Source organism: Paenibacillus odorifer (genome assembly GCF_000758725.1).
Classification (GTDB): domain Bacteria; phylum Bacillota; class Bacilli; order Paenibacillales; family Paenibacillaceae; genus Paenibacillus_AQ; species Paenibacillus_AQ odorifer.
In genome coordinates, this window is the sequence record NZ_CP009428.1 from 3,690,982 (window position 1) to 3,748,652 (window position 57,671).

Below are 57,671 nucleotides of genomic sequence, written 5' to 3' on the forward strand. Positions count from 1 at the left end.
CCCCCACCCGAAGCCCCATATAGGACATCAACAAAAAAACTGCTAAATTACGCTTTTTGTATTTACCATCTATAGAAGATAAAAACCGCCCCAGATCACTTTCATCTAAGTAAACCGGCTCACGATTGATCTCAGTTTTGGATTTCTTAATTCCGGCTGCCGGGTTGTTCTGTAGTAGTTCCAGCTCGATCAATGACTTGAAAAAACAGTTAATCGCAGCATGCTTCCGGTTACGGGTGGCATCACTCACTCCACGTTCGCGGACAGAGGTCAAAAAGGAAATGACATGCAGCTTCTTCACTGTCTCAAGCTTTTTACCATTCAGACTGTCTAAAAACTGTTTCACATCTACTAAATAGGATTTTTGCGTATAGGGAGTGTACCCGGCATCCTTCATCCAGATGAGAAAGGCCTCCAGCCCTTCTTCGTAGTCTTCACACCACTCATTCATGCCTTAGAGCCTCCTTGTTAATGTTGATCTATATTAGACTTCTCCATTGCTCAGCATGTTTTTTTATTGCAAGTAAGAACTCCGTAAGCACGGGCGATTTCCATTTTTTATGATGATAGGCGATCTGCGTCGCCACACGCTGTGATTCATCATTCCAATTTAATCTGGCAAGTTTGCCTTCAGCCAGTTCATTTTTTACAGTAATTAATGGAAGAAAGGCAATGCCAAGATCAGCCATTACACATTGCTTTATCGCCTCGATACTCCAAAACTCTAACGTGGGGTCAGGAAATACACCGTAACTGTTCAAATGCCGTTCAAATAAAGTCCGGTAGGAACAGCCAGTTTCGGTATGAAGTATGGTCACTCCTTTTAAATGAAGGGGTTCTACCTCAGCAACGTTTAATAAGGGATGATCTGGCGCTGCGATCAGCGTCATCGGCTCATGTACTAATGTTTCTATATTTAAATCTTTATCTTCCGTCTCAGGTTGCAATAAGAACGCTAAATCCAGTTCACCCGAACGGACAAAATCTGATAGTTCCCAGCAAGCTCCAGGCTTCAGAATAATTTGCACCTGCGGATATTTAGCACGAAACTCCTTAATAATGCCTGGTAAGCGAAAAGCAGCCAGAGATTCAGGAGCCCCAATCCGCAAAGAACCCGTTAGTTCACTATCCGAGCGTAACGCGTCCTGTGCTAAATTGTGCATTCTGGATATTTCCTGTGCGAACGGAAGCAAACGACGGCCTGCGTCGGTTAGAATAATCTTTTTACTGATCCGATCAAATAATGGCTGGCCAATTTCAGACTCTAGTGCTTGGATTTGTGCAGTAATACTGGACTGTGCATAATCAAGCTTCTGTGCTGCTCTAGTAAAACTGCCCGTCTCCACTACCACTAAAAAGGTAAAAAGATGACGTGACTCCATGAATTTCCCCCTAAATGAAAATGAACCATCGGAATATCGAATGGATACTATTCAAAAATTCTGTTTTTCCAATGGATCTATTATCTGCTACTCTAGAAAAAAAGACAAGGAAAGCAGGATAAAAAAACATGAAGGAATCCGCTTCAAACACTTTACAAAAAAACATTGGCATGCCTCAGGCTATTGCCCTTTACATCGGGGCTGTGTTGGGTTCTGGGGTCTTAATTGTTCCTGGTTTGGCTGCAGAAATGGCGGGTCCCGCTTCATTACTGGCGTGGGGATTTATGTCGTTGCTGATTTTGCCGATGGCCTTATCAATGGGTCTGCTCTCTGCTAAATTCCCTAACGCTGGAGGCGTGTCCCATTTTGTAACGCTTGCTTTTGGTCCAAAAGCTGGCTCACTGGTGGGATGGTTTTTTCTGATGTCCGTTCCGATAGGTGCACCTGTTGCTGCACTGACTGGAGCGGGTTATATGACAGCCGCTATGGGCTGGGACGAATCTGCGAGAATTACTATCGCCGCTATTATGCTGGTCATTGGTCTGATTACGAACTGGATTGGCATGCAGGTCGCTGGAAAGGTACAGATAGCGGTAGTAATAGCGATTGTTGCTGTGCTGGTCTTCTCCTTTGCTACTGCACTGCCCCGCATGGAAGTCGAACACTTCACTCCCTTTGTCCCACATGGATGGATGAGCATTGGCCAGGCTGCAGCAATCTTATTCTGGTGTTTTATTGGCTGGGAAGCTGTCTCACACCTATCTGAGGAGTTCAAGGACCCACAGCGTGCCGCCGTTAAAGGGGTCACCATCGCCGCTATTATAGTAGGGATTCTATATTTTCTCTCCGCACTAGCAACTGTTGGTACACAAAGCTACCTCAAAGGTGGAGCAAGCACATCACTCGTCTGGATTATTAGTCAGCCTCTTGGGCGCTGGGGAGGATTTATCGCCGGACTTACCGGTCTGTTCATCTGTACAGCCACAATTATTGCCTATGCAGGAGCTGCCTCACGTGTGGCTTATGCTTTATCGCGCCAAGGCTCCGCACCGAAATGGATGGGTAAAATATCCAAACTATACCATACCCCTATCGGTGGCATAGCTTTTCTTCTGCTCTGTTTTGTATCGGTGATGACACTGTATGGCAGCGGATCCATCTCCATCACCACTCTGATTCAGTTTCCGAATGCTACTTTTATCCTGACTTATATCGGAGGGTGTGCCGCAGGGATACGCCTGCTCAAAGGAAGTCGCTTAGGTGTGACGATAAGCTGGATTTCTTTTTTAGCAACAGCTGCTGTGTTTCCTTTTACGGGTTGGGCGATAGGCTATCCGCTGCTCATCACTTTGGTGTTCGTTTGGATTATCCGTAATAAAAGTAAACAGAGGATAAGTGTCACTGAGGAAATTAGTCGTGGAATGCATGAGAAACAACAAAAGGTGTTGTAAGGCTCTAACTGCGTTTGAACCTCTCCCAAAGGAATAGTTACACTGGTGTCCGAAACCGTGCTCAATAGGCGATAAATGTGCAAATAGTGTCAAATCTCTAACTAGTCGTAAACTGGCATTCGTTTCAGCAGCTGCTTAGATGGTTATGGAATGAAGAGGGTATACTAGACTATGACCAGTCAAAGGAGACGATAAATCATGCCAAACAAAACTAAGATCATTCTTGAGCCAGCAGCTCAAAAATTTGCCGATGATAATGCGAAACCTCCCTTTCTACCTGACCTTGGGCCAGAAAAAGGTCGTGAAACGGTAGATAGCGTACAATCCAGTGAGATATATAAACCTGAAGTTGATATTGAAGATCTAATGGTGCCAGGTGGACCTAACGGTGATGTTTCCATAAGAATCGTTCGCCCCCCAAGCTCCTCATCAGCGTCGCTGCCTGTTATCCTGTACATTCATGGTGCAGGTTGGGTGTTTGGGAATGCTCATACCCATGATCGCCTGATTCGTGAACTAGCTGTCGGAGCGGAGGCCGCTATTGTTTTCCCAAATTATAGCCTCTCCCCAGAAGCTAAATATCCAACAGCTATTGAAGAAATCTATGCTGTACTCCAGTGGACAGCTGAAAAAGGAAGCGAGCACGGATTAGATACTAGCAAGCTTTCTATAGCCGGAGACAGCGTCGGTGGGAATATGGCAGCTGCTATTACTCTCATGGCGAAAGAACGGAGTGGACCGAAGATAGCGAAACAACTACTATTCTATCCGGTAACGGATGCCTCGTTTGATACTGAATCCTATCATGAGTTCGCCGAAGGTTATTTCTTGCAGCGGGACGGCATGAAATGGTTCTGGGATCAGTATACCACTGACCCTGAGGAACGAAATCAAATCACTGCCTCTCCTCTTCGGGCTAACCTAGAGCAGCTACGGGATTTACCAGATGCACTGGTTATTACTGGTGAAGCAGATGTGCTACGGGATGAAGGTGAAGCTTATGCCGCCAAATTGCGGGAAGCTGGCGTGAATGTTACGGCTGTCCGCTTCCAAGGCATCATTCATGATTTTGTCATGCTGAATCCTTTAGCCGAGACTCATGCTAAAAAAGGAGCTATCAAGTTAGCGACTACATGGCTTCGTGAAGGTTTCTAAACAAATCAACTGTTGACATATTCTTTTACTAGGCGAATTGGTTCTCACAAGAATTTTGTGCGAAACTGATTCGTCTTTTCTTGTTAACATAATATTTATTATGTTAACAAGTGTATTTTTACAATTGAGAAACAAATATCCATTCTCTGCGTCAATATATTATAAATGATCTATAAGGAGCTAAAATCGTGAAATATGTACCGTTTATCCTAAAGACCGTTATATCTTCCTCCTTGCTCGTATCTGGAGCTGGTGTATATTTGCCTGGTGCTCAAGCAGCAGTAACAACCCCTGCCTCCTCTTCAACAACCGTCGACTCTATCACCACAATTAAACCCTTATGGCACGACAAGGCAGATGGTCAAGGGATTTATAGCCAACAGGCCCCTACTGCAAATGGATTATTCTATTATTCATCAGGCGGGACACTAAAGGCCGCCGATCTCAGTACAGGCAAAGTTAAATGGTCCTACAAAAACGGAACAAATCCTGAGATTATAACGAATAACTCGGTTTTCTTTATCACTTATGAGGGTTATCTTGTAAAAGTTAATGCCCAAACGGGGAAATTGCTTTGGAAGGTTAAGGCTGCCAAAGATCCGATTGAAATCGGTGCTTTCGCGGAGTTAGTTAACGGAGTGTTGTACTTCCGGAACGAGCATGGTGGAATTGCAGCTTATCACCCGGTTACTGGCAAAAAAATCTGGGAGAATAAAGACATCCCTATGTATGTAGGAAGTATCGACGGCCTATATAACGGGGTATTGGTAGTATCCAGTACTGTTGATAATAGGCGTACACAGTTTTTCGGGCTCGATCCGGCTACAGGCAAGAGGTTATGGAGAATTCAGGGATTTTATAGCTTTGTTGCTTACCGGGATGGTGAATTATTACTCCGCGAACAAGCAAATGCTGCAAATAATGCCTCTAACGAGCCTCTTAAAGGCTATCAGTTGACCTTGGTACATGTTGATGTTAAAACTGGAAAAGCGAAGACCAAAAAGAACTATAAACCGCTCGAAGATGTCAGTAGACTCGGTAATTATTTCACATCACTTCAAGGCTCGTATCTATATACAGTCGATGGAGGTTTAGACCAATGGGGGGGTCATCCCCTATACCGCTTTACCTTAGGTCAAGAAACAGCGAGTGAACCCAAAAGTTATGAGGAGTACGGAAATTGGGTGGCTGGTCCAGTAAATAACATGGCTTTTTTCCAAAAGGATGCACAGATCACTGCCGTTCAAATGAACGATAATCGCATTATAAGCTTCAACGGGCCGGACAGTCCTGCGTTAAGCATTCAATCTATGGGTAAGGGGCTATACGCCGGCTATGAGAACGGATATTTCCTTATCATAAATGCAGAAACAGGAAAAGCGCTTGGCAAAGTAAAAACTGGAGCACAACAATACGGCAAACTATTCAGTGCGAATGGTATTCTCTACATCCAGACGGAGCACAATATATTCGCGATTTCTCTGCCAAAAGAATTAAAATAGTTGTTGTTACTCCTTATCTTTCGCAGCCACTTCTCGTTTAAACTCAATGGTTCGACTCTCCAGATGAACTGACCCGCTGTTTCCAATCTGGAAGGTCGTGCCAGACCCAATCGACAGAATTTTGATATATTGTATATTAATTGTTGATTCCGCGGAATCCTTTAATATCACAAATTCATCCACTTCATTCCCTTGGTTTGTCCATACAGGGATAGGAATGTCTATGAGTGTAGTATCTTTCGTGCGATTATTAATCTCCTTTATGTTAAAAAGGTAATTCTCCTTGCTTCCCAGGAATTTAGATTGAACCCGGCCTACAGATCCACATATAAATATAGAACTGTCAGACAGATTGTTGATATAGACATCTTGTATGCGTGAGGTGTGCATAGGTTAACTGCCTTTTTTGACTTGATCTGGAGCGCTCTGAGTATATTCTATTACGCTGTCAAACGCCGAGGAGCAATGAATGGATTGAGTATCCCCTACTAAAAATACTGATGAACCCGAGATCGAAACGACTTTCACTGCATTGACACTAATATCTCTATTGATCACCGTTATCTTCATTCGTCTCCCGCCTTCCGGTTATATTTATTTCCAAATGCCGCTCTACTGCCATAACGATATCTCGTTTGATTTGCTCTACAATAGAAGCGCATTCCTCATCAGTGTATCCACGCCCTTCTTCTGTGGCTGGGAGTTGGCTTACATACTCGTTAATCCGTCCATCCATCTGATTCAGCAGATCCTGAGTCACCATTTGGATATATTGCTCATCAATGCTTAAATTCTTCTCTTTTTCTAAACGTGAAAATTGCGAGGGAACCTCTTCTTGCACATACTTCAGAATCTGTGGGCGAATCTGATCCGATAAGGCAGTTGTACCTACCTCCTGCTCTCCAATAGGTTTACCGTTGATCATCGCTTCATCCAGATTGTTCCCCTCATTCGGTGTAATGCCTATATTTAAAGTGCCTTCCAGCTTTTCGATTTTTAATTGTTCAAAATGATAATTGATAGGTCCTATACTTGCAGATTTATTGTTCTTTATGCTGTCTACATCGCCTTGCAAATCTCGAAGTTGCTTCTCTAGCTGTTGAATCTTCTCCGCTTGCAATCTTAGTGTATTAAAAACCTGCTGAGCGTAATACGGATGCATACAACCCCCTCCTATGGTTTATTGTATGCGGGGACAAAGAGCCTAATTCAGTTGTGCATATAGTTCTGCCGCTGGCGGCAAGGACACAAGGGGTGAATCCATTTTTTCCGCTGGAGGTGTTGAAGGCGATGATGGTGCTCCAGAGGTCTCATAATTATGAGACAAAGAATTGATACGTCCCGATGTACCAATCTGAAGTACCGAGGAATTAGAGATAGTGCCGATTTTTAGATTATAGATCGATATGCATTGATATACCGTAATGTTCATTTAAACCCCACCCTTAAGGAGGTGATACTTGATCCACCACATCTGAATCCATCGTATTTGTACTGCTGGCCGCATTATTCGTTATATTCGTACCTATGGAGTCACCTATGGAGAAGGAGTTGGCACCGGCATAAATTTTAGAGTTGCTGCTCAGGATAACGGATGCCGTATTTCCTACTAAGACTGTGGAGCTGGGGCCTACGCTATTGATTTTAATATTGCCGATGATTGAAACCACCAAACCACTCCTCCTTTCGGAATGATAAGCTATTCTATGTAGATATTCGCCCAGATGTCACTGAATAAGTCAAACGCCCATACAATGGATAAAAACCGTAGGAGGCGCAGAGCTATGAGTCCCAATAAGACGAACCCTTTAGATTGGATGAATGAAGATCCTTTTTTTAAGAAAAAGTTATCCTTGAAAGCTCTTGAAGAGCAGTGGAAGTTGGATCCTAACCAAATTGACGGGTATGTCGAAAAAGTCATCCGAGAAGCAACTGCAGCGACCTCCTCTTCATTTATGAACGAAACCTCAAGTTTAAGCTTTGAGCATATCGACACTCATAATCATCTGATTACCAAAATTCGTATTCCGAGCGGAATCCACCCCGAAAGTATATGGGCACAAATCAATCGCACACAAATTAAATTAACAGGTTTAGGAAAAGATCATAGCGAGATTATTCAGCTGCCAGTTCCCGTCATTCCAGATCAGAGCAGAGGCACTTATAAGCAAGGTTCCCTGCAATTCAGAATGGCTAAAATGTCAGCGGGAAGATTCAAAGATATCGACATCCGTTATTTATAAAATATCCCTTTAAAATCCACCTGTTTTACTCGTCCAAGTGCCCCATTCCCCCTAAAAAAACGCCTTAAAATCAAAACAGCGTATAATTTAAGTTATACGCTGTTTTTTAAAGGTGTTTTTGGCCCTTTTTCATCCGATTTTCTATTCTTTTCGCTCTTCGAACTTTAAGTTCCTCTTGGTCATAAGATGGAGTATCCAGAGTAAAGGTGGGGTCAAATCATGTCTAAAAACAAACGCGGCAAAGCACTTTGGCGCATTCCATCCCGGGCTAGAGGAACATGTCCGATCTGTGGCAGCACACGTATTAAGCTGTTGTACTTCGGGAAAGGCATTTCAGGTGAAAAACTTAACGTATGTAAGAAATGTGATGGAAAGCAAAAGGCATGAAAGCATTTAGCAGTTGATTCACAGAGCGGATTACCAAATAAAGTGCGACCTTAACTTCGAACCTAGGCTCGACAAAAAAGCTATCGTACTTGCTTGGTAATCCTTCACTCCAATAAATTTTATAGCTCAATCCGATATCGTCTTTCCTCATTCGTTAGAATAAATCCCACTGATTCATATAGCCGTAATGCAGAATCATTTTCCGTAAGCACCATCAGGCATGCCTCTTCCAGTCCGTGGGTTCTAAAATAGTTCAATGCTTGAAAAAGCATGTACTTAGCAATTCCGGATCTTCTCCATGGTTCAAGTACAAATACATTTTCGATATAGCCGCCCTTCTCTTCCTGCCAGACCATTAAGCTACCCGCAACCTTCTCCCCTTCTCGAACAACAAGTGATGTCCAGAGCGGATTTTGTTTGAATTCAGCTAACCGTTCTTTCCCTAGCGGAGTTTCCGGCCAAATCTCAGCTTCTAATTCCAAATAATGCTCGTCTTCTTCAGGCGTCTCCATATTCCAAGTTGCAAATTCAAGTTCCTTAGCCAGAGTGGGTTCGGACAAACCATCACTTAGATTGTGTTTCATCTTAAATAAGCTATTATAATGAGAGAAGCTCTTCACTTTTTCGAAAAATTGAGTATTCAAGACCTCTGCCGAATCGTTCCCTACACATAGAGTGGCTTTATACTCCTTCGATAACGTTTCTTTTAATTCAAGTGCTCTTAATAAGAGTGACTGATACACTTTTTCTAATAAATCAAAATCACTTTCACGTTCTGGTATTGTTTTTAAGTTCAGGTAGATCGAATGTCTGCTATCCTTGGAACGGCCGGGCGGCACAATATTAATGATGCTCACTTGGCCTTTGGCCACCATTTTACCGTCCTCGAAAGCGCAATATACATTTTCCCAATTTTCCTCATTACCAACCCACCAAAAAACAACATTCCCCTTTGTAGATACCGAGTTATAAAGTTCCCCAAGTAATGGCATGTCACCTTGTTCAAAATGACGAATAGTAGTCAATGCAAAACCCCTTTTCAAATCATTAATATGGAATATATTTATAATAACATGCATGTCCACGCTACATTTGGTAATTAATTGTTATAAATAACTTCTCCTTGATGTAACATTTTTTAAGTAAACCCTGTCTTACTTATATAGGGGGACTAAAAGATGAGAAAACGATTTTTTATAGGGATTACGATATTTCTGATTGCTTGTGGAGTTGTTCTTGGCGTAGGGACGATATCAAATCTTCTGAGTCCGTTTAAAAGCTTCTCAGTCATCGTAGATAATCAATCTGATGTTGATATTAGCTCTATCGAAGTAGGATTAATTCGTGCGGATTCAAAGAAATCGTATACAAGTCCAATAAAAGCAGGACAAAAGAAAAAATTCACACCAAAATTGAGTCTAAATGGTGAAGGTGCTATATATCTTCGATACACCAACTCTAACGGACAGTCTAAAGAACAAACCGTGTGCGGTTATACCGAATATTTATCAGGTCATTCCAAAGTCACGATTACTAATGAACGCACAACCGTTATTCAGCAATGTAATTAAATCCAATCTTCCAAAAAGAGGACGTAAACCCTTTCAGGTTCACTTCCTCTTTTCAGTTATGTACTTTTAGATTCGACTCCTAACCGGAAACCCTCGAGATCATATAATAGTCGTTGAATGGCACCAGCGTATCGCCCTCAATTTTTGCATAACCACTATTTAATAGCGCTATAACTCTTTTCTCAGCGCTAGGAATCGCCTTGGTAATCATCGCATCAACCCCAAAACAATCATAGAACTCCTTCTCAATCAAAGAGAGGATCTCATTAAGGTTACCTTCATTCTCCAGCCTTGAGATCAGATCGATTCTTAGGACACCAACTACTCCTACCCCTTCAACGCCCTCATTTCTCGCAAAAAATTCAATAGTGCCAACAGCCTTACCACTATTCTTCTCTACGATACTAAAGCGAATGTAACCATGTCCTTCATATTCATCCAGCCAGAATCGAATACACCGATTCATCTCTTCTATCGTTTGAAAGTTAAAATCGTTATTACAGTTATCGCTATTGAACAACGGAATGGAATCAGCATCTGAATAGCATTCTAATAAATCAGCAGCATCTAATTCTTGAACCAGTCTATATACGAACCTTTCACTTTCAAACACTGGACATACTTGATATGGATTAAAGGACACCCTACATTCCTCCTTTACTCTAATGGGAGACAAGTATTCGAAAATAGATAACAAGCCGCCATTAAAGCGACTTGCTAATCAAATAAGATTTAGTTTTTAAGTTGCCGCAGCAGTTATATAGGGATGGTTGTCCCTCAATTGAAAGAGAAGATTATAAATGAGCTGAAGGTTCACTTATCTAACGCTTTAGGAGATCTCTACCCAGATAACGTGAAAAGCTTTTATGTACCGATCATCGCACAAATGATCCATGAGGGTGTCTATCAATGGGTAACAGGAAATAATACTATAAATCAACAAGAAGTCGCCGAGAGAATTTCATCATTAGTCATAAGCGGGCTGCAATCGTGAGTTAAAATCAGAAGAGTCTTCAGACCTTTCCGCTGCCTGACACTAAGGGGCCGAGTTCGTCATTTTATAGATGACCTCGGCCCCTTGTGATACAGCGTATTATCTGTCTGTGCAACACATCAATCGTTTACACATTCCCCAGAAGATTTAATTGCCAAGACACGCCAAATTGATCCGCCACCCAGCCAAATTTCGAACTGAATGGATATTCACCTAGTGGCATGAGCACCTGTCCACCCTGGGATAATGCTTCATAAACGCGGTCAATTTCAGCTTCACTTTCACAATTCACATATAAGGATACCGCTGGAGTAAAGGTGAATCCATGCTTCACGTAGCTATCTATACACATAAAAACTTGTCCATGTAATGAAAAAGTAGCCTGCATGACACTCCCTTCAGGGCCTGCTTCATTTGCTCCATAACGTTTAATACTGATGATTTCGGAGTGATCAAATAAAGAAGTATAGAAATTCATAGCTTCTTCAGCCTTCCCTTCGAACATTAGAAAAGTCATTATCTTTTGATTCAGTTCCTTCATAATCGTCCAGCTCCTTACAGTCATTTTATACAGATCATCTCATATCATTAACGCTTTCGTAAACTTTCAAACGGGCATATGCAGTTTCGAGAATGGGATACATAACTTGTCCAGGTACAGCCATCGCCATCGCCAAAAGTGCACCATGCAGATGCTCAGCTTCCACTGGCAGATGTTTTAGCATATCCCTATGCATAGAGGAGGTAAATTCGGGCAGGACCGAATCCATCTTTTGCATCGTTACCGACACCATATCTGGTCCAACAGGCATACCTGCACTTTGCGCTATGCTCACGATCTCATTCAGAAGCTGCTCATAAATAGCACGAGCTGTAGGTGAGGCTAAAATAGGTCCAACCGAGCTATCCATTAAAGTTGTAATCCCGCTTAAACTAGCTACGAATATATATTTCTGCCACACTTCGCGTTGAATATCAGAACTTAATATCACAGTGAATCCTGCTTTATCCAAATGGCTGAGAAGTATCTGCATCCGTTCTGACTCCCCACCCGCCCATTCACCAAACACAATACTATGGAAAGAACTACTTTGTATGATAGCTCCATTCGAATCTAACGTTGTTTCGATATAACAAAGACCACCCAATACCTTTTCTGCTCCAAAATGCTTGTGCATAATACCAAAATGATTATGACCATTGAGGAGCGGGAGAATCATTGTATGTTCACCGACGAAAGGGGTTAGATCCATCATCACCTGAGGCAAATGATAGGCCTTCACTGCAATAATAATACAGTCAAAAGGCTCTGCCTTCTCCCCGTATGTAATCGTCCGAACGGGAGTCTGAAAGTCACCATGCACACTTTTTATTGCCAGACCCTCATCTTCTAACTGCTTTTGTTTAGTAGAACGGACTAGAAAAGTTACATCTTCCCCTTTTTGAACTAGACGCCCTCCAAAATAACCACCAATAGCTCCTGCACCCACGAATAGAAAACGCATGTAAGTCTCCCCTTTTTCACCTTATTTTAAACAAATAAAAAGACCGCTTAGCTTATCCGCTAAACAGGTCCGAATGGCAAAAAAAGAGTCAAGTATCGACCGTTCTTTTGTCTCGGTCCATACGGATCTGAGCAAAATCCAACGAGTTCACCTCCATGGCTACAATTAAATTACTATTCATAAATCTGATCCAACTAGAGCACCATTCGATTCTATCGATACAGCCTCCCTGGAAAGTATAACAAAAGAAAACCTTAAAGCCTAGTTTTAATCCATAACTTGGAGATGTCCAAAAACCCGAAGGAACCGGTGTGCAGACCAAACAGGCTTTGATTTAGCTGAGCTTTTTTATTCATATGACAGCCATGCAGCACCCAATAATTGTCTCGTAAAATTCCCTCCGCTTGATTCAGCAGCTTCACCCGTTCATCCTTTGGAGATTCTGTGAAAGGACCTAACACCTTTGAAAACAATGAAATCTGGTCCTCTCTAAGCAAAGAAAATAAATAATTAGATTTATTATTAAAGTAGTTAATCATTCCCCATTGCCAATCGTCTTCTAAAACCTCTTCAGCAAGCTGGATCTCGGCTGTTGTCTGTATATGATCTGCCTTAAACTCATTGAAAAAGTATAACTCAATTTGCAAACCTACGGAGGCAGCGCGTGTTTGGAGCCATAACGCTTCTTCTCGTTCTTCTTTTTTATCCTTAGTTGCTAAAGTAATGACTTCTCCCTGATACCCATTTTCCGCTAAAAGCGCTCGGGCATGTTCCAAAGTTGGATCTAAAAGCTCTCTCTTACTGCTCTCCCATGGCAAAAAGCTATCTGCTGGAGTGATACGATTGCCACCCAACTCTTTTATTAAAGCCGTTCGACTGTAAAGGATACGGATCACTTGACGAAACCATAGCTGCTGATGAATTCCCTCTCTATGAAAATTAAACAGAATATATCTACAGCCTAAGGCCGGGTAATCTATACTGTGATTGCTGATGATATCAGGTAAAAGTTCTCCATGTTCAGGATCTGGCAGCTGGTATTGGCGTTCATTAGAAGCCTCTTTTGGCAAATACCAAATCTCAACACGATCCAGGAGCGGCCGAATTCCGAAATAAAAATCAAAAGCTGCGAGCACCAAAACATCCTCATTCAGATCCATTAAACGGTAAGGACCTGTACCGCTCACTTCACTAGTGATGTCTATATCGTATGGGAGTATGGACATGTGAATGCAACTAAACAGATGCAGAAAAAAGAGATTTGGACGAGACAGATCAAACCGGATTCGATGATCTCCTTCAACCTCTACTCGTTCGATATCCTTATAAAGGTTCACCGCAGGGCTGTTCAAGTCAATAAGCCGTTGGAGCGTCTCTTTTACATCTCTCGAGGTCATAATTCTTCCGTGATGAAAGCGTACCCCCTTGCGGAGGTAAAAAATATAACTTGTATGCTCCTCATTAGCTTCCCACATATGGGCCAAACCAGGAAGAAAGGCATCGGTCGTTGCGTCATAAGTAACTAGTGTGCTATAGATCTGACCCAGCAAATAGGATTCAAAAGCGGTGTATACATAAGCAGGGTCCAGTACTTCCTTATGCCGGTTACGGGTAATCCGCAGGACGTCCAGCCCTGAGGTTGACTCTGCTTCACTACGGAAACCCATCTGTTTATTTAACATCGTTAACAATCGTTCCTTTAAGGGTCCGGTCACCTGATCGCTGCTCATCAATTCGATAGCTTCTTTTATCTTGCCTTTACTGACTAACTCCTGAAAGCTATCCTCGAACACCTCATCAATACTTTTTAAAAAAGTAAGTTGAGAGATATGCCCCCTGCCTCTCCCCGGCTGCCATAGAATATATTCCTGCTCTTCCAGTTTCCGCAGAACGAATTTAACATTGCGTGGAGTGCAAATTAGGATCGAAGCCAATAAATCTATCGTCACAGGAACAGGTTCATTCACTTTGAACGAACTAGTAACGCTTGCTGCTAAACATAAAAAATGATTACTTATCTGGTCCAAATGGTTCACTCCTTTAAAGGTGAAACGGTCAATGTATTTCTTACACTTTTCCTTCCCCCTTTTATCATTATAATTATACATAAATCAACAATGAATATGCAGCAACAATATTAGAGCAATAAGGAGATCGTAATCATTATGAAACAGCATCTAAGGCACATTCACCCTCTAGCCTGGACAATTATCATCGGCACTATGTTCGGACGTCTGGTGACCTCGATGAGCATCCCATTCTTATCCATTTATCTGACCCAAGTTCTCGGAGCTTCCCCGACACAAACAGGGATTACGGTCGCGGTTAGCTCGCTGGCAGGCGTATTGGCTAGTTTCTATGGCGGTTATATTTCTGATATTGTTGGCCGCAAAATTGTGATGTTAATCTCGGTATTTGGCTGGGCAGCCGTCTTCTTCGGATTCTCAGTGGCTCAGCATCTATGGGTATTTTTCTTGGTAAACACCCTAAATGGCTTATGTCGATCAGTATTCGAGCCTACTTCACGGGCACTTTTGTCCGATATTACACCACCCGAGAGCAAGCTGCTTGTCTTTAATCTTAGATATGCAGCAATTAATCTTGGTGTAGTATTTGGTCCGATCATTGGGCTACAGCTCGGCTCTGCGGAATCAACTTTTCCTTTTCTAATCGCCGGAATCGTATATGTTGCATACGGAATTGTATTATTCATGCAATTTAAGGCACATCGTTCAAGCATGCCCGCCCGTACACAAGCTCAAGCACCACGTTTACTCGAAGCTTTGACAATCACAGGAAAAGACCGTGTGTTCCTGCCAGTATTGCTGGGTACAATCTTTTGTGTGTTAGGATACGGTCACTTCGGCTCAACAATGGCTCAATATTTAGCGATGAACACGCATTTCACCAATGGGGGGCAATTGTTCTCCTATATGCTTTCACTGAATGCTATAACCGTGTTAGTGGTGCAGTATCCCATTGTACGTACGGCAAGTAAATTTCCACCGATTGTCCCTTTAATACTTGGGAATATCTGCGTTGCACTTAGTCTTCTCTTAGTGGGGCTTGCTGGTGGTGTGGCTCTACTAATGATCAGTGTAGTTCTGTTCACTATAGGGGAAGTCTTACTCTTTACGATGATGGATATGTTAATCGATCGGATTGCCAAACCTGAAATGAAAGGGACGTACTTTGGTACGATTGGCTTTAATAATTTAGGGAGTGTTATGGCACCTATCTTCGGTGGGGTGTTGTTAGACCATTATGGCGCTCAGAATGGCCTTGCGATCTTTGTGCCGTTGGCTTTAACAACAGCTTTTGGTCTTCCTTTTCTTCTCGTAGCGCACAAAAGACTTGTTGCCAGAGAGAAATTAACACTTGGTATTAAAAATAGAGCAATAAAAGGATGATTTTCCAATTCAATACGTTGTTTATTGGATCATCCTTATTTCGGTTAACATAATCATTATTATGTAAACCAATTATGTGAATTAATTCTTTTAATCAGAAAAGAGGGACCGTATCTTTGCAGAATATGCAATAGCTACGGTCTCTTTTACATAGAAAAAACGGTTAATCATATATTCCCTGAAGAAAACTCAGCTGGCCTTTTACATATTGCCTTAGCTCTAAGGGCTCCATGATTTCGGAATGACCCATTATGCACCAGACATTAGCACATGCACTTTCATAACCAAACATATTCACCTTTAAAATGAATGCATCCCCTTCTTCTCTCATTTCCATGATCTCTAGCTGAGATAAAGAAGACATTGTTCTCTTATCAGCTCTGATCACAACAGGATAGACCTCTTCTTCTTTACACGCTTGCTTAAAAACCTGTCCCTGCTGCTTCCAGTGCTCTTCTAATGAAAAATCCATAGGTATAGAGTACTCTTCTTCCACAAGCTGCGTAGAGACAATTCGCTCACATTTAAACGTTCGGATTTGATTAGCTTCTTCACAGTAGGCTATAAGATACCATTCCTCTTTTTTCACCACAAGACCATAGGGCTGTAATTTCCTGCACGATACTTCTCCGTTAACCTTTTGGTACTTAACCTGTAGTTTCTGAGATCGCCAAACGGCTGTCCGGATAGATTCCAGACAGGGGATTTCTATTCGTTCTGTCCACCAAGGTGTGTCATCGAAATAAAAGCGCTTTTGCGCTTTCTGAATGTCAGGTTGATAAGATGCGGGCAATGTTTTTTCTAATTTCAACAGCGTCGTCTTCAGCTTAAGACCAGATTCAGAATGTCCTCCAGAATAGATGCCCATACCTGTTAAATATAGATTGATTACATCTTCACCATGTAACTGCTTCAGGTTAACTGTATATCCCTCCATTAAGGAGATACCACCATTCGGCCCCGACATAGACAACAAAGGAATTCCAGCTTCAGCTAGTACATCAATATCTCTATAGATTGAACGTACAGAAGTCTCCAAGGCTTGAGCTAGTTCATTGGCCTTCATTTTCCCTCTCGACTCCACTAATAATAAAATAGCAATCAAACGATGCAAGCGCATGGGAACCTCCGAGCTTTTCTTTTTTATCAAGTATACTTCAAAATTCTTGCCATGATGTTGTCAACAATAAGAGGTTATGATTAGTTCATTACATAAAGGGAGCTGAAACATATGAAAATTGCCGTTTTAGGAACAGGGTTCGGAGCTTATCATGCAGAATTATTGACGAAAAATGAGCGTGTAGACAAAGTTATTGTTTATGGTAGAAATGAAGCTAAGCTGCAAAATTTAAAACAAGCGTTAGGCGTTGAGATTACCACAAATATAGAGGATATCATGCTTGATACCACAATTGATGTGATCGATATCTGTCTGCCCGTAACTTTACATAGACAGTTTGCCGTTGAGGCGCTTAAGCATGGAAAACATGTATTCTGTGAAACTCCCGTATGCTTTACCATTGAAGATGCCCTTGCGATGAAGGAAGCAGAACAATTGTATGGCAGACGAATTCTCGTGAACCAATTTATTAAATTTGATCCTGCGTACAAATATTTATACGAAACCACTTCTAATGAGAAATATGGAAAGCTTTTAGCCTTCACCTTAAAAAGAGAAACGTCTCCTCTCTGGGGGGATCTCGGACTTCATTCTATCTCCACAAATCTGATGATTCACGAACTTGATTTTGTAACCTGGCTGCTTGGATCTTTAGAAGAATACTCTGTGTGGGGAACCGATGGTGGACGAAATGAACAAGCTTTAGTACGTACCCATTTTCAGAAAACGAATGTCTCCGCAGAGATCGTTGTATCCTCACAAATGCCAGCTGGTTATCCTTTTTCCGTAGGGTATGAAGCTTATTTTGAACAAGGAAAGCTTGTCTATCAAGAAAGTGACGACATGAACGGAAAGGTTGAAGGATCATTAATTGAATATACCTCTGCAGGTAAACAGCAACTATTGATAGAACAAGCTAATCCTTTTGAAAAGAGTATTACGCATGCTCTCCAATGCTTAGAGGATGGTACTTCATCCATAATCGAGTTAGACCATGCCCTACAAGCTATGGAACTAGCAATAAAAATAGGAAAAAAGCTTGTGTAAACATAGAGGTTGGTGTTAGGTATCCTTTTTCATGGTTTTGTTTGTGGGGGTGTAGAACTTATGGAATTAGTGGATTGTAGCTAGGGTGAGGAATAGGTTTTGATTTTTCTATTGTGAATTTTTCATATGTTGAAATTATAGAACAAAGTAGTAATTTTAGTCCTTTTTGGTAAGCTGTCCTTAGTTCTAGTTTATAAAATGCTGTTATTTCACAGCATTTTGGAGGGATTTCATCCTGGGATTAAGATAGTTCAATTAGAGGTTAAACTAGTCATACGATGGAAATTCTCAAAGATCGTGGTCCCTGCTGATATTGAGGAGGTAATGACCGAGGCAAATAGGGTTTTTAGAATGGCGCCTTATAAAACCAGCGGCAGTCTTGGACTGGAAAATAAAGTCCTATCTTTAATCCACCTCTATTACTCTTCTCATTTAAAGTACACACCTACATCACGTTATTCTGCCCGTTAGCTGAACAGGCTGCCTATGATCTCGGCAGCCTGTTGTCATTGCGCTATCGTGCCCCATTAGCGTAAATAGCGAGATTTATTAAATCTAACGATTAGTTTCAGAAAACTGAATCGATTGGATTGTATCAGTTGATGGGTCAAATTGGATTGATACAAAAACCCCAAACTCATTACCTGCTTTGCTTCTAATCCATAGTTTGAATTTCTCTTCAGACTTTTTAGGTGTTAGTTCAGTACGACCAATGTGCTTATAATCAATTATGACTGCATTGTATCGTTTTTGTGTTTCCTCTACTGCAATTTTGCCCCATTTTGCGTATTCAGGCGCAGCCTCTACTGTAACAGTGGAAAAAATAAGTATCACCAAAAATGATATCAGTATTTTTTTCATAATAACCGCCCATCTGGAGAAGTTTTCAGTAATATCTCCCACTTTATCCAAATGTATTCTTAAACAACTTAATGCCAGCGTGCAGTCTACAACTTTATTTTTTCAATTAATCAAGATCTAGATTTAGGAAAGTCAGATATAATAAAGGGTTCCACATATTATACATGACTAATATGTGGAACCCTTTATGCTTAACTATCGTACTCCATTAGGATTCCTATGGAAGGAATATTTTAAGTCGCATTGTTACTCATGTGGCATCTTGTCCATATCCATATATACAACACACTTTCACTTTTCCTTAAATGCTGATACCTTCATTGTATTGAATTCATCAACTCATAGTAATATTTAGAATCATTAGTCTTATTAAGGTTATACCAGGCGTCTAATGTTTTTGGAGAAAACACATCCAAAGCTTTCAAGATGTGTGCAGAAAATTCCAATGGAGCTATTCCAGATGCTGTGATCAGTTTTCCATCCGTTACAGCAGACTCCATTTTGTAATACTTTTCTCCTGTATAAGTGGGACAGATCATTTTAAGGTATTCCAGATCATTGCTTGTATGCCCACGTGAATTCAGCAATCCTGTCTGGGCAAGTCCCATTGTAGCACCACAAATCGCTGCAACCCATATACCTTCCCTTAAACACCTTTCAGCGATTTTCAAGAGGGGGTGGTGAATAGTTTCTGTCCATGTATTTCCACCAGGTAAAATCAATAGATCTGATCTTTCAATGCTGCACTCATCCAATTTGATGTCAGGCAGTATTTTCAATCCGCCCATTGTAGTTACTGGAGTCTTATCAATTCCCACGGTAACTATTTTTGACGGGACCAGCCCCTTTTTATAATATCTTCCCGATTTCAGTTCGGCAGTTACGTAGCCTATTTCCCAGTCTGCCATTGTGTCAAACACATAAAGATATACCGTATTATTCATTTGCAAGTTCTCCTTATTTTACAATTCATCTAGTGATACCAACCATCGGTAATCAATGATTATCGTCATTATAAAATGACTTCACTGACATCCGCTGTCAGTGAAGTTATTAAAGTTGATAATATTCCATTAACTCCGACACAACACCAACAAGTTTTTCCTTCAAACTCTGTGGTTCGATTACTTGAATGGATTTCCCGTAGGATAAGAGAAAATTAGGAACATAGGTATGAATTGATTTTTCCTCAAGTAAAAAGATTGCTTGATTTGATGTACGCTCTTTCAGATGATGCCCCAAAAACCAATGCAGGCATAAGTCATCCAACGCCTCTGATCTACCTTCGATAATTAAAGCAATCAACCCGTCCTTGCCGACTAAATCAGGTAATAGATTTCGCAAAAAAAATTCTCGAGCCAAAAAAGCTTCGGAACGTTTAAATATGTTTTGAGTACGCTTGATTTGTAAAATCCGTTCTACCCGAAAGCTGCGGATCTCATTTCTCAGATGGCAAAATGCAACAATATACCATTTATTGTTCCAGTAAACCATTCCATAGGGATCTATCACCCTAGTCTTGGGTTGATCATCACGGCGTGTGTGATAATCAATTTCTACAGAGAATTCGTTTGCTACAGCTTGCTCCAATTCCGCTAATACTGGCTGAATAGAAGGGTCTTCCCTACGGTTTATAACTTCAAATCCGGCTAAATGACGGCTGAGAACACTTTCCTGTTCCTCATTCGAATACATTTTCAATTTGGATGTCGCATTACCTAATGCCTCACTCAAAGGGTATCCGGCTTCTTTTGCAAAAACAGCAGCATGAAGAAGTGCTTTTTTTTCTTCAATATCAAATAGCAGAGGTGCTCTGATAAAATTATTCAGTAAGCTATACCCGCCATTATGACCAGTGTCGGATATTATAGGCACTCCACTGGCACTTAGCGCATCAATATACCGATAGACTGTCCTTATATTTATTTCTAACTTTTCGGATATTTGTTTTGCGGTCATTTTAACACCCGAATTCAGCATCCATAGGATTGCCAGCATATTATCGTTTTTTGGCATCACATATACCTCATCTTTTATTAGGATCGCTCAAAATTATTAGCTTTGCGAATCGCCTGCATCCCTTTATTCATCGATCTTCCAGCCTTTCAATCCTCACTTAGCAATCTATAAACAACAATCTGCAATTTTTAACATTGCTGCTCTTAGCTCAACCCAACAATCTACTTTACCACAACTTGTGATACAGTTCACCGCGCTGTTTGTAACGGTAAGTTTTTGGGTCATCCTTTGCAGGATGCTCTTTCTTTGATCCGCTAGGTTCCAATTGACCTAACCGCCGTTCAGGGGACTAAAGAATATACTCAGCATATACATCACCTGGAAGAATGGATATTTCCAGTTCAATAAACTTGAGTGATGCGTATAGACTTTACCAAGTAGACAGTTAATAACGCCTTTACATAAAAACAAACTTACCATGCGTCTGCTCATGAGCAGTAACGCACGGTAAGTTCCATCAATAATAACTCTTTATTTGGTAATATGTTGTATTTTTACGAAAATATCTTCCTTCTTCATTTATTTATGCCGTCATCAGTATTTAAGCTCAATATTCTTCCACATGGTATTCCCATCCTTGTCGAAGCCTGTCATCTCGGTAGCGCTCATCAATTCACCTGTTTTGACTTCAAAGAAAGCGCTCATTCTCAAACTGTCATTCTCACGATTAGGAGAATTCGGCGAGATACCCATAACTCTTAGCAGCAGACGTGTTTTGGAGGAGTTAGGATCAGTATTATACCCGCTGATAGTAAAATGATACCCCTTGATCCAGTCATCTGCTATAGCAGGATTTCCTGGTTTCATCCCCAGTCTCTCAACAGCTTGTTTAACTGCATCGGAAGAATCGATTTGAATATCAGATATCGCGTACTGTCCTTTTACAAGTAAATTCTTATCGTGCTTTTTCACATCAGTCTTAATGGCCATTCCATTATCGATCTTGATATAAATAAAAACATTCCCTTTCTTGCTGCCAAATTCGAGATTCCAAGCATCTCTTGTTCCATCCGAACCATCGGTTCGTTCCTGGGAAACAGAAGTGTCATCCGTGCTTGTTATGTTAATAAGTAATGGCTCTTCTTCCGTCAGCTTATTCGCCTCTGAGTACCCAAGGCGCAGTGCCTCCATCGCGGTTACACTCTTCTTTTCATTGGTTCCCTTATTCGTTATTGTGGCAGCTGGTTTCTCTGTCTCGTTAATCATCTCACTGGTTGTTGTGGCGGCCTGTTCCTCTGATTTGTTAGAAGAGCCGTCGAAAAGAACATTTTTCATACTGAAGAATAGAACGACCATAATCACAATCAATGTAATTGAGGCTATGCTAACATATTTCTTCTTACGCAAGGCTGCTTCTCCTTAGTTAATAAGTATAAGAAACTTTGGTTACGCCATAATTAACTGCTGAAGTAGTATCCGTACTGTCCACACAATGACGATTAAATTTTCCAATTTTTAACACACCAAATCATACAATAATATTTCTTCAAATGCAATTTTTGTCGCATATTTAAAAATAATGGCTATTATTCACATTAACTCGAAACGAAATTGATCCTAGCTCACTGGTTTCAAGGGTTAAACTTGCCCCTATTTATGATACAGTTCACCGAGTATGATCTTAAACTAAGCTGCCCGTAAGCTAAATATGCTAACAGTCATTCCCTCAAATCCTTTGATAGACCTCCGCATAGGAAAACTTAAGTTGTTCTCGCAACTTTTTATTTTCTTCTTCGAGTTCTTCATCTTTCGTTTTAACAACGCAATGATGGCGTCCTTGTTGTTTTCATCCATCTCCCGCTTAATTTGTTTCGGTGTCGGCACTTGAACTTGCTGCTGACGAAGCGATTCAACGCGAACACGTATCTCAGGATTGTCTACCCGGTAAGCACTTTATTATTCAGTCTAATACTTGTTTTCATCGAACGCCAACAGATAATTGCATTTCTCCCCCTCATGCGTTACACTCTTTATATTGACAAATTTGCAGGTCTATATTAAAAAAGGAGGTTAACGCGCCCATGTGCCCCCGTACCAAAGAACAAAATGAGCTCATACGCATGCAGCGCAGAGAACAGATCCTGGACTTCGCCGCGCATACCTACTTCCGTACGGGCGGAAGCTTTGATATTCGCGACGTCGCCCGCGAGGCTGGTCTCGGTTATGGCACGGTATACCATTATTACCCCAACCGGCATTTACTAATAGAAGATGTGCTGAGCAGCGGCTTCGAGCGATGTGAGCAAACCCTGACTCAATGGGCGAACATCAGCCGGGACAACCCTGACGACAGGCAGTTGTTAACGTATTGCAAGACGCTACTCCAGTTGTGGCAGTCAGATGCCCGCGCATATCTCGTCTACAAAATGGCAGCGGAACATTTTACAGGCTTGCCAGAGAAAGATCGGCACCCTGCCAAGAGACGATTCATGGAAAGGCTGTATGTTCCACTCCAATCGACTATGCAGCGTGAAGACGACAGCATCAACCTTATGCTTGCCGTGTTGGTCGGCTGCTGCGGGCTGCACTACTATGCGAGCAATTCCGAGCTGGACATCGATCGAATCGCCCAGCTCGCGATACAAGCCATTACAAAGGAGTCCTGAAACAAACATGGTCATCTTAAAAAGCAAGTATGAAATCGAAGCCATCCGCAAGGCATGCCAGGTTGTGGCCGAATGCCATCGCACAATTGCCCCGCTCATCAAACCGGGCATCACAACGAACGAGATTGAGCGCATATTCGAGGATATTATTTTGAAGCACGGCGCCAAACCATATACGAAGGGCTACAATGGTTATCAATATGCGACCTGTGCCTCCGTCAATGACGTAATTGCACATGGCTTCCCTACAAATAAGCCACTTGAGGAAGGCGATATCGTGACGATCGACACGGTAGCGGAGCTCGACGGCTGGCTCGGCGATTCAGCCTGGAGCTATGCGGTCGGGAAGATCTCACCGGCGGCTGAGAAGCTGATGCGCGTCACGAAGGAGTGCCTTGACCTCGGCATCGCGCAGGCACAGCCCGGCAATCGGCTCGGAGACGTGACGAGCGCAATCCAGCAGCATGCCGAATCGAACAACTTTGGCGTCGTGCGCGACCTTCTCGCTCATGGCATCGGTCGTGACCTGCATGAGGAGCCTACCTATATGCATGTCGGCAAGCCCGGCAAAGGCCCCCGCATCAAGGAAGGCATGGTATTCACGATCGAGCCCATGATCACTGAAGGCACCTACAACATGACAATTGATCAGGACGGCTGGACCGCCCGGACGCTGGACCGCAAACTCGCCGCCCAATACGAGCATACGATCGCCATCACCTCTGAAGGTCCACAAATCCTGACCGCGCAATAGAACAATTAGAAGCCGACCAACGAGAGGGTCGACTTCTTTTTTATTTATTGAGCAGAACTTCTTTCTTCATCCGATACATGTGTGATCTTCTCACATAGGTGGAGAAAACGAATGTCCCGCGGACCGATTGAATTCTTAATGCGAAAAGTATGCTAAACTTAGGAACAACAAAATCCCCCTCAATCTGAGGGGGAGTTCTATTGCAATGCATTACGTTTCTCCTAACATTTCCTACAAACGCTAATGATAGATGAAGATGACGGAGAAAACGGCGTTTTATTCCAGTCAGCATATAGATGTTCGACGCGAAAGCCGTGACGGGTTAATAAAGAATGCAGCGTATTCGGATCCGTGAACCGACAAGCAATTCGGGAAGTCGTTCGTTTATACCCCCAATCACGCATCGTGACCCAATGCATGATATGCTGGCCAGCATCGTAACATTGTGTGCCTGATACCTTGACGTTATTTCCATCCTTATCAATAAATGATCCCCATTCTGTCTCCTCTTGATCGGATAAATCCGTTCCCTCCGGATTACGGGTCTCAAATGCAAAGATTCCATGAGGTTGTAAATGTTTGTGAACGGTCGTGAGCAAATCGCTTTGATCTTGATCACTTAAAAATGCCTGAAATGCATTACCAGTCAAATAAATCATCGAAAATCGCTTGTCCGATTCGAAGGTACGGGCATCACCTTCCATAAAAGTAACAGTCAGCCCTTTCGCCTTCAACCGCGCATATGCAATCATTGCTGAAGAGATATCTACACCGGTCATTGTTATACCGGCTTTCGAGAGGGGGATCGTTGTTAAGCCTGTACCACAAGCAAGTTCTAACACTTCCCCAGGACTCGATCTAGCAAGCTCAAGATAGAACTGATATTTGTCCATTTCACCGTCAAATTCAAGATCGTAATTTACCGGATCTTGAAATTCTTCAAGATTGCTATGTTCAATCAACACCATTCCCCCTTTCATTCCTTGTTATAATATAATCGAAATAAATGCTCATCGACAGCCATCGCGCTTAACAGTATTATTTTACTATTTTTTTGATAACACGTTTGGTGACAAACGGATATAATCAATTTTTATCAAACCTACCACTCCTCGTTAGTTCAACCAAGAACATTCCATTTCATATTTTATAAAATATACTTTCACCATTGAGGAAGGGGCGACAATACTCAGCGCATAATTTGGGCATTCTTTCACGCATCCAGACATGAACATGTACATTCTCCATCTGGAAGACGTAATATCCAATAATAGCGACCAACATTAAACCTTCCAACTGCAGTAGATCATTCGCTGTATTTTCGCACTCTCTGTAGTAACCCTTTAGGAAAGTATCTCTTCGATCGGATGGCAGCATCATAGCTCCCATGGCTACATCAAGTAAGGCATAACCGTTACCGAAAAAGCCAAAATCGATGATGCGCACCTCACCTTCGGTTGTGATGATGATATTACCCATACACAAATCCCCATGAATAAGGTCAGGGCCAGCCTCCCCGCCACGGTCATCTAACCGGGAGTTGATCAATTGCAGCGTTTGTTCAATGACATTAGCATCAGAAGGCGTAAATAAATTCTTTTTCACACCCGAATGAATCACACGGATCATCCGTTCATTATAAGCTTTACCTTGACTCGGTCGAATCTCCATACCTGTATGTTCGTACTGCCGAAAAAAAGTATGCAGTTCTGTTATTTGCGATCCCAGTTCTTTTACCAGTTCAAGATTGTTAACATCATTCATATTCATGTCTCTTCCATCCAGCCAGGTGAGGACGGAGCAGTTTAGCAGTTCACCTTCGTATTCAATGATCGTAATAAGTTCACCCTCATTGTTTCTTACGGGAGTCTGTATTTCGTTGCTGCTCCAGCTTCCCAGCTTCTCAAGCATTTGCAATTCTCCAAGAATGCCGCCGTATGTATGTTGCAGACCTTTCATGTCATCTATAAAAGGGTCATGAATGCGGAGTAAATATGATTTCCCCGTTCTGTCATTAACACGATAGGTTCTGTTCTCGTTATGCCTTAAGAAAATAATCTCAGGCTGTTGGATATCGTACCCGCCTAGTAAGTCCAAAAGCTTCTCGTTCGTCATAAGGACTCCTTTAAAATAGAAGGATTCATTGATTCAATCTTCGTCTGAATCATAAAAATTGAAATCTACTACATTCCAAAAATCATTCAATTCACCTATTGTACTTCTACAACATTTTCGAAATACCCTGCCTATAGCTTGACGAAGCTGCTGGAATGATTTTTCGCGGCAGCTTCGTAGTGAAAGGATATTCAGCTCTCAGTCTCATTAGTCCAACCAAACTCTTTTATTTCTTACTGATAGGCACCCATATTTCGCTTTTAAAATTTGGCGATGTGATATCTTTGTGCTCATTCCAAAGAATTTCAGGCCCTTTAATTAGCTCATATCCCGATGACGGAGCCCATTCCGAATATATTCGCCCCCAGATCTCTTGTAGCGCACTAGGAAAAGAGCCGACGACTGTGAATACAGCCCACATGGAGGCCGCCACTTCCAGCTGATCCAAGCCATTCCATGCGTCTTTCGTAGTGGCAACGCCAATATAATGATCGAACTCTCCTTTTTCCTCCATACGCCCCTCAGAGAAATTTGTAGAGGCGCTTATAAACCCTGAGGGCTCAACATCGGAAAATCTCTTCATCTCATCAATCATTTCCGGCGTCAACCCTTCATACATCGACGCAATCTCCGGATTGACCCCTTGGAAAATGATTGGTACCCGTTTTTTTATGCCCACGATGTGAAAAGATTCTTTGTTTTCAATACGGTAATTCATTTCATTTCCTCCTTTGATAGTCAGCTGAAACGACATCCGAGGGAACGCCTTAAGGGATTGTCCATGGACCCGAGCTTCCGAAGGACTTACCCCATGCATGCTATGGAAAGCCCTAGAAAAGGAATCAGGCGAATTATAACCATATTTCAGAGCGGCATCGATAATTTTGATATTACTTTGTGATAGCTCGAGTGCTGCCAAGGTTAGACGTCGACGCCGGATGTATTCCGACAGAGTAATGCCTGCTAGGAATGAGAACATGCGAGTAAAATGATATTCCGAACAACAGGCTATTTTCACAACCTCCTGATAATAAATTTGATTTGTTAGGTTCTCCTCAATATAGTTTATTGCTTTGTTCAGTTGTACCAGCGTATCCATGACGTTGCCTCCCTCGTTAATTATAGGTTATCAGAGAAGGTTTTTACCTTCCCGACTTTTTCTGCACGATTCTGTAGGGTTTTCATGTTTCGATGAACAGAGACTCGATATGAGGAAGTAAAATTCTTCTCACAAGAAGGACTACTTTTTTTGAATGTCAAGGTCATAGTTAACATAATCATAATTATGTTAACTATGACCTGAAATGACCTGAAGTACGTTCAGCAGTTCGTTTGTCCACTCACTTTCACTGCCTTTTCATAGCAAGCGCAAAACGCTCTATCGTCTCTTTTGACAACCCATTTACGTTCTTATTTTTTCCTTTTACCATCCGCAATACAAACCGATCTAGCAAAGTTAGCTTCTCTTCATAGATCTCATCTCCAAAAACTTCTTTCGTCACCGATTGGTTATATAACACTTCTGGAAATGCAGATTTCAATTCTTGTGAGGCCTCCTCACCTTTTGCTCCTGCACAAATAAACAATCCTACTCGTTTTTTCCCTAGTTCATGTTGATATTTTGCTGTAAAATCAGTCATTTGTTTTTGGATTTTCCCATAATAAATAGAACCTCCCAAGATGACCGTATCATATCGTTCCAGTGTCGGCTCTTTAGCATGCATCAAATTAACTACTTCGGTTTCTTCGCCCAGTTGAGATTTTAATAAATAAGCCGCTTTCTCCGCACACCCATATTTCGAGGTAAACATAATTATTGTCTTCATTCTAATCGCTCCCTTCCACTCGCTGGTCACTTATTATCTTAAGGGTTCACGTACATGCTTTAACAAAATAACCATACAAGCAGCAATAGCTAAAGCCATCGTCGGAAAAATTACACACTCGGCTATAGACACAACCACACCGCTATAGATCATTGCCGCCAGCATTGCCGTAATTGCTAGCAGTAAGGTAACTCCTTTGAAAACAACGACAGTTGCCAGTAGGTACCCAAAAGGTTGTCTACGAATGACCATAATCCCCGTTACAATTGCTAATGGGACCAAGATCGCAAGATCCAAAACTTGAATTACCAACGTACTATAGTGCTCTAGCCCTTGTGGCGGTATTCCCCCCAGTAGTGAATTCAGTATTTTCCCTAGCCAGAGAAATAAAATCATAAAAGCAATAACCATTAGTGAAAAGCCGATTCCTTTAGAAGGTAAACTGTTTTTAAAGTAAGTATGTATGGATTCTTTATCGAAAGAAAATAAGGCTAGGATGAATGCGAAAAAACTTAAAGAAAACAACAGCACATAAACTAAAAACAATGAATTGTACATCGTCAGAAAGCTGTAGGATGCGTAAGTATATAAAAAGTACCCCAGAGTGCCCGTAAGGAGCATCCTCCCCTTTATCGAGCCTTTAATTGTCATGATGAGCGAACTGAGCAGTAAAGGTATGGCAAGAAATAATGTAACTCCATCCTGTGCTTTAGCTTGTGCCGCCGCAGAGACAGAATCATGGCTGTACACTCCTGACCCCTGAAGCTTTACATCCTCGCCCCATATTGACGTAAAAGTATATTTTGTTCCATCACTTATCCCATCTGAAAACAACCCAACCGCTGTTGCAAACACTGCAATAACCGAAATCAACACCGACAGCACTACGACTTTCCTTATATGTTTTATAACAACCTCCCCCTCCCTTCATGAAAATATTTAGATTTTACCTGGAGGCAATAGCAACCATTGAATCCAAATGACATGAAATCAGAGCTTCGACCTGATCATCAGGCAGATCTTTTTCGACAAGCAAACGCATAATTAAACCGAACGCTGCACTCCATATCACCTGAGCAGTGAGTTCTACGAAAGCTTCCTCACGGTTTTTCTGTGCTTCAAATCTGAACAGGCCCTGGCAGAGCATCCCAATCGCTTTACGCTCCTGTGCTGCTCCTCTAAATAGAACAGCTGTGTAACTAAGAACAGCCGGCGTATCGTTTAGCATGACATTCCGGTATTCTACACCCGTGGAAAGAGACATCCTGATGAACTTCTCCAATGATCGTTTTAAAAGTGTATCTGGAGGTAATTCCTGCTGTACCTCTTGTTGCACAGACTGAAGCTCAGTAAGCATATCCGTATATTTTTGTTGCAAATAGTTCTCGATAATCTCTTCTTTGCCTTTAAAATAATGATAAATAATTCCCGGTGAATATTCGATTTTCTCAGCGATTTTTCGGATAGAGAGCTTCTCTATTCCCTCTTCAGCAATCAATAAAGCTGCATTTTGCAGGATTAGATTCCTCATTTCTTCACGCTCACGTACTTTTCGTTGTTCTTTAGTCATAAATTTGTCTCCTCATGTGTTGAACACTGTTTAATCTTTGAACACTGTTTAATATATGTTTTGGATTAGTATTATGTCAATATCCTTAGTCACATGTATTCCCCTCCTCCAATGTACATATCTGGACATAAAAAATCCGCCAGTCATTTAGACTGACGGAACCTTTAATTTGTGAAGTTAAAGGATTACAGACAGAGGGTTTTAGTAATGATAACCAACAGGATAAACAGAACCAGAATAGCTCCTGTGGAAGTGAAACCACCGTATCCTCCTGCAAATTCGCCCATTGTTGACTCCTCCTTTGTAATTGAGTACATCATAAGATATGCAATATTGCCCTCACTGACTGGGTATTTTGAACACAAAAAATAAACCAACGACCCTTTTTATGGTGAATGGTTTTAATTGGTTTACATAAATAATGTTATGTTAACTAAAGTAGAGAGCATTAGATGCTCATTACTTTACAATTCGTATATATTCTTAATAGCTAGCCAGTTATATAAAAAAATACAGTTTCCTAGCCGTCCTTCTTGACGCTCTCTTGGTCATCCTCCACTGTCTAGCTCTCACTCGCTTAGCACCACTTTTCCATTCCATTTGCTGTTAATGGTAAACTCCTTCTTTAAGAAAAACCCGAAAACACACGGATTTTCATTTCTTAATTCGATTAATAGTTAATGTGTTGAAGTATTGGCTGGGATTGCCTTGTTGTGGATTAAAGCGCTCTTGAAACTCTCCATGGGTATAGTCCCCGATCACTTTATGCCAGAAATCACGAGCGGGCGTATTCGCACGGACTTGTGAAACCTTCCATTCACCAGGGTACATATCAAAAAGCTTATGCGCAGCCCATGTACCTACACCACTTCGGCGGTATTTTTGCATCACAAAAAACTCAGTCATATAAAACTGGCCTTCAGGATTACGCAATAACCTGTCCACCAAAGCAAAACCAGCAATATGCCCGTCCACCTTAAACAAATACGCTGATTTATTATTTCCGCTACTCCAATAAGCTTCTAGACCCGGATAGGCTGGAAATACCCCGTCTTGATTGACATCAAATTCTAAATAACGGGTGAAATCATATAGGTAGAACTGCATTAATCTGCTTATAGTATGCTTACGTTCTTTGGGAACCAGCTCAATTTCAAGTTTCATTATGTGCACCTCTGACATTTATGTTTACTTCACATCATAAAGCTTAGCGGCATCAGGAGCAAGGCTCGGCCCTAGTTTTCCCTTCATTCGAAGTCCAATCTGGGACAAAACATGTTAAGATAGAAGGAAGAGATTTTATGCAATCTATGGAAAAAGGTGAATCACATGAGCGTTCAAAAGAACGATGACCGTAAAAAACTTGATCAAAAGCTACCCCTCATGCCCTGGTTCGTTCAGCAGTTTATTGACTATAAACGACCTGATCTCTCCCCCTCCACACTGCTGGAGTATATCCGGGATTATGAATCTTTTTTCGGCTGGTTGCGGGCAGAGGGCTTATCCCAAGCCGGCTCAAATACCGAGATCACGCTTCTAGAATTGGAAACCCTACATATGGACAGTATTGTCGGATATCGGTTGCATCTAACTACCCGAGCCGAAGGTACGAACACTCGTGTTACTGTATCCCGTAAACTATCTGCATTACGCTCCTTATTTCATTATTTAAGTCAAATCGCTGAGGACGAGAACTTTTATCCATTGCTTAAGCGAAACATTATGGCTAAGGTTGAGGTCAAACGAACACATAAGCCAAAAGACACTGCCGCTAAATTAAAGGGTAAGATTTTGGAAGATGAGGAATTACTGGAGTTTGTGGGGTACATTTATGAAGGGTATGGACGGGATGTGGAAGGCAACAAACAGGCTTATTATTCGTTTCAATTGAATCACGAGCGTGATGCCTGTATTGCCAGCTTGATTCTGAACTCTGGCCTGCGTGTATCTGAGGTAGTCAATCTAAACGTAGACGATTTGGATATTAACAACAAGCTGCTCTATGTCACCCGCAAAGGGAATAATGACGAAACGTTTAAGACACCCGTCTATTTTAGAGAGCAAGCTAAAGATGATCTAGCTCTTTATCTTAGTCTGCGCCAATCTCGCTACAAAACACCCAAGAGAGAAAAGGCCTTATTTATCTCTCTCCCTAACGGGCGTCAAGAAGGCAAACGTATGACCAAACGTGCGATTCAAGAAATGATTATTAAGTACGCTAAACGCTTTGGTAAACCGTATCTTACGGTTCATAAGCTACGTCATTCTTTTGCAACAGATTATTATCTGCAAAATGATATTTATAAAACGAAGGAACAGCTCGGGCACGCATCCACCGAGACAACTGAGATCTACGCTCATCTAACGGATAAAACGATGTCTGAGGCGATCGAGCGGCGTGTCGATAATTAATCATCACAAAGGGAGCTCATACTTCGGATGAGTAGCCGCTCTTCGCTATTGCAGAGTTGTTATCGGACTTAGCTGACCTTAAACGCAAGATTATCTCATATTTGGGTGGCTAACGGACCTCAAGGTCGCTATTGGCCTGAAATACGCAAATATGAGCTCCATTCTATGAAATAGCGACGCTGAGGTCCGAAACCCCGCTTAAAAGGTGATAAATATGCAAATAAGATCATCTGGGTCCGTAAGCATCAGCGGGGGATTAATCTCGGCAGTGGCGCAGCCAATAACTCAAAACAATAGAGCAGTAACTCTTCCGATAGGAGATTTACTGCGATTTGTGTCGCCTACCCGGAAACTTTACTTTCGCTTTTCTTCAAATTTGAATTACAACCGGCGGGCACCCCTAACCCGATTATTGTTGCACTAAAAACCCACTTACGGTACGCAAGTGGGTTTTCTTATTCTAATTTCTGGGGTAACCCTCCCTTTAAAACCGGTTGTTAGCGACTATTGGGTTAGCAGGAACGCTGTTTTTTTGCTTATCTATTGTGAATTTTTCATATGTTGAAATGTTGGAAATAATACCGTTGACCTAGCAATTCTATGACGATTTCTGTGCGTGCGTGGATATCAAATACCTTTAATTACTCCAATATCTGCGGTGAAATTTTGTTCATCATCGATGGGCAGAGTACCATCCACATCTAGCCCCGAATCTCTCCTGGCAGCTTGATCACCGTTACCTTATCTCCGGCAGATAGCCCCTTTTCTTCTGGGGGTACAACTATCAAACAGTCGCTATCCTTGATCGTGACCGTTACGGAAGATTCATCAATGAGTGCCGGATAAGCAAACAAGCTGCCGTCTTTTATTTCTAAGCGAGCTCGCACAAATCTAGTAAAATTATTCACTCTTTTATAATCTGTACCGAGTGTAACGTTCCATTCCGGTAAAAAAGGCTGAGAAGCACTTTGCATCAGTGAAATCACAGGCCGTGCAAACAGTTGAAACCCAACGAAACAAGCCCCCGGATTCCCGGATAAAGCTAACAGCAGCTTACCCCCTCTAACCGCAGCAGTAGTTACGCTTCCTGGACGCATCGTCACTTTGTTGAACAACATATTACCACTTTGTTCACGAACCAAGTCGCCCATGATATCATAATCCCCCACAGAAACGCCACCCGTTGTGATCACAAAATCATAAGTTTCCAGCGCCATCTGTACTTTACTTCTAGCCAGCTCCAGATCATCCACAATAGCGCCTAACATTACTGGAACACCCCCTGTCTCTTTGACTAGAGCTTCGAGCATAGGGGAGTTACTATTGCGGATTTTGCCAGGCTCCAGCGGCTCATGCACTTCCAGCAGTTCTGTTCCTGTGGCAAAGATGGCTACCTTGGGACGACGATAGACTTTCACGGTATGTAATCCAAACGCTGCAAGAACAGCTATATCCCCCGCAGAGATTAACCTTCCTGTTGGCAATACAAGATCACCTTGGCTTAATTCGAAACCTTGAGGTGTGATATTGCTGTTTGCTTCTAGTTTTTTTCGAATACCAACGTAAGTCTTTCCTTCCTCTTCACGTCTCTCCGTGACCTCCAGCATCACCACAGCATCAGCCCCAACCGGTACTTGTGCACCAGTCATAATTCTTGCGGCTGTTCCCGGAGTTATATCTACCGCAGGCACTGCGCCACACGGAATATTATCCACAATTTCTAACCATACAACTTGTCCATTAACACAGTTACGGGTATCCCCCGCGATAATCGCATATCCATCCATACTAGATCGATTAAACGCAGGAAATGGGTGTGGAGCAATCACTTTTTCAGCCAAATAACGTCCACAACACTCATCCAGTGGTACGTCTTCTGATTCTAGCAGATTGGCATATTTGATTATTTTGGCCTGAGCTTCTTTTACTTTCAGTGCTTCACGCTGAAATTTATTATCCTTCATAAAGACCTCCGCTCTGAAACGTCGATGTTTGCAGTAATAGGTATTATTTTAACATGAGACCTCTTGAAGTAAAATTATAAACACAAAAGGCCACCATCCATGTTTATGGGCAGCAGCCTTTTCTACAAAAATGTTTTCCCGGTATAGTGATCCATTACTTCTCTACTAGGCTAGGATGCTCTAATTACCTTTACATCCCCAGGGATTATTTTCTCCCCTTCATAAAGCATAAACCGTCCATGTTGCCACTCTACGCGCAGTAGACGTGAATCATCTGATTGATATTGCCACACATGCTGCTCTCCACCATTCATAAATGGCGTCTGACCTGCAACAGCGACAAAACCTTCATATTCTTCCTCCAGGAAAAATGTATAGCCATCGAGCTCAAGAGTTGCTGGAACCTCAGCAGGATTATCTAACCGCCCATCGATAGGTCTGTACAATCCATATTGCAGCTGTTCCCGCTCTTCTATATGAAGATAAGATATCTGGCTTCCATCTCTAAGGGTCAGAACTACAGCATTACGGCCCCGATTATGTGTCCGGCCAGTGACTTCATAGGTGACAAGCGATACTTCACAAATGTCTCCGGGAGACAAATTAAGCATACTTTTTTGAACTTCCTGAGGCGCTGGCTTAGAGAAAAGGTTACCTATACGTTTCCACATACTCAACTTGATCGTTCCTCCTACATAAAGGCAGTAATAATTAAAGCACCCGTAATTTGCAGTGAACCTGATAGCAGGCCATATCCGATTTTACCAAGCTGTGTACCATGATCCAGATCCAGCTTCCCCCAATTTGCTAGTAGAAGCCGAACCGTTCTTTCTAGAATTAACAAAAGTAAAAATGATACTAACGAAATCAGCAACGCATCTAGCAAACTATTGGAAGCCGCTATCGATGAAGATAAAATGAAGGCCTGAGCTAGAAGCTTCATTACAAACCGTGTAGTCACCGCCATATTTCCAGCCTTTAACTCTTCTATATCGTTATAACGAGTAAAAAGTGAATCTATATACATCAGTACAAACAGCAACACAGCGCCGCTCACCGTCCACACGACCATGGACACCAGAATATGGAGATCCATTCTATAGCCCCCGCTTAATCATTTTGCATGCCTTTCATAAGCATAGATAAAGCGAAGAAGAAACGAATTTCTGTCTCCCCTTCGCCTGTGAACACCAGCCGTGAACCGGCTAAAGATCAAATGTTATTGCTTCTCGTATTGTTTCATCAGAGCCGCCAGTTCATCTTCAACCGCTTGATCTTTGTTCAGCTTCTCGAATTCGTCATCCAGAGATTTATTGCCTGAACTCATCTCATTGCTGGCTTCAGCCTGAGCTTCTGCTTGCAGCATTTTATCTTCCATACGTTTGAGACCTGCAGACGCTGAATCGGAGCTAAATCCGCTCATTGCTTTGTTGATCTCGGTTTGAGCTTTGGCAGCGTTATAACGTGCAACCAATGTCTCACGTTTGTTCTTCATTTGGGTAAGCTGTTTGCGCATCTCTTCAAGCTTGCCACGAAGGTTATCCGCAGAGGCTTTGTTCTGATCAAAGCTGGCTTTGTATTCTACCAGTTTAGCTTCAGCAGCATTTTTCTCTTCCAGAGCGCGGCGAGCAAGGTCAACATTACCCGCTTGAGCTGCTGCATGAGCCTGTTGGGTACGTTTGTTAACAAGCGCTTCTTGTTCTTCATACAGCTGTTTGAATTTCTTCTCAATGGCGATTTGCGCCGCTACAGCTTTTTCTGCATCTTCTAAATCTTCGGTCATATCACGAATGTATTGATCTGTCATTTTAATCGGGTCTTCTGCTTTGTCAATAATCGCGTTCACATTAGACATGGTTAAATCGCGCAATCTTTTAAATATAGACATGGTTTCATTCCTCCAAAAGATAATTTAATTCCTCACATGCTATCTTTTACGTAGAATTGCCACTACCGTTTCATATTTGTTGCGCTAAATATTGATTTACTTTTAAATTCACAATTTCCACGACTTCCATAATACCTTCTTTCGTGAGATTGTCGTAATGAATCCCCATCACTACTGTGACCGTCTTGTTCAGCGCTTCAGCTACTCTGATCGCAATGGGCTCGCTTATCGTATGCTCTTTATGATGAGGAACCGCTGAAGTCAGTACTTTAACCTGCTCCCCCTCCAGATAAGCAGTACTCATCGCACCAATATGCCGAACACCTCCACTAATTAAGAGCAAGAGATCACGTCCGACAGCCGTCGCCTTCAGCTCAATATCCTCAGGATCAATCTGGTTAGTAGTCAATAGTATTCCCCTCACTGCTTCACTTTATATAATGCCCCGTATTTCCTCTAGTGATTGAATATTTTCTTCAACCATAAATTGCTCAAGCTCTGCAACTAGCTGACTACCTGCACGCAAATTCATGAAATTATAAGTTCCCACTTGGATAACTGCAGCACCTGCCATAATAAACTCGATGATATCCGTCGCTGAAGTGATGCCACCCATTCCGATCACGGGAATCGTTACGTTTTGTGCAACTTGATGCACCATACGCAGAGCGACAGGCTTAATCGCAGGTCCAGACAATCCAGCATATAAGTTATTAAATACACTGCTTCTGCGGCGGACATCAATCTTCATTCCTGAGATCGTGTTGATGAGCGAGACAGCGTCTGCCCCCTCTTCCTGACACATTTGTGCCATTTCAACGATATTTTCGGCTCCCGGCGACAGCTTTACAGCGAGGGGCAGTTTAGTTGCGCGTCTAACAGCCTGTACTACTTTTTGAGCTTCTGAAGTTTGGATCCCAAACGCAATGCCGCCCTCTTTAACATTTGGACAAGAAATATTCAATTCAATCATGTCCACTGCTGTCTTACCTGCACTCGCACGAGCATCTGCATCCCGCTGAATCATCTCAGCACCAAGAACATAATCTTCAAGTGTGCCTCCACCCAGGTTGACCAAACGAGCAGTATCGAGTGTTTCCCAATAAGGGCATTCTTTATCTATAAATGCAGCTACACCCGGATTCTCGAGTCCCACACTATTCAGCATACCAGAAGCTGTCTCATATACACGAGTGCCGGGATTCCCCGCTTTCGGATTGAGGGTTAACCCCTTGCCAGAGATTCCACCCAGCAGAGACACATCATACAGCTTGCCATATTCACGGCCAAAACCAAACGTTCCAGAGGCCATTATAATTGGATTTTTAAAATGAACGCCAGCAATTGTTGTGTTCAACTTAGTCATGGAAAATCACCTCCTCAGAAAGAAACACAGGTCCGTCTGCACAGGCCTTCTTTTGACCATCACGGCAGGATACACTGCAGACCAGACAGGCTCCAATCCCACAAGCCATTCGGTTCTCTAGAGAAAGGTATACTTTCGTTCTACTGCCTGCTTCTTCAGCAGCAATGCCTTTACGTTGAGCAGCTTTAAGCATAGGGTGTGGGCCGCAGACAAAGACATGATCATATTGGCTGAAATCCACACTATCCAAAATTAAACCGCCAACATCGACTACAAGTTCACTTGCAAGTGGGCGAAACGCTTCTGTCCGGTAAGCTTCACGGCTAAAGCCCAAAAAGATATCACTCCCCGGAAGCTGCTTCGCACAATAATATAGCGGTGCAATTCCGATCCCACCGCCGATGAGCGCAACCTTCCCTTCAACCTGTGGAAATCCATTTCCAAAAGGGCCCTCAAGCTCTACCGAATCACCTGAACCCAGTCGTGAGAATATCTCCGTACCTTCCCCAACTACGTGATACAGAAATTCAACACTATCCTCGTGTACTTCATGTATACTTAAGGGTCTGGATAGGATGGGGTAAGCTCCCCATGCCCGTAACATGTAGAATTGACCCATTGCTCCGCCACTATTCGTCTCTACCTTAAGGTGATACACACCATCTGTCAGCCGTTCGTTACTTAGAACCGTCCCCACGTTATCAAGCTCCTTCAAATTTTATCTTTATTAAGATTGCCTTAGAAGGAGCATAAAATCTGTGACAAACTTCACATCGAAAACGGTCTAGCCTCTTTTCCAAATCCCACGTTCATAAGGTTTAGGTACATCATGTACGCCACCAAGCGCTTCTTCAGCATGTAAAGCCCAATAAGGATCACTTAACATCCCACGGCCAATAGCTACAAGCTCCGCCCTTTTTTCTGCAATGATGGACTGTGCCTCAGAATAGGCTTCAAGCCGTCCTACCGCAATTACTGGCACTTGTAATCCACTGCGAATATATTCTGCCAGATCTGCTTGGTAGGCTGGGCCCGCATTAGGTCCACCATTAGAGCCAATGGGCCCTTCACCACCTGAAGACACATGGAACATATCCACTCCAGCATCCTTATATCGGCGGCAAAACTCCAGGGCATAGGCAGCATCATATCCACCATCAACATATTCTTTCGCGGATACCCTCATGATCAAGGGCATATCTACTGGCACTACTTCTCGGATTGCTGCAACTACTTGTTCTCCAAAAAGTGCAGGATCTTGTCCATATTCATCCTCTCTGAGGTTGGACAGAGGTGAATGAAACTGGTGAATTAAGTAACCATGCGCACCATGAATCTCCACAGTATCAAATCCTGCCTCCACAGCTCTACGAGCGGCATCACGAAAGGCTTCTATCATCTCAAGGATGCCTTCCTTAGAAAGCGCCTGTGGCTACTTAGAACGAGCATCAAAAGGAATTGCAGAAGGTGCAACCGGCGGCTCAGCATCGACCGCTTTACGTCCGGCATGCCCTAGTTGAATGGCTATTTTTGCTCCATAGGCATGTACACTATCTGTGAGCTTACGATACGCCTCTATATGCGTATCACTCCAAATCCCTGTATCCCGGTTCGTTATTCTACCGTCCGGATGTACTCCAGTCATCTCGACAATGATTAGACCAGTACCTCCAATAGCACGGCTTACATAATGAACAAAATGCCAATCATTGGGGATGCCATCCTCTTTATCCACCGAATACTGGCACATAGGTGGCATAACAATACGATTTTTCAGCGTTAAACCCTTCAATTCATAAGGTGCAAACAATTCTGACATCCTTGTCCCCATCCTTCCACCTGTCTATAATTGGCCCGGGAATATCCCGTTCTATTTAGTATACACGCATTAGTGTGTGCAAGAAATCTTTACCAGAGACCTTGAAGAAACGGCATAAATTCATCCTTCAATGGAGATAACAATGAAGAATATGGTGATGATCAGGTAGTAAAGGAGGCATTTGGGGATGTATGATCAACGGAGAGTCCAGAAACTGCTAGTAGTATTAGGATCAATCATTGTCCTGCTATTTCCAACCTCTTCAGCAGAGGTTGCTTCAGCTCCAGCTCAGAATCAGAAGTCCTCACAGGATCAAATTAAAAGTACGCAGACCACTGACGAAGACAAGGCGATATCTGCGGGAACTTCTACTACAAATAATTCAACGAGCAGCAACAATAAGAACACTAAGGGCTTGTCTCTGAGTCAGCTATTACACAAATATCCCGAGACCTTTAAGACCAGCGGTCCTCGGAATAAAGTCATCGCCTTAACTTTTGACGATGTGCCTGACCCAAGGTTTACACCCCAATTGCTAGATGTTCTTAAAAAATATCATGTCAAAGCAACCTTCTTCGTGGTAGGAAGCCGAGCTGAGAAACATCCTGCTCTAGTGAAGCGGATGATTAGAGAAGGACATGCTATTGGAAATCACTCTTATGACCATCCTCAGTTTGTGAAGCTGAAGATGCATGATTTCAGATCACAGATCATTGAGACCGAGAACATTATTCAAACCTTGGCCGGATATAAACCACGCCTGATTCGTCCACCCTATGGAGATATCTCTGAGCAACAATTGAGATGGGCAAAAAATCATGGTTATAAGCTCGTAAATTGGAATGTGGATTCGTTGGACTGGAAGGGACTTTCCAAAACTCAAGTTAGAAACAACATCTTAGCTAATGCAGGAAAAGGAGCAATTATACTTCAGCATGGTGGAGGTGGGCCGGGTAGTGATCTTAGTGGAACGATTCAGGCTTTACCTGAGGTAATCACGATTATGCGTAAACGCGGCTATTCTTTCGTTACCGTGCCTCAATTGCTTCAGGTCTCTAAAAATAAATAAATAAATAAGAAACGGAGGCAGCCGCTAAGGACTCCCTCCGTTTCTTATTTAACCTATTTAAAACCATTCCATATCTCTGTATAAATCTCTATATTTTTATCTAGCTATTTAACAATGTATAATTGTACATATTGATAACCAAAATCCGCTACAAAGCTTTGGCTGCCTGGAATAAAGATATCGATGCGGTTACCTTTAATGGCACTTCCCATATCGGTTGCAGTAGCCAGAAAAGCTTCTTTAGGCAATCCTGAGTGTGAATGGCCGGTAACCAACACTTTTGTTCCAAGAGGAATTACACTTGGATCAACCGCAATGGTTCCTAGCTTAAGTGGGTTTCCAAAATAATCAACCGCACCCCAGCCTCCATTCTCACTAGCCGCTGAGGAATAAGCAGAAGCCTTAACTTGTATCGTTTTCTCATAGTTAAATGACTTGCCCCATGCTTCAACTGTTTTTGATTCTGGAGTAACATTCAGGCTTGGGGTAAGCACTGGAGTTTCTGTCGTAGCTACAGACTCTGCTTGCATTTTACTAGGGATCGTTATTTTAAGTCCATCGTAAATATTAAGAGCTGCAACGTTTGGATTAGCTTTCATTAGATCATTAACACCGACATTGTATTGTTGAGAAAGAGTATAGAAAGTATTGCCTTCCTTTGCAATATGAACGCTGTCTGCAAAAGCAGGAGCGGTGTGCAGCAATGCACTAATTCCCATAACTGCAGCAAGGGTTTTAATGGTTCTGAACTTGTTCTTCATAAATGCCTCCTCTTTAGATGGGCGTAAGCGGTATGACTTCCGTATACGCTCGTGTACATTTCCTGTACTTATGTACATCTTGTGTGATGTCCTGATGTATTGTTGTCTTTTGTAAAACTGACAGGACTTAATATATCACAATTTTGTAACCTATGCGTATGTAATTGTTACCATTCTGAAATAACATGTTTAATTATTGTCTTTGATCCGCTGATTAGTTAACATAATTTTCATTATGTTAACTAATCAGCGACAATCATATCCTATTATATAAGATAATTAAATAATATTCTTTGAGATTTTACATAGATTTAACATTTCGTGCCTCATCCAATAGTAAAATGATAGAATATGATAAATAGATTTGAGATACAGACATCGAAGCATATTTGGAGGTCCCATGAATACAGAAGAGATTAAAAACAACCAAAGCAGTCCAGCCACTGCTTACCTCAATAGGGATTTGAGCTGGATCGAATTTAACCGCCGTGTACTCAAGGAGGCGCAGGACCCTGATAACCCTTTAATGGAACGTGCCAGATTTCTGGCAATCGTCTCGAGCAATCTGGATGAATTCATAAGCGTTCGCGTAGCGGGAATTCAAGATCAGATCCGGGCGGGTTATACTAAAAAAGATTTCACAGGCTACACCCCTTCCGGGCTGTATAAACGCCTCATCAAACGCGTAACCAAAATCATTGCCGATCAATACCGGACATTCCGTGATATTTCGCGGAGTTTGCATAAAGAAGGCATAGTATTTGTGGATTATAAGGATCTTACCCATGCCCAAGAGCAGTCCATAGAACAGTATTACCGGGATATCATCTATCCTGTACTTACGCCAATGGCTGTTGATCAGAGCCGGCCGTTTCCACTCGTGCACAGCCAGTTTATCTACCTAGCTGTTGTTCTTACTCGTAAGAATGGCCTTGAAGAGGAGCCTTATTTTGCTATCCTGCAAATTCCTTCGAATCTGCCAAGATGTATCCCTCTTCCACACCGCTCTAATAGTAAGAAAAGACAATTTGTATTTATTGAAGATGTGATCCGCCATCACATTCAAACCTTATTCAGCGGTTACGAACCTGTTGCGGTTAGTGAGTTTCGTTTGACTCGTAACTCAGATCTTACAATCGATGAGGAAGGTGCCGAGGATCTGCTGGAAGAGATCGAAAAAGAGCTGCGCAAGCGTCGTCGCGGGGTGCCTGCTCGTCTGGAGGTACAAAAAGGTATCCATCCCTATGCTCTTGAGCAGCTACAAGCTGAATTTGAGCTGGAGGACTTCGTATTTGAAATAGAAGGTCCGCTCGATCTGGGCTTTCTTCGTAATTTTGCCGGAAGCTTAAAAGGTTTTAGTTACTTGAACTATCCACCTATTGAGCCGGTCTACCCTGCTGAATTTCAAGAAAACGAGGATTTCTTCGAGGTGCTGCGTGAACGGGATGTATTAGTCTACCACCCTTACGAGTCTTTTGATGCGATGACAGACTTTATCATTCAAGCTTCAGAAGATGAGCAAGTGATGGCTATTAAAATGACCTTATACCGCGTCAGCGGAAATTCTCCACTTATCACTGCACTAGCCAATGCTGCGGAGTCTGGCAAGCAAGTTACAGTGGTTGTAGAGTTAAAAGCCCGATTTGATGAGGAACGGAACATCGCTTGGGCACGCCAGCTTGAAAAATCAGGCTGTCATGTCGTTTATGGTCTGATCGGACTCAAAACGCATGCCAAAGTGACCTTGATTGTCCGCCAGGAAGGCCCTGAACTGCGTCGTTACGTGCATGTAGGCACAGGAAACTATAATGACAGTACAGCCAAGGCTTACACGGATCTCAGTCTATTCACCGCCCAAAGCGATATCGGACTGGATGCTTCCGAGCTGTTTAATCAAATGACTGGATATTCGGCTAATTTTGACTGGCATTCCTTCATTGTAGCGCCAACGAATATGAGCTTATCCCTGCAAAAGCTAATGATGCGTGAAGCTGAACATGCGCGGGCAGGCAGACCCGCACGAATAATCGCCAAGATGAACTCACTCTCTAATCAGCAAGTGATCGACGATTTATATGGCGCAGCCCAAGCCGGTGTCTCCATTGACTTAATCGTGCGAGGGGTTTGCTGCCTACGTCCGGGAATAGAGGGCTTAAGTGAAAACATTACAGTACGCAGTATCGTAGACCGTTTTCTGGAGCACTCCCGGATCTATTATTTCGAAAATGGCGGCAAACCTGAGGTGTATTTATCCAGTGCCGACTGGATGACTAGAAACCTAACCCGCCGGATTGAGCTGATGTGTCCTGTCAGAGACAGCGGCATTCGCAAACAGATCGTCAAGATTCTAGAGTTGTCTCTACAAGATAATGTTAAAGCCAGCTTCTTGCAGGCTAATGGATATTACGAACAACCAGACGACAAAAAGGCCCCTTTCCGGAGCCAGTTTGCTGCAATGGATGTTACACGTTGGAAGGGAAGCCGAGTTTTACCTTCACCGCCCAAGCATTCTTAAACGCTTTTATCGCGTTCTCAATGTCCTCTAAGCCAATTAGCAGTGCTGATGCGCCCTCTAAGTCCAGATGAAGCGTATTGCCGTGCAGATTGGCCTTCAGGCCGCTTACAATCCCAATCTCGGTGCTGTCCAGCGCAATGCTAAGCTGGACAAGCGATCCGAGCTTATGAATCCACTCTTCGTCGGATGGCAGCAAAATGTCCTTATGTTGTTGGGACAATTTCTGCTTCCGGCTTTTTGTGCTGTATGAGGCAATCATAGCGCAAAGAATAAGCTGACGGTGGGTAAGTCCACGAATCGGTGAATTCATCAACCAATACAAAGTATGTCGTTTGGATTGGTAATAGTTAATATTCGTTCCCGTACGATGCAGCATGATGGACACATAGATTAACATCTCGTGCTCTGCTCTATTCGATTCATCTTTAAATGCGTCAAACAGGCTGAGCGCTAGCTTGTTGATATGATCTAAATACCGTTTAGAGGTATGAATATCAAAGCGAATGATCGTGTTTAAGCTATATTCCAAAGCACTAGCACGCACTGGCTGCTCCGGCTCCAGCAGATCATGCAGCAAACCTTCTCTGAGTCCTTCCCCGCTGATCACCGCCTCACTCGCCCCAATATACTGATACACCGTATGAAAAATAATCAACCCGGATACAATGATATCCGCCCGACTCTTAGATAATCCATCTAAATCCTTACGTTTTTCGTAAGGCATTGAAGGTAGGGTGTTCATAAAGTGCTCGATTGTCTCACTGGTCATCGTATAACCGTGGGAGTTAGGCAATGAGTATGCTCGTGTCTTCTGATCCAGCTTCCCCAAAGAACGAACCGTCCCTCCTAAACCGAATAAAGGAAGCCCAGCTTTGGCATTTAGCCAATCATGCTCAACCAGCCTGCCCAGAACAAAGGTCTGCAGCTTGTGAATCTGCTCATCGCTCCAATTCCCACCTTGGCCAAACATTAGGTTGGTATTTACTGCCCCAAACGGGAAAGAAATGCTGTGTTGATAACGCCGCTGACAAAAAAGAGTGATTTCAGTACTCCCGCCACCAATATCAATGACATAACCATCCTCAACATTAAAGGCATTAATAACACCCAAGAAGCCATAATATGCCTCCTGGTGGCCACTGATCACCTCAATCGGAATGGAAGAAGATTGTGACAAAAAGCTTATTATTTCGCTTGAGTTAGCTGCATTACGAATAGCTGCCGTTGCACCCGCCCGAATGGTTTCCACTGCAAAAGCATTGCAGATTTCCTTAAACTGCCGCAAGACCGGAACAATCGTTTCCATGTCCTTTTGTTCCAGTCTATTCTCCTTCGTAATCTTCTCACTAAGGCGAGCGGAGTACTTACACTCCTTGATGATCTTATAGCCTCCTTCGCGCGTTGTATCATAAATTACAAGACGAATGGAGTTCGAACCAATATCAATAATGCCTATCCGGTGTAGATCATCTCTCATTATGTATGTACTCCTTTTCCTGTTGATTGACTGACCATCTATTATACATGGTTTACATAAATAAATGAACTCAGTCCCAGCGATATATCCCCACATTACCCTCAGGACCCTATAACAAAACGGCCACCGGATACTTGTCCAGGGCCGTTTTGACGAATTCTTTATAATACTTTACTTAAAAAATCCTTAGTCCGAGCATGTGTAGGATTACCAAATACTTGTTCAGGAGTACCCTGTTCAACGATTACCCCGCCATCCATAAACAGAATGCGGTCACCCACTTCACGGGCAAAGCCCATCTCATGTGTAACAATAACCATTGTCATTCCGTCTTCGGCAAGCTTTTTCATAACCTCAAGTACCTCTCCTACCATTTCCGGATCAAGCGCTGAGGTAGGCTCATCAAAAAGCATCACATGCGGCTGCATGGCTAATGCACGAGCAATCGCAATCCGCTGCTTCTGTCCACCGGACAATTGAGCTGGATAAACATCCTTTTTATCTTCAAGCCCTACAGTCTTGAGGAGCTCCATTGCGAATTTATCGGCCACAGCCTGTTGCTGTTTTCTTACTTTAATCGGTGCGAGTGTAATGTTTTGCAGAACGGTTTTGTGCGGAAAAAGGTTGAACTGTTGAAAAACCATCCCCATCTTCTCACGCGTTGCATTGATATCATGCTTCTTTGAGGTGATCGATTCCCCTTCAAAAGTGATCTCTCCACCTGTAGGCTGCTCCAATAGATTCAAGCAACGCAGAAAGGTACTTTTTCCCGAACCACTGGGCCCGATTACAACGACAACCTCACCCTTTTTAATCTCCAAATCGATTCCCTTGAGAATCTCCAGCTTTCCATAATGCTTCTGCAGGTTCTTAACGGCGATCATCGGTATTCAGCCTCCTTTCGAGTCTACCTAGGATCTTGGAAAGCGTAAATGTTAGAACAAAATACATAAAGGCAGCAATCACGAGTGGTGTCATACCATCATACGAAATCGTTGTAACCGTACGAGCTTGAAACATCAAATCCGTTACTCCGATAAATGAAATAATTGATGATTCCTTGATAATGGTAATGAATTCATTACCGATTGCCGGAAGTACACTTTTAAGTGCCTGAGGAAGTACAATATGACGCATTGTCATCCCTTGTTTCATTCCAAGTGAACGTGCGGCCTCCGTTTGTCCACGATCGACACCCTGAATTCCGGCGCGAAATATTTCTGCCAGATAAGCAGAACTGTTAATGGAGAGTGTAATCGCCCCGGACTGAATCGGAGTAAACTCAATCCCAAACGTCGCCAGCCCGTAATGGATGAGAAACAGTTGCACAAGCATTGGAGTGCCCCGCAAAAATTCAACCCAAGCAGTGGCTAAGAAACGTAACACTCTCCATTTTGACATCCGTAGTAGAGAGACGATAATCCCAAGAATGAAGCCAAAAAAGACACCAAGAACAGCAAGAAGCAAGGTATATTGTAATCCAGTCAAGAAAAGATCACGATAATCATAAGCCATTCTAAATAAAGTAATATCCAATATCTTATCCCCCTATCTCCAAAAAAATAGAAAATAGCAAAGTTCCGCTATTTTCTGTAATACACATACAATTTACTTCAGCAGACCTAAAACAATATCCATTCCTTACTTCGTGCTTTCAGCAAGCTCACTGGCTGCCGCTACATATTCATCAATCTTACCTTCTGATTCTAGACGTTTAAGTGTTGCATTTACTTTATCTAGAAGCTCTGTATTGCCTTTTTTAATACCAATTGCGTATCCATCATCTTCTACTTCAGGCTTAGCATCGGTAATTACAAGACCCGCTAAATTCTTAACAAAAGATTTGGCTACAGGTCCTTCAATAATTGCTGTATCGATACGGTTAGATTGCAATTGCAGAACGATCTCGGAGATTTTACCAAGAGAAGTGATCTTTGCGCCTTCAATCTCTTTGGCGATTTCTTCTTGAATAGAGCCTGTCTGTACACCAATTTTGGTGCCCTTCACCGCGTCCATAGTAGCGTATTTATCTTTATCTGCTTCGCGCACTACAATAGCTTGCTCTGCTTTGTAATAAATATCTGAGAGTTCAACCGCTTTTTTGCGTTCTTCAGTCGGGCTAAGACCGGAAATCACCATATCTACACGTCCACTGGACAATTCGTTAAGCAGTGAATCAAAAGGCAGATCCTTAACTTCAAGCTCAGCGCCCATGTCAGCAGCAATTTCCTTAGCGATGTCGATATCGAAACCTACGATAGTATCTTTTCCGTCCACTACTTTATGGAATTCGTACGGAGGAAAATCTGCACTTGTTCCCATAATCAGCTTTTTAGTAACTGCACCGGAATTTGCATTACCACTAGCAGCGGTATCATTATCATTTTTATTTTGACCGCAGCCTGAGAGCAGACCTACCGCTAATACCATTCCTAAACTAAGTTTACCCCATTTGTTCATTTCTATATCTCCCCTATTCATATGAAAAAATCTAAGTTGACCCAATGACTGACTTATTATAAATCAGAACGCATGAATATGCAAAGGCATAATTGTGACAATAACTTCCTTTTAATGGATTTCTATGAGGGTAATTCTATAATACACAACTAAAAAACCGCTTTTATTCACGATGAAGCAAGATTTATACATTTTTACTATCCCCTATACTAGCTAAATCATTCGATTGTTCATTCCCTTATGTCATAAAAAAAAGGACTGCTCCCAGAGTATTTACCATACTCCCGGGTGCAATCCCTTATTAACCCATTACAGAATTTGTTAAACTTTATCTTGTTATATCATCATAGATATCCATGTACTGTTGAGCGGATACATTCCAGCTATAATCTCCCGCGAATGCATTTTTTGTGATCTTTTTCCAATGTTCAGGCTGCTTGTAAAAAGAAAGTGCCCGGCGCAGCGTAAACATCATATCGTGAGCATTATAATTGCTGAACGTAAAGCCATTGCCTTCACCGGTTTCTTCATTATAAGCGTGCACAGTATCATTGAGGCCACCTGTCTCACGTACAACGGGTATACTACCATAGCGCAAAGCGAGCAGCTGACTGATGCCACATGGCTCAAACTTGGACGGCATAAGGAAGATATCGCTGGCAGCATATATTTTACGTGAGAGTGCATCATTAAATAGGATCTGTGAAGACAGCTTTGTCGGATAACGCCATGCTGCTTCCTTGAACCAACGCTCGTAGGATTCATCACCAGTTCCAAGCAGCACAAATTGAATATCATCGTGATATAGCAGCTCATCCAGCACTCGGGTAAGCAGATCTAAGCCTTTGGAGTCCACAAGACGCGTGACCATAGCTACCATTGGGATATTAGCATCTACTGGTAATCCCAGCTCTTCCTGCAAGGCTACTTTGTTCTCCGTCTTCTTGGTCAAATTAGAACGATAACGGGTGACAAGGCTGGAATCTGTCGCTGGATTATAACTTTTAGTATCAATGCCATTCACAATCCCACTTAAAACATCTGACCGTGCGTTCAATAAACCATCCAGGCCGTAACCATAATAAGGTGTGCGAATTTCTTCTGAATAGGTCGGACTAACGGTCGTGACCCGATCACTGAATACAATCCCGCCTTTTAAGAAATTCACATTACCATAGTACTCCACACTACCAAAATAACTGCTATCCAGACCTAACAGCTCTCCAAGTACCTCATAAGGAAACACTCCCTGATACAACAGGTTATGTATTGTAAATACACTCCGCATTTCACTGTAAAATGGATTGTGACGATAATGCCCCTGTAGGAGCATTGGAATTACGGCCGCGTGCCAATCATGGCAATGCAGAACATCAGGCTGGAAATCAATGGCCGGCAGACACTCCAGTACTGCACGATTATAGAACGCAAACCGTTCACCATCGTCCATATAACCATAAATTCCATCACGCCCAAAATAATACTCATTGTCGATAAAATAAACGGGGATACCCTCATAGATAATGCGTTCAATTCCACAGTATTGTTTTCGCCAGCCAATTGGGACATACACTTCCGTTAAATGCTCCATTTGAGCGGTGAACTTGTCAGGAATCCCACGATATTTAGGCAAAATCACTCGTACATCTACCCCGGCAGCCTTCAGCGCTTTAGGTAGTGCTCCAATGACATCGGCCAAACCACCCGTTTTGACAAAAGGATGGGCTTCAGCTGCGGCAAATAAAACTTTCATGATTATTTCCCCCTTAAACTGTACGGATTCTCTATTCGTACTTAGATCTATAACTCTTTTGCCTCTTTATTCTTACCCATTCGTGACGTTTTTTTAAACACCAGGAAGCTAAGGGGCGGAAGAGTCAGCTCTATGCTGTTCACCTGATTGTGCCATTCCAGCTTAACGCTCTTTTGAGGGACATTGTGCAATCCGGAACCGCCGTACTCTACATTTTCGGAGCTAAAGAACTCTTCATATGTCCCAGCCCGTGGCACGCCTATACGATAATTGTGCCGTTCTACCGGTTGGAAATTGATGACAATAAGCAGCGTATCTCCTGGTTTCTTCCCTCGGCGTATATACGAAATCACACTTTGATCATTGTCATCTGCATCAATCCACTGATAACCTTCTTGAGCATGATCCAGCTCCCACAGCGCTTTTTCGGAGCGGTACAGTTTATTAAGTGCAGCCGTGTAGGCAAGCATCCGACGATGGCTCTCATAATCCAACAGCAGCCAGTCCAGCTGCTCCTGATCCTTCCATTCGATAAACTGACCGAACTCTCCACCCATAAACAGAAGCTTTTTACCGGGATGTGAGATCTGATATCCCAGCAGCTGTCTGAGCCCTGCAAACTTCTGTTCATAAGCACCTGGCATTTTGTCTAACAAAGACTTCTTGCCGTGGACAACCTCGTCATGCGATAGCGGCAATGCGTAATTTTCGGCATAAGCATAACATATTGGGAACGTAAGTAAATTATGATGATAAGGGCGCCCACCAAAATCATGTTCTATGTAGCCTAGCGTATCATTCATCCAACCCATATTCCATTTGTAATTGAAGCCAAGGCCTCCTTCATGCACTGGTGCAGTAACCCCCGGCCAAGCACTGGATTCCTCCGCCATCATCAATGCTTTTGGGAAATAATGAAAGATAGCCTTGTTCAGATTCTGGATAAATTTGATGGCTTCCAGATTCTCCAATCCACCGTTAACATTCCGCCGATATTGATGATCCCGCTTTTCGAAATCTAATCGAAGCATACTGGTAACCGCATCTACACGCATTCCGTCGATATGATAATACTCAAACCAAAACAGCGCATTAGAAATAAGAAAAGAAGAAATCTCCGGCTTACTGAAATCAAACGAAAGTGTCCCCCAGCCTGGTTTTTCAGCTAACATTGGATCGGCATATTCATAAAGTGGCGCTCCATCAAACATACGTAATCCGTGTGCGTCTTTGGCAAAGTGAGCTGGAACCCAATCTAAAATCACACCGATACCTGCCTGATGCAGCTGATCGATCAAATACATCAACTCATGGGGTTCGCCATAACGGCTGGTTGCCGCAAAATACCCCGTCCCTTGATAACCCCAGGATAGATCGTATGGATGTTCTGCCAGCGGCATAAATTCCACGTGTGTATAGTTCAGCTCCACCAAATAAGGAATTAAGAGCTCGCTCATTTCCCGATAGGTGTAGAACTCTCCATCTTCTTTTTGACGCCAGGTACCGAAGTGCATTTCATAAATGTTCATTGGTTGTTGATAAGGCGCTTTGCTTTTCCGACGCCATGCTGCATCTCCCCATCGGTAGCCATCCAGTTCTGCTACTACCGAAGCCGTTGCCGGTCGAACCTCGGCTTTGAAAGCAAAAGGATCCGCTTTTAGGAAACTTGATCCATCTGAGGCAAGAATCCTGTATTTGTAAAAAGTTCCCGGCTGTATTCCCGGAAAAAAACGACTCCAAAATCCTGAATCGGGTATCTTATATAACGAGTCCACGCCCTGTGTTCCGTCCCAATCATTATGATCACCAGCTAGTCCTACATATGTCGCATGAGGAGCCCACACGGTAAAGCGCACACCGGTAACGCCTTCTTCAGCGGCAGTGTGTGCACCCAGCATAGAATAGCTGCGATAATTGGTGCCCTCATGGAACAGATAGATATCAGCAGCTGACGGAAGGGTCTCGATTTTTGCTTTTTCAGCCAATTCTACACCACCTTTTTCAATGTGCTTGTACCTATTACCTTACCCGAATATTACCATTTTGAAAATGTTTTGATGTTAAAAGAAAAGATTTTCTGATAAAGAAATATTAATTGTAATTTTTCTGTTTACAAAGCAATATATTTCACCTATGTCGTTTCAAGCGCTTGTCGTAAGTTTATATTACAAGCATTGACAAAATAATGGGAGGGATAACAAATGAACAACAAAAAAGATTGTATCGCCATGTTATTGGCAGGAGGGGAAGGCCGCAGATTGGCTCCCTTGACTTCCAGTATGGCTAAGCCTGCAGTCCCTTTCGGTGGACAGTATAAAATTATTGATTTCCCGCTAAGTAACTGTGTAAATTCGAACATTGATACAGTAGGTGTTCTGACACAATACGAAGCTGACTCTTTGCATAATCATATCGGTGAAGGCGAGCCTTGGGGCTTAGTTAGTCAAAAGGATAAAGGTGTCACATTGCTTCCTTCAGGTGTTGAAGGCAGAGACAGTTATACAGGAACTGCTGATGCGATTTATAAAAACATTGACTTTATTGATAGCCGCAACCCAGAACATGTGCTCATTCTATCCGGTGATCATATTTACCATATGAATTACCGTAAGATGCTGAATTATCATATTGAAAAAGGAGCAAAAGCAACTATCTCCGTAATGGAGGTTCCTTGGGATGAGGCTAGTCGTTTTGGAGTAATGAACGTAAACGATGATCTGAAAATTTCCGAATTTGCGGAAAAACCTAAAGTACCAAAAAGTAATCTTGCTTCAATGGGTATCTACCTGTTCGAGTGGGCTTATCTGAAGGAGCACTTGTTGCGGGATGCAGCTAATCCTAATTCCAGCCATGACTTTGGTAAAGACGTTATTCCTACCATGCTGGATCAGAATGATGATTTATTCGCTTACCGTTTCAAGGGTTACTGGAGAGATGTAGGTACAGTCGGCAGTCTCTGGGAAGCACATATGGACCTTCTGCAAAAAGACAATGGCATGAAGTTAGACAAGACTCATTGGCCTATGTATAGTCGGGTTCGCCGGACTAAGCTTGCAGTTCATAAACCACGTGTACAGATCCCGTCAACGGACTCTCTCGTGAATGAATCCTGCTCCCAAGAAGGTAGTCTACAACGTTCTGTAGTCTTTAATGGGGTAGAAATCGGTAAGATGAGCCAGATCAAACAAAGTGTTATTATGCCTGGAGCTCGCATTGGTCGTGGAGTATTGATTGAGAATGCCATTATTGGTGAAGGGGCAATCATTAAGGATGGCGCAGTCATCAAGGGAAGCATAAATAATATCGTTGTCGTTGGACCACATGAGACTGTGGCTGCCAAGCCGGCGGTCCGAAACCAACCTTCCCGTCTGTTTCAGGATGTGTATGAGAAGACAGGACGTTTGCGTGAAGTTCTTCCTTCATAACAACCATTATATAGAAAAATACTTTATATAAAAAGGGGCTGTTGTCCTGGTCGATCATGACCAGAGCAACAGCCTCTTCGGTTGTAAAGAATTAATGATCTTATGAATTACGGCTAGCCGTCCATTCTCTGTCTAATATGCTCATTTCCACACAATCTACATAATGCTCTCCGAATAAAGCGGACTCACGTTGAACACCCTCCCGCTTAAAGCCAACAGCTTCATAAGCTTTCAGGGCAGCTGTATTGAAATCGAAAGCGCCTAGAGACAGACGATGCAGGTCCAGACCTTCAAATCCAATTCGAAGCATTTCTTGCATCACCCGTTTACCAATGCCTCTACCTTGAAACTCAGGGTCCACTACTACCCTCCCGATACGTGCAGAACGATTAACCCGGTCAATGGCAGAAAAGCTAATATGGCCCACTACCTGCTGCGTAGCTTCCTGAATTGCACAGAAGATAAGGCGATCGGATAAGCCTGGATGATTAGCATCCGTTAAGTATTTAACAAGCTGCTCATCGTCTAAAGGATAAGTAAGCGAAGGTCCTGCCCACTGCTTCAGATACTCTGGAGAAACACTCCAGCGCTTTAAGTGTTCAAAATCAGATTCTGATATAAACCTGAGGATCAGACGGTCTGACTCAGCACTCTCCTCAAAATGTTCATATAAGTTCACTAAACGACCATTTCCCATATCGTTAGTGCCCATGTAGTGAAAACCCATGCTCTGATAATAACGATTGAGCTTAATGTTATGTGCCACAGTGTCAAACCTAAGACTCTTACAGCCTAGATCTTTGGCTAGCACTACTGCATATTTAAGCATTTGCTGTCCAAGTCCTCGGCCGCGGTGGGAGTCTTTCACAGCCAATCGGTGCAAATAAGCGTAGGACTCATCATTTTTACTGCCCCAGTACTGTGGATCACTGAATTGCAACGTGAACATGCCAACTACAGCCCCATCGTCAAGGGCTAAATAAACATGTCTGTCAGCGAAATATCCTGCAATATCGGTCTCATTAAATTGTCCGGGTGTCCATTGGTTAATCCCGTTACGCTCCATCCATCCTGCCGCTTCTTGCAACAGCCTCAAGATGTCGTTAACCCGATCAGGCTCTCCACGAACTATACGGATCGAATTCTTCGTTATCCCCATCTCAGGTCACGTCTCCCAATCATCTAATTCAGGAAAGGTAGCTGTAATTTGAGTTACCTCATCTGAGTTAACTTCCGGCTGTGGTTCAGTAAGAGGCAAGATGACGGTTACTTCCGTTCCCTTTCCAAGCTCACTTGCCATATCAAGTGTCCCATTATGAAGTTCTACAATCTGCTGTGAGATCGCTAACCCCAAGCCTGTTCCTCCATTAAGTGCATCCACTTGAAAGAAACGGTCCTTAACTCTGGATATATGCGCTTCACTAATCCCTATCCCGCTATCTCGTACCATAATCGCTGTTTCTGTAGCAGACAGCCTCTTTGCTGACAATTCAATACTGGAATCTTCATGTGAGAATTTCACTGCATTGTCTACCAAGTTCAAGAATACCTGTTTTAATCGATTGGCATCCCCTTTAACAAAGATCGCGTCTTCACATTCCAGCAGCAGATGAATTCGTTTCTTTTCCGCTTTAGCCCAAACATTCAGTATCGTCTCTTGTAGCAGTACCTTTACATCTACAACCCCAATCGACAGCTTCATTTGGTTCTGCTGCAGCTTAGAAAAGTCGAGAATTTCCTCCACCAGCCCAATCAGACGTTCACTTTCTTTGGAGATGATGCTGACTCCAAGTTTTGTCTCCTCCGGATCATACCCGCCGGAAACCAAGGTTTCGCTCCAGCCCTTGATACTTGTAAGAGGTGTCCGCAGCTCGTGAGAAATGGACGAGATAAAATCATCCTTAATCTGATTGCTGCGCACAATTTCCTGAGCCATATAATTCAGCGTTGAAGCCAAATCACCAATCTCAAATTTATAGTCTCCCTTAATCCGTACGTTGAATCTCCCCTTGGCCATCTGCGCTGAAACTGCCGTAATATTATTCAGCGGCTTCACAATCGAATTGGCCAGTCCGAAGCTAAACCCAACAACTACAGCCATAACAGCTGCAGCAATAGCAGTAGACAATAAGGTAAGATTAAGCAAATCATTATTGATTTCTTCTAGTGAAGTAATATACCTTAGGACATACTTATCCTGTCCATGAATCTGCAGCATTTTGGAAACCGCCATTACGCTCTCATTCGTGCCTGCCTGACGCCCTACCCAGCGTCCAACGCTGCCGCCAACGGCTTCTGGTACATCACTGGTCGTAATGGTCCGATCCGGCTGAAAGCCAGTGGAACTAGTGATGATATCCCCATTTAGCGATAAGATTTCCAGCTCCGTCTTGCTCAATGAGAACCTCTCCAGTACTTCTTGTAGCAGATAGATGCTATTATCGCTTGGTATCATGTTCTTTTGAAAAAACGACTCTGAAACAGAAATGTGATTCTTAATCTTGCTGTATACACTGTCATAATAATATGTTCTGATGGCCAGCAGGAAGATAACTTCTACGAGGAGAAGCGCCAAAAAAACTACAAGAATGTAGTGCAGAACAATCTGTCTGCGCATCCCCTTCTTAATCATTGTCCTTGGCCTTTCCATCTATATCCGTGCCCCCATACAGTCTGCAAAAATTCCGGTTCCGAAGGATTGTTCTCAATCTTCTGGCGTAAGCGCCGGATATTTACATCTACAATTTTGGGATCACCCATATACTCCTTGCCCCACACATGATCCAACAGAAGATCGCGGCTAAGTGGAGTGTTTTCTTTTTCAAGAAAGAATTGAATCAGAGAGAACTCCGTAGGCGTCAGTTCAATGGCTACATTATCACGTTTGAATTGTTTGGTAATAAGATCCAAGCTGAAAGGCCCCGAATGAAAAGAAACCTTGGCCGACTGTTCACGATGCACATTTACACGGCGCAGCAAAGATTGAATACGCGCAATTAGCTCCGTTGGGCTAAATGGCTTACTAACATGATCATCTGCACCTACGGACAAAGCGTAAACTTTATCCTGCTCCTGAACCTTGGCGGTAAGAAAAATAATTCCCAAGCGTTCATTAGTCTCCCTAATCCGTCTACAAACTTCAAATCCATCAATGCCGGGAACCATAACATCCAATAACGCAATATCAATATCAGGTATAGTGGTTAATTTATGCAATGCTTCATTTCCGTCAGCAGCCTCCAGCACTTCGAACCCATTACGCTTCAAATTAATGACTATGAAACTGCGAATGGACTCTTCATCTTCCAATATCAGAACTTTACTCATCTATTCCCTTCCTTTCAATAGGGGAGGCAATCTTATTGCTTCCTTCTTTTGTTGTACTTTGTTCTAGCTCACCACGGTAGCCGATGACTTTATCTGAATCCCGCCCAAGCAGCTCCCAGCCTTCATTCTTAGCCTTATCCCATTCCGAAGGAGAAAAGAAGGAAACCTCAGCAAACGTCTCTCCGGTGTCGGTCATGATGAACTTAAGGTTTTTATCCAGAACAGATTTCGTGTCAATACTTACCTTTCCATGCAGCTCTGGATCAAAATTAATAGTAAAGCGATCCGATGGATCACGATATAGCTGGACTGCAAAGGTTAGGCCATCTTTTCCATCCCATTTATAATAGGAGGTGAAATAAGGAATATCTGCGGGGTCGAAATACTCCCATCCTTTTGGTGCTTCAAGCAATCCAACTTCAATAATGCCATCATGATCAATATCTTCGCTTGCAATCAGACGATCTTTGTAAGTCCTCGTATCACCTGGCAAAACCACGCGCAGCTTGTTATGCTCCATAAGAACAATTAAACTGTAGGCGGATTGGAAATCCACCGAAGCGTCCAATACGATTCCTTCTTTATCTTTGGCAATCTTTCCTGCGACAATATTGTAATAATTAAAAAAATACGGATCGATATCCTCGATCTTATCGAGCACCTTAAAGCCATCATTGTACTGATAGATCGAAATGGTTGCAAATTCATTTCTTTTAAAATAAACAACGGTGATGTCTTCAATTCCATCCTTGTTAAGATCATCAATCATATATTTGGTGTAAGGAAGTGAAAGCACTTCTTCTAATGATCCACTGGAATAGCTATACACGACGAGGCCTTTTTCTTCCCCACGTGAATAACCTGTAATGATATTCAGCTTCCCGTCACCTGTCATATCTTTCAGATCGACGGACTCCAGCATAGTTCCATCCCCATCAAAAACAAGCTTTTTGACCCAGGCATCTCCTTGCTTCTCTAAGATCATCCCGTGAATCTCTACAGCTTCGCTTGGCGTTCTATAGAACACCAACGACTCCATAATTCCATCGTTATTGAGATCCTCTGTGAAAATTGAGCTCTCATCATTAACCGGACGGATCAACTCCGTACCCGCTGGAATATGTGAATTAATAGCAGCCATAAGTGTTGCTTTGTCAGCAGACAGCTGCGGAGCTTTCATCTTCGAAACGGGATCACTGATGAAAGTACAACCCGAAAGTACGGATAACGACAGTGTTGCAGCTGCCAGGCACCTAAGACTTTTTATACTCAACCTCATCACTCTTTTCCTTATCCGTGTCCGAACTTTACAAATTCGCGCGTTCCTGAGACGTTAATCTACGTCCCTTTATATCATGCTTAATTCGTCCATCTTCTAGTACCCATATACGTGAAGCGAAACGTTCAGCCAGTTCAATAGGCAGCACCGTCACTACGGTAAGCCCCGTCTCTTTACATAGTCTGCGCAAAGTTTCCAATACACTCTCTGCCGATTTGGGATCAAGACCCGTAACCGGTTCATCCGCTAGAATTACTTTGGCACCATGAGTTAATGCTCTAGCAATCGCTACACGCTGACGTTCACCACCGCTTAGCTGGCTAGTCTTCATCTTCGCTTTATCTAGAAGTCCAAGGGCATCTAATTCATCCATCGCACCCATATAATCATCTGAACGAACCATCCCTGTAACCATACGCCACATTGGCGTCTGTGCGGACTGGCCGATCAGCACGTTTTTCAGCGCTGTGCGGTTAGGATTGAGCTCTGCATTCTGCTCCAGATAAGCCCACTCCCGGCGGATTTTTCTTTTTCCGGAAAAGGCACTCGCCATAATATCCGTACCGTCCACTCTAAAATTCCCTCTGTCCCACTTCTCTCGCAGCGCTAAACAGCGTAATAAAGTGGTCTTACCGCTC

59 protein-coding genes and 2 pseudogenes (2 of these 61 only partly in view) are annotated in these 57,671 nt (G+C 42.7%); 15 read left to right on the forward strand and 46 right to left on the reverse strand.

The features are described from left to right. Positions 1 to 451, reverse strand: partial view of a tyrosine-type recombinase/integrase gene (locus PODO_RS15990; RefSeq protein ID WP_038571448.1) — the start only. The gene continues 455 nt to the left of window position 1, outside the view; only the first 451 of its 906 coding nucleotides appear in the window; its start codon is at positions 449 to 451; the stop codon falls past the left edge of the window. 28 nt (positions 452 to 479) lie between these two features. Continuing rightward, positions 480 to 1,382, reverse strand: a complete 903-nt coding sequence (locus PODO_RS15995) for a LysR family transcriptional regulator (RefSeq protein WP_038571451.1) — start codon at positions 1,380 to 1,382, stop codon at positions 480 to 482. Between the two features lie 128 nt (positions 1,383 to 1,510). Between PODO_RS15995 and PODO_RS16000 the strand changes: the two genes are divergently transcribed. From PODO_RS16000 to PODO_RS16010, 3 genes are all read left to right on the forward strand, one after another. Further along, entirely contained in the window at positions 1,511 to 2,833 is a 1,323-nt protein-coding gene (locus PODO_RS16000) for an APC family permease (protein ID WP_036687567.1), read from the forward strand. 198 nt (positions 2,834 to 3,031) lie between these two features. Beyond that, a complete protein-coding gene (locus tag PODO_RS16005) occupies positions 3,032 to 3,988 on the forward strand; it encodes an alpha/beta hydrolase (RefSeq protein WP_038571455.1) in 957 nt (318 codons plus the stop codon). 188 nt (positions 3,989 to 4,176) lie between these two features. Next, positions 4,177 to 5,490 (forward strand): outer membrane protein assembly factor BamB family protein, encoded by a 1,314-nt coding sequence (locus tag PODO_RS16010; protein ID WP_038571458.1) that lies wholly within the window; start codon positions 4,177 to 4,179, stop codon positions 5,488 to 5,490. Positions 5,491 to 5,496: 6 nt separating this feature from the next. Here the strand turns inward: PODO_RS16010 and PODO_RS16015 are convergent, their stop codons facing one another. From PODO_RS16015 to PODO_RS16030, 5 genes are read right to left on the reverse strand one after another with little or no spacing between them, the layout of a single operon-like run. After that, positions 5,497 to 5,880 carry a spore germination protein GerPE gene (locus tag PODO_RS16015; RefSeq protein ID WP_036687572.1) on the reverse strand — a complete coding sequence of 128 codons (384 nt, stop codon included), beginning with the start codon at positions 5,878 to 5,880 and terminating at the stop codon, positions 5,497 to 5,499. 3 nt (positions 5,881 to 5,883) lie between these two features. Beyond that, positions 5,884 to 6,060, reverse strand: a complete 177-nt coding sequence (locus tag PODO_RS31120) for a spore gernimation protein GerPD (RefSeq protein ID WP_111504304.1) — start codon at positions 6,058 to 6,060, stop codon at positions 5,884 to 5,886. Then, a complete protein-coding gene (gene gerPC, locus PODO_RS16020) occupies positions 6,038 to 6,652 on the reverse strand; it encodes a spore germination protein GerPC (RefSeq protein WP_036687573.1) in 615 nt (204 codons plus the stop codon). The genes PODO_RS31120 and gerPC overlap by 23 nt, the downstream gene beginning before the upstream one ends. A 42-nt stretch (positions 6,653 to 6,694) precedes the next feature. Continuing rightward, on the reverse strand, positions 6,695 to 6,922 hold the full coding sequence (locus PODO_RS16025) for a spore germination protein GerPB (protein ID WP_038571461.1): 228 nt from the start codon (positions 6,920 to 6,922) through the stop codon (positions 6,695 to 6,697). A gap of 13 nt (positions 6,923 to 6,935) precedes the next feature. Then, a complete protein-coding gene (locus PODO_RS16030; RefSeq protein ID WP_036687577.1) occupies positions 6,936 to 7,160 on the reverse strand; it encodes a spore germination protein in 225 nt (74 codons plus the stop codon). 114 nt (positions 7,161 to 7,274) lie between these two features. On the opposite strand from PODO_RS16030, the gene PODO_RS16035 reads away from it, so the two are divergent. Both PODO_RS16035 and PODO_RS31510 read left to right on the forward strand, forming a co-directional pair. Beyond that, a complete protein-coding gene (locus PODO_RS16035; protein WP_036687578.1) occupies positions 7,275 to 7,733 on the forward strand; it encodes an Hsp20/alpha crystallin family protein in 459 nt (152 codons plus the stop codon). A gap of 219 nt (positions 7,734 to 7,952) precedes the next feature. Continuing rightward, positions 7,953 to 8,120: a hypothetical protein gene (locus PODO_RS31510; RefSeq protein ID WP_169744777.1), complete on the forward strand. Its 168-nt coding sequence runs from the start codon at positions 7,953 to 7,955 to the stop codon at positions 8,118 to 8,120. A 119-nt stretch (positions 8,121 to 8,239) separates the two neighbouring features. Here the strand turns inward: PODO_RS31510 and PODO_RS16040 are convergent, their stop codons facing one another. Further along, positions 8,240 to 9,145, reverse strand: coding sequence for a GNAT family N-acetyltransferase (locus PODO_RS16040; RefSeq protein ID WP_425311653.1), 906 nt, complete (start codon positions 9,143 to 9,145; stop codon positions 8,240 to 8,242). Between the two features lie 153 nt (positions 9,146 to 9,298). Here PODO_RS16040 and PODO_RS16045 point away from each other — a divergent pair, with 153 nt between their 5' ends. Further along, on the forward strand, positions 9,299 to 9,691 hold the full coding sequence (locus PODO_RS16045) for a hypothetical protein (protein ID WP_038571465.1): 393 nt from the start codon (positions 9,299 to 9,301) through the stop codon (positions 9,689 to 9,691). Positions 9,692 to 9,770: 79 nt separating this feature from the next. Here the strand turns inward: PODO_RS16045 and PODO_RS16050 are convergent, their stop codons facing one another. After that, complete coding sequence (locus tag PODO_RS16050) at positions 9,771 to 10,334, reverse strand: hypothetical protein (protein WP_036687582.1); 564 nt, start codon at positions 10,332 to 10,334, stop codon at positions 9,771 to 9,773. A gap of 123 nt (positions 10,335 to 10,457) precedes the next feature. Here PODO_RS16050 and PODO_RS31715 point away from each other — a divergent pair, with 123 nt between their 5' ends. Beyond that, on the forward strand, positions 10,458 to 10,685 hold the full coding sequence (locus tag PODO_RS31715; RefSeq protein ID WP_052097076.1) for a hypothetical protein: 228 nt from the start codon (positions 10,458 to 10,460) through the stop codon (positions 10,683 to 10,685). A 127-nt stretch (positions 10,686 to 10,812) separates the two neighbouring features. On the opposite strand, the gene PODO_RS16060 is transcribed toward PODO_RS31715, so the two are convergent. The 3 genes from PODO_RS16060 to PODO_RS16070 form a co-directional block, all read right to left on the reverse strand. Then, positions 10,813 to 11,226, reverse strand: coding sequence for a VOC family protein (locus PODO_RS16060; protein ID WP_038571468.1), 414 nt, complete (start codon positions 11,224 to 11,226; stop codon positions 10,813 to 10,815). Between the two features lie 34 nt (positions 11,227 to 11,260). Next, positions 11,261 to 12,190, reverse strand: a complete 930-nt coding sequence (locus tag PODO_RS16065) for a ketopantoate reductase family protein (protein WP_038571470.1) — start codon at positions 12,188 to 12,190, stop codon at positions 11,261 to 11,263. A gap of 254 nt (positions 12,191 to 12,444) precedes the next feature. After that, on the reverse strand, positions 12,445 to 14,217 hold the full coding sequence (locus tag PODO_RS16070; protein ID WP_038571473.1) for an ABC transporter substrate-binding protein: 1,773 nt from the start codon (positions 14,215 to 14,217) through the stop codon (positions 12,445 to 12,447). 138 nt (positions 14,218 to 14,355) lie between these two features. On the opposite strand from PODO_RS16070, the gene PODO_RS16075 reads away from it, so the two are divergent. Next, the gene (locus tag PODO_RS16075; RefSeq protein WP_036687590.1) at positions 14,356 to 15,600 is read left to right on the forward strand and encodes an MDR family MFS transporter; all 1,245 of its coding nucleotides are present in this window, start codon (positions 14,356 to 14,358) and stop codon (positions 15,598 to 15,600) included. Positions 15,601 to 15,763: 163 nt separating this feature from the next. Here the strand turns inward: PODO_RS16075 and PODO_RS16080 are convergent, their stop codons facing one another. Beyond that, positions 15,764 to 16,720, reverse strand: coding sequence for a helix-turn-helix transcriptional regulator (locus tag PODO_RS16080; RefSeq protein ID WP_038571476.1), 957 nt, complete (start codon positions 16,718 to 16,720; stop codon positions 15,764 to 15,766). Between the two features lie 111 nt (positions 16,721 to 16,831). Between PODO_RS16080 and PODO_RS16085 the strand changes: the two genes are divergently transcribed. Further along, positions 16,832 to 17,767, forward strand: coding sequence for a Gfo/Idh/MocA family protein (locus PODO_RS16085; protein ID WP_038571480.1), 936 nt, complete (start codon positions 16,832 to 16,834; stop codon positions 17,765 to 17,767). 555 nt (positions 17,768 to 18,322) lie between these two features. On the opposite strand, the gene PODO_RS16090 is transcribed toward PODO_RS16085, so the two are convergent. The 5 genes and pseudogenes from PODO_RS16090 to PODO_RS31950 form a co-directional block, all read right to left on the reverse strand. Continuing rightward, positions 18,323 to 18,670, reverse strand: coding sequence for a DUF3889 domain-containing protein (locus tag PODO_RS16090; RefSeq protein WP_244886519.1), 348 nt, complete (start codon positions 18,668 to 18,670; stop codon positions 18,323 to 18,325). A 275-nt stretch (positions 18,671 to 18,945) separates the two neighbouring features. After that, entirely contained in the window at positions 18,946 to 19,572 is a 627-nt protein-coding gene (locus tag PODO_RS16095) for a type 1 glutamine amidotransferase family protein (RefSeq protein ID WP_036687597.1), read from the reverse strand. A 109-nt stretch (positions 19,573 to 19,681) separates the two neighbouring features. After that, complete coding sequence (locus tag PODO_RS16100; protein ID WP_038571488.1) at positions 19,682 to 20,644, reverse strand: helix-turn-helix transcriptional regulator; 963 nt, start codon at positions 20,642 to 20,644, stop codon at positions 19,682 to 19,684. A gap of 537 nt (positions 20,645 to 21,181) precedes the next feature. Continuing rightward, on the reverse strand, positions 21,182 to 21,994 hold the full coding sequence (locus tag PODO_RS16105; protein ID WP_038571491.1) for a hypothetical protein: 813 nt from the start codon (positions 21,992 to 21,994) through the stop codon (positions 21,182 to 21,184). Positions 21,995 to 22,313: 319 nt separating this feature from the next. Then, positions 22,314 to 22,516: pseudogene (locus PODO_RS31950) on the reverse strand (DUF6262 family protein); the annotation flags it as partial. Positions 22,517 to 22,668: 152 nt separating this feature from the next. Here PODO_RS31950 and PODO_RS16115 point away from each other — a divergent pair. Continuing rightward, the gene (locus PODO_RS16115) at positions 22,669 to 23,253 is read left to right on the forward strand and encodes a TetR/AcrR family transcriptional regulator (RefSeq protein WP_036687602.1); all 585 of its coding nucleotides are present in this window, start codon (positions 22,669 to 22,671) and stop codon (positions 23,251 to 23,253) included. Between the two features lie 7 nt (positions 23,254 to 23,260). After that, the gene (gene map, locus PODO_RS16120; protein ID WP_038571494.1) at positions 23,261 to 24,007 is read left to right on the forward strand and encodes a type I methionyl aminopeptidase; all 747 of its coding nucleotides are present in this window, start codon (positions 23,261 to 23,263) and stop codon (positions 24,005 to 24,007) included. 221 nt (positions 24,008 to 24,228) lie between these two features. On the opposite strand, the gene PODO_RS16125 is transcribed toward map, so the two are convergent. From PODO_RS16125 to PODO_RS16155, 8 genes are all read right to left on the reverse strand, one after another. After that, complete coding sequence (locus tag PODO_RS16125; RefSeq protein ID WP_080742510.1) at positions 24,229 to 24,969, reverse strand: class I SAM-dependent DNA methyltransferase; 741 nt, start codon at positions 24,967 to 24,969, stop codon at positions 24,229 to 24,231. Positions 24,970 to 25,147: 178 nt separating this feature from the next. Continuing rightward, the gene (locus PODO_RS16130; protein WP_038571496.1) at positions 25,148 to 26,122 is read right to left on the reverse strand and encodes a phosphotransferase enzyme family protein; all 975 of its coding nucleotides are present in this window, start codon (positions 26,120 to 26,122) and stop codon (positions 25,148 to 25,150) included. A 226-nt stretch (positions 26,123 to 26,348) separates the two neighbouring features. After that, positions 26,349 to 27,221 carry an AraC family transcriptional regulator gene (locus PODO_RS16135; protein ID WP_038571499.1) on the reverse strand — a complete coding sequence of 291 codons (873 nt, stop codon included), beginning with the start codon at positions 27,219 to 27,221 and terminating at the stop codon, positions 26,349 to 26,351. Positions 27,222 to 27,468: 247 nt separating this feature from the next. Then, positions 27,469 to 27,948, reverse strand: a complete 480-nt coding sequence (locus PODO_RS16140; RefSeq protein ID WP_038571502.1) for a flavodoxin domain-containing protein — start codon at positions 27,946 to 27,948, stop codon at positions 27,469 to 27,471. A 33-nt stretch (positions 27,949 to 27,981) separates the two neighbouring features. Beyond that, the gene (locus tag PODO_RS16145) at positions 27,982 to 28,833 is read right to left on the reverse strand and encodes a hypothetical protein (protein ID WP_052097078.1); all 852 of its coding nucleotides are present in this window, start codon (positions 28,831 to 28,833) and stop codon (positions 27,982 to 27,984) included. 61 nt (positions 28,834 to 28,894) lie between these two features. After that, complete coding sequence (locus PODO_RS16150) at positions 28,895 to 29,518, reverse strand: TetR/AcrR family transcriptional regulator (protein WP_038571504.1); 624 nt, start codon at positions 29,516 to 29,518, stop codon at positions 28,895 to 28,897. A 185-nt stretch (positions 29,519 to 29,703) separates the two neighbouring features. Next, positions 29,704 to 29,805: a sporulation protein YjcZ gene (locus tag PODO_RS31720; protein ID WP_197069683.1), complete on the reverse strand. Its 102-nt coding sequence runs from the start codon at positions 29,803 to 29,805 to the stop codon at positions 29,704 to 29,706. A 367-nt stretch (positions 29,806 to 30,172) separates the two neighbouring features. Then, a complete protein-coding gene (locus PODO_RS16155; protein ID WP_052097079.1) occupies positions 30,173 to 30,682 on the reverse strand; it encodes a GNAT family N-acetyltransferase in 510 nt (169 codons plus the stop codon). A 165-nt stretch (positions 30,683 to 30,847) separates the two neighbouring features. On the opposite strand from PODO_RS16155, the gene xerS reads away from it, so the two are divergent. Then, on the forward strand, positions 30,848 to 31,930 hold the full coding sequence (gene xerS / locus PODO_RS16160; protein ID WP_036687613.1) for a tyrosine recombinase XerS: 1,083 nt from the start codon (positions 30,848 to 30,850) through the stop codon (positions 31,928 to 31,930). Between the two features lie 701 nt (positions 31,931 to 32,631). Here xerS and PODO_RS16165 read toward each other — a convergent pair. The 8 genes and pseudogenes from PODO_RS16165 to PODO_RS16200 all read right to left on the reverse strand — a co-directional run bounded on the left by PODO_RS16165 (position 32,632) and on the right by PODO_RS16200 (position 38,967). After that, positions 32,632 to 33,894: a molybdopterin molybdotransferase MoeA gene (locus PODO_RS16165; protein WP_038571510.1), complete on the reverse strand. Its 1,263-nt coding sequence runs from the start codon at positions 33,892 to 33,894 to the stop codon at positions 32,632 to 32,634. Between the two features lie 170 nt (positions 33,895 to 34,064). Then, positions 34,065 to 34,571: a DUF4178 domain-containing protein gene (locus PODO_RS16170; protein ID WP_036687616.1), complete on the reverse strand. Its 507-nt coding sequence runs from the start codon at positions 34,569 to 34,571 to the stop codon at positions 34,065 to 34,067. A gap of 14 nt (positions 34,572 to 34,585) precedes the next feature. Continuing rightward, on the reverse strand, positions 34,586 to 34,990 hold the full coding sequence (locus tag PODO_RS16175; RefSeq protein ID WP_036687618.1) for a DUF350 domain-containing protein: 405 nt from the start codon (positions 34,988 to 34,990) through the stop codon (positions 34,586 to 34,588). Positions 34,991 to 35,113: 123 nt separating this feature from the next. Further along, the gene (locus tag PODO_RS16180) at positions 35,114 to 35,782 is read right to left on the reverse strand and encodes a PspA/IM30 family protein (RefSeq protein ID WP_036687619.1); all 669 of its coding nucleotides are present in this window, start codon (positions 35,780 to 35,782) and stop codon (positions 35,114 to 35,116) included. Between the two features lie 70 nt (positions 35,783 to 35,852). After that, positions 35,853 to 36,191 (reverse strand): prenylated flavin chaperone LpdD, encoded by a 339-nt coding sequence (gene lpdD, locus PODO_RS16185; protein ID WP_244886346.1) that lies wholly within the window; start codon positions 36,189 to 36,191, stop codon positions 35,853 to 35,855. 24 nt (positions 36,192 to 36,215) lie between these two features. Further along, entirely contained in the window at positions 36,216 to 37,148 is a 933-nt protein-coding gene (locus PODO_RS16190) for a dihydroorotate dehydrogenase (RefSeq protein ID WP_038571513.1), read from the reverse strand. Further along, positions 37,141 to 37,845: a dihydroorotate dehydrogenase electron transfer subunit gene (locus PODO_RS16195; protein ID WP_038571515.1), complete on the reverse strand. Its 705-nt coding sequence runs from the start codon at positions 37,843 to 37,845 to the stop codon at positions 37,141 to 37,143. Before PODO_RS16195 ends, PODO_RS16190 begins: the two co-directional genes overlap by 8 nt. A gap of 87 nt (positions 37,846 to 37,932) precedes the next feature. Next, positions 37,933 to 38,967, reverse strand: a pseudogene (locus tag PODO_RS16200) (NADH:flavin oxidoreductase/NADH oxidase). A 187-nt stretch (positions 38,968 to 39,154) separates the two neighbouring features. On the opposite strand from PODO_RS16200, the gene PODO_RS16205 reads away from it, so the two are divergent. After that, positions 39,155 to 40,036: a polysaccharide deacetylase family protein gene (locus tag PODO_RS16205; RefSeq protein ID WP_036687626.1), complete on the forward strand. Its 882-nt coding sequence runs from the start codon at positions 39,155 to 39,157 to the stop codon at positions 40,034 to 40,036. Between the two features lie 104 nt (positions 40,037 to 40,140). Here PODO_RS16205 and PODO_RS16210 read toward each other — a convergent pair whose 3' ends face one another. Then, complete coding sequence (locus PODO_RS16210; protein ID WP_038571518.1) at positions 40,141 to 40,797, reverse strand: 3D domain-containing protein; 657 nt, start codon at positions 40,795 to 40,797, stop codon at positions 40,141 to 40,143. 400 nt (positions 40,798 to 41,197) lie between these two features. Between PODO_RS16210 and ppk1 the strand changes: the two genes are divergently transcribed. Beyond that, positions 41,198 to 43,312, forward strand: coding sequence for a polyphosphate kinase 1 (ppk1, locus tag PODO_RS16215; RefSeq protein ID WP_036687629.1), 2,115 nt, complete (start codon positions 41,198 to 41,200; stop codon positions 43,310 to 43,312). Here the strand turns inward: ppk1 and PODO_RS16220 are convergent. The 6 genes from PODO_RS16220 to glgB form a co-directional block, all read right to left on the reverse strand. Then, positions 43,260 to 44,789 (reverse strand): Ppx/GppA phosphatase family protein, encoded by a 1,530-nt coding sequence (locus PODO_RS16220; RefSeq protein WP_038571520.1) that lies wholly within the window; start codon positions 44,787 to 44,789, stop codon positions 43,260 to 43,262. The two genes, ppk1 and PODO_RS16220, sit on opposite strands and share 53 nt — an antisense overlap. Positions 44,790 to 44,950: 161 nt before the next feature. Then, the gene (locus PODO_RS16225) at positions 44,951 to 45,673 is read right to left on the reverse strand and encodes an amino acid ABC transporter ATP-binding protein (protein ID WP_036687633.1); all 723 of its coding nucleotides are present in this window, start codon (positions 45,671 to 45,673) and stop codon (positions 44,951 to 44,953) included. Further along, positions 45,660 to 46,325 (reverse strand): amino acid ABC transporter permease, encoded by a 666-nt coding sequence (locus tag PODO_RS32325; protein WP_235219554.1) that lies wholly within the window; start codon positions 46,323 to 46,325, stop codon positions 45,660 to 45,662. Before PODO_RS32325 ends, PODO_RS16225 begins: the two co-directional genes overlap by 14 nt. A gap of 105 nt (positions 46,326 to 46,430) precedes the next feature. Continuing rightward, complete coding sequence (locus PODO_RS32330) at positions 46,431 to 47,249, reverse strand: transporter substrate-binding domain-containing protein (protein WP_036687634.1); 819 nt, start codon at positions 47,247 to 47,249, stop codon at positions 46,431 to 46,433. 328 nt (positions 47,250 to 47,577) lie between these two features. Continuing rightward, a complete protein-coding gene (gene glgA / locus PODO_RS16240) occupies positions 47,578 to 49,002 on the reverse strand; it encodes a glycogen synthase GlgA (protein ID WP_036687636.1) in 1,425 nt (474 codons plus the stop codon). Between the two features lie 47 nt (positions 49,003 to 49,049). Continuing rightward, a complete protein-coding gene (glgB, locus tag PODO_RS16245; RefSeq protein WP_038571523.1) occupies positions 49,050 to 50,987 on the reverse strand; it encodes a 1,4-alpha-glucan branching protein GlgB in 1,938 nt (645 codons plus the stop codon). Between the two features lie 216 nt (positions 50,988 to 51,203). On the opposite strand from glgB, the gene PODO_RS16250 reads away from it, so the two are divergent. Further along, positions 51,204 to 52,427: a glucose-1-phosphate adenylyltransferase gene (locus tag PODO_RS16250; protein WP_036687640.1), complete on the forward strand. Its 1,224-nt coding sequence runs from the start codon at positions 51,204 to 51,206 to the stop codon at positions 52,425 to 52,427. A gap of 100 nt (positions 52,428 to 52,527) precedes the next feature. Here the strand turns inward: PODO_RS16250 and PODO_RS31515 are convergent, their stop codons facing one another. The 5 genes in view from PODO_RS31515 to PODO_RS16275 are tightly spaced (at most 34 nt apart) and all read right to left on the reverse strand, a layout consistent with a single transcriptional unit that may run on beyond the window. Continuing rightward, the gene (locus tag PODO_RS31515; RefSeq protein WP_051491525.1) at positions 52,528 to 53,586 is read right to left on the reverse strand and encodes a GNAT family N-acetyltransferase; all 1,059 of its coding nucleotides are present in this window, start codon (positions 53,584 to 53,586) and stop codon (positions 52,528 to 52,530) included. A gap of 6 nt (positions 53,587 to 53,592) precedes the next feature. After that, complete coding sequence (locus PODO_RS16260; RefSeq protein WP_051491526.1) at positions 53,593 to 55,059, reverse strand: HAMP domain-containing sensor histidine kinase; 1,467 nt, start codon at positions 55,057 to 55,059, stop codon at positions 53,593 to 53,595. Beyond that, on the reverse strand, positions 55,056 to 55,754 hold the full coding sequence (locus PODO_RS16265; RefSeq protein ID WP_036687642.1) for a response regulator transcription factor: 699 nt from the start codon (positions 55,752 to 55,754) through the stop codon (positions 55,056 to 55,058). The genes PODO_RS16260 and PODO_RS16265 overlap by 4 nt, the downstream gene beginning before the upstream one ends. Beyond that, entirely contained in the window at positions 55,747 to 57,027 is a 1,281-nt protein-coding gene (locus PODO_RS16270; RefSeq protein WP_235219555.1) for a hypothetical protein, read from the reverse strand. Before PODO_RS16270 ends, PODO_RS16265 begins: the two co-directional genes overlap by 8 nt. 34 nt (positions 57,028 to 57,061) lie before the next feature. Then, positions 57,062 to 57,671, reverse strand: partial view of a phosphonate ABC transporter ATP-binding protein gene (locus tag PODO_RS16275; RefSeq protein ID WP_036687647.1) — the 3' portion only. The gene runs 116 nt beyond the window's last position; only the last 610 of its 726 coding nucleotides appear in the window; its start codon lies off the right edge, out of view — the gene reads right to left on this strand; its stop codon occupies positions 57,062 to 57,064.

Excerpts from the sequence above, each read along its gene's own strand:
- PODO_RS16140 (WP_038571502.1), bottom strand. The coding sequence starts at position 27,948 with ATGAAGACAATAATTATGTTTACCTCGAAATATGGGTGTGCGGAGAAA.
- PODO_RS16035 (WP_036687578.1), top strand. The coding sequence starts at position 7,275 with ATGAGTCCCAATAAGACGAACCCTTTAGATTGGATGAATGAAGATCCT.
- PODO_RS16175 (WP_036687618.1), bottom strand. The coding sequence starts at position 34,990 with ATGGATCTCCATATTCTGGTGTCCATGGTCGTGTGGACGGTGAGCGGC.
- PODO_RS16260 (WP_051491526.1), bottom strand. The coding sequence starts at position 55,059 with ATGATTAAGAAGGGGATGCGCAGACAGATTGTTCTGCACTACATTCTT.
- PODO_RS16015 (WP_036687572.1), bottom strand. The coding sequence starts at position 5,880 with ATGCACACCTCACGCATACAAGATGTCTATATCAACAATCTGTCTGAC.
- PODO_RS16265 (WP_036687642.1), bottom strand. The coding sequence starts at position 55,754 with ATGAGTAAAGTTCTGATATTGGAAGATGAAGAGTCCATTCGCAGTTTC.
- PODO_RS16005 (WP_038571455.1), top strand. The coding sequence starts at position 3,032 with ATGCCAAACAAAACTAAGATCATTCTTGAGCCAGCAGCTCAAAAATTT.
- PODO_RS16075 (WP_036687590.1), top strand. The coding sequence starts at position 14,356 with ATGAAACAGCATCTAAGGCACATTCACCCTCTAGCCTGGACAATTATC.
- PODO_RS31515 (WP_051491525.1), bottom strand. The coding sequence starts at position 53,586 with ATGGGGATAACGAAGAATTCGATCCGTATAGTTCGTGGAGAGCCTGAT.
- PODO_RS16100 (WP_038571488.1), bottom strand. The coding sequence starts at position 20,644 with ATGCCAAAAAACGATAATATGCTGGCAATCCTATGGATGCTGAATTCG.
- PODO_RS32330 (WP_036687634.1), bottom strand. The coding sequence starts at position 47,249 with ATGAACAAATGGGGTAAACTTAGTTTAGGAATGGTATTAGCGGTAGGT.
- PODO_RS16000 (WP_036687567.1), top strand. The coding sequence starts at position 1,511 with ATGAAGGAATCCGCTTCAAACACTTTACAAAAAAACATTGGCATGCCT.
- PODO_RS16165 (WP_038571510.1), bottom strand. The coding sequence starts at position 33,894 with ATGAAGGATAATAAATTTCAGCGTGAAGCACTGAAAGTAAAAGAAGCT.
- xerS (WP_036687613.1), top strand. The coding sequence starts at position 30,848 with ATGAGCGTTCAAAAGAACGATGACCGTAAAAAACTTGATCAAAAGCTA.
- glgA (WP_036687636.1), bottom strand. The coding sequence starts at position 49,002 with ATGAAAGTTTTATTTGCCGCAGCTGAAGCCCATCCTTTTGTCAAAACG.
- PODO_RS16155 (WP_052097079.1), bottom strand. The coding sequence starts at position 30,682 with ATGAAACTTGAAATTGAGCTGGTTCCCAAAGAACGTAAGCATACTATA.
- PODO_RS16095 (WP_036687597.1), bottom strand. The coding sequence starts at position 19,572 with ATGAATAATACGGTATATCTTTATGTGTTTGACACAATGGCAGACTGG.
- PODO_RS16135 (WP_038571499.1), bottom strand. The coding sequence starts at position 27,221 with ATGGATACGCTGGTACAACTGAACAAAGCAATAAACTATATTGAGGAG.
- PODO_RS16180 (WP_036687619.1), bottom strand. The coding sequence starts at position 35,782 with ATGTCTATATTTAAAAGATTGCGCGATTTAACCATGTCTAATGTGAAC.
- map (WP_038571494.1), top strand. The coding sequence starts at position 23,261 with ATGGTCATCTTAAAAAGCAAGTATGAAATCGAAGCCATCCGCAAGGCA.
- PODO_RS16225 (WP_036687633.1), bottom strand. The coding sequence starts at position 45,673 with ATGATCGCCGTTAAGAACCTGCAGAAGCATTATGGAAAGCTGGAGATT.
- PODO_RS15995 (WP_038571451.1), bottom strand. The coding sequence starts at position 1,382 with ATGGAGTCACGTCATCTTTTTACCTTTTTAGTGGTAGTGGAGACGGGC.
- PODO_RS16130 (WP_038571496.1), bottom strand. The coding sequence starts at position 26,122 with ATGACGAACGAGAAGCTTTTGGACTTACTAGGCGGGTACGATATCCAA.
- PODO_RS16210 (WP_038571518.1), bottom strand. The coding sequence starts at position 40,797 with ATGAAGAACAAGTTCAGAACCATTAAAACCCTTGCTGCAGTTATGGGA.
- PODO_RS16150 (WP_038571504.1), bottom strand. The coding sequence starts at position 29,518 with ATGACTAAAGAACAACGAAAAGTACGTGAGCGTGAAGAAATGAGGAAT.
- PODO_RS16190 (WP_038571513.1), bottom strand. The coding sequence starts at position 37,148 with ATGACTAAGTTGAACACAACAATTGCTGGCGTTCATTTTAAAAATCCA.
- PODO_RS31715 (WP_052097076.1), top strand. The coding sequence starts at position 10,458 with ATGGTTGTCCCTCAATTGAAAGAGAAGATTATAAATGAGCTGAAGGTT.
- gerPC (WP_036687573.1), bottom strand. The coding sequence starts at position 6,652 with ATGCATCCGTATTACGCTCAGCAGGTTTTTAATACACTAAGATTGCAA.
- PODO_RS16115 (WP_036687602.1), top strand. The coding sequence starts at position 22,669 with ATGTGCCCCCGTACCAAAGAACAAAATGAGCTCATACGCATGCAGCGC.
- PODO_RS16060 (WP_038571468.1), bottom strand. The coding sequence starts at position 11,226 with ATGAAGGAACTGAATCAAAAGATAATGACTTTTCTAATGTTCGAAGGG.
- PODO_RS16250 (WP_036687640.1), top strand. The coding sequence starts at position 51,204 with ATGAACAACAAAAAAGATTGTATCGCCATGTTATTGGCAGGAGGGGAA.
- PODO_RS31120 (WP_111504304.1), bottom strand. The coding sequence starts at position 6,060 with ATGAAGATAACGGTGATCAATAGAGATATTAGTGTCAATGCAGTGAAA.
- PODO_RS31510 (WP_169744777.1), top strand. The coding sequence starts at position 7,953 with ATGTCTAAAAACAAACGCGGCAAAGCACTTTGGCGCATTCCATCCCGG.
- PODO_RS16025 (WP_038571461.1), bottom strand. The coding sequence starts at position 6,922 with ATGAACATTACGGTATATCAATGCATATCGATCTATAATCTAAAAATC.
- PODO_RS16080 (WP_038571476.1), bottom strand. The coding sequence starts at position 16,720 with ATGCGCTTGCATCGTTTGATTGCTATTTTATTATTAGTGGAGTCGAGA.
- PODO_RS31720 (WP_197069683.1), bottom strand. The coding sequence starts at position 29,805 with ATGGGCGAATTTGCAGGAGGATACGGTGGTTTCACTTCCACAGGAGCT.
- PODO_RS16085 (WP_038571480.1), top strand. The coding sequence starts at position 16,832 with ATGAAAATTGCCGTTTTAGGAACAGGGTTCGGAGCTTATCATGCAGAA.
- PODO_RS16045 (WP_038571465.1), top strand. The coding sequence starts at position 9,299 with ATGAGAAAACGATTTTTTATAGGGATTACGATATTTCTGATTGCTTGT.
- PODO_RS16205 (WP_036687626.1), top strand. The coding sequence starts at position 39,155 with ATGTATGATCAACGGAGAGTCCAGAAACTGCTAGTAGTATTAGGATCA.
- PODO_RS16065 (WP_038571470.1), bottom strand. The coding sequence starts at position 12,190 with ATGCGTTTTCTATTCGTGGGTGCAGGAGCTATTGGTGGTTATTTTGGA.
- PODO_RS16220 (WP_038571520.1), bottom strand. The coding sequence starts at position 44,789 with ATGAGAGATGATCTACACCGGATAGGCATTATTGATATTGGTTCGAAC.
- ppk1 (WP_036687629.1), top strand. The coding sequence starts at position 41,198 with ATGAATACAGAAGAGATTAAAAACAACCAAAGCAGTCCAGCCACTGCT.